This window comes from Enterobacter sp. PTB (genome assembly GCF_051130085.1).
In the GTDB taxonomy this organism is placed as follows: domain Bacteria; phylum Pseudomonadota; class Gammaproteobacteria; order Enterobacterales; family Enterobacteriaceae; genus Enterobacter; species Enterobacter ludwigii.
The window spans coordinates 170,670-227,410 of record NZ_JBDKEE010000007.1 but is presented as its reverse complement, the minus strand read 5'-3'; the positions used below and the strand labels follow the sequence as shown (position 1 = coordinate 227,410).

Genomic DNA, 56,741 nt, shown 5'->3' with positions numbered 1-56,741 from the left:
CCCGATCGAAGTCCCGGTAGGTAAAGCAACACTGGGTCGTATCATGAACGTATTGGGTCAACCAATCGACATGAAAGGCGACATCGGTGAAGAAGAGCGTTGGGCTATCCACCGCGCAGCACCTTCCTACGAAGAGCTGTCCAGCTCTCAGGAACTGCTGGAAACCGGCATCAAAGTTATCGACCTGATGTGTCCGTTTGCGAAGGGCGGTAAAGTTGGTCTGTTCGGTGGTGCGGGTGTAGGTAAAACCGTAAACATGATGGAGCTGATCCGTAACATCGCGATCGAGCACTCCGGTTACTCCGTATTTGCGGGCGTAGGTGAACGTACTCGTGAGGGTAACGACTTCTACCACGAAATGACCGACTCCAACGTTCTGGACAAAGTATCCCTGGTTTACGGCCAGATGAACGAGCCACCAGGAAACCGTCTGCGCGTTGCGCTGACTGGCCTGACTATGGCTGAGAAGTTCCGTGACGAAGGCCGTGACGTTCTGCTGTTCGTTGATAACATCTATCGTTACACCCTGGCCGGTACTGAAGTATCTGCACTGCTGGGTCGTATGCCTTCAGCGGTAGGTTATCAGCCGACACTGGCAGAAGAGATGGGTGTTCTTCAGGAACGTATCACCTCTACCAAAACCGGTTCTATCACCTCCGTTCAGGCGGTATACGTACCTGCGGATGACTTGACTGACCCATCCCCAGCCACCACCTTTGCGCACCTTGACGCAACCGTGGTACTGAGCCGTCAGATCGCGTCTCTGGGTATCTACCCGGCCGTTGACCCGCTGGACTCCACCAGCCGTCAGCTGGATCCACTGGTTGTGGGTCAGGAACACTACGACACCGCGCGTGGCGTACAGTCCCTGCTGCAGCGTTACCAGGAACTGAAAGACATCATCGCCATCCTGGGTATGGATGAGCTGTCTGAAGAAGACAAACTGGTGGTAGCACGTGCGCGTAAGATCCAGCGCTTCCTGTCCCAGCCGTTCTTCGTTGCGGAAGTATTCACCGGTTCTCCGGGTAAATACGTTTCCCTGAAAGACACCATCCGTGGCTTTAAAGGCATCATGGAAGGCGAATACGATCACCTGCCGGAGCAGGCGTTCTACATGGTTGGTTCCATCGACGAAGCCGTGGAAAAAGCCAAAAAACTTTAACGCCTTAATCGGAGGGTGATATGGCAATGACTTACCACCTGGACGTCGTCAGCGCAGAGCAACAAATGTTCTCTGGTCTGGTCGAGAAAATCCAGGTAACGGGTAGTGAAGGTGAACTGGGTATTTTCCCGGGTCACGCACCGCTGCTCACCGCCATTAAGCCTGGTATGATCCGCATCGTTAAACAGTTCGGTCATGAAGAGTTTATCTATCTGTCCGGCGGCATTCTTGAAGTGCAGCCTGGCAGCGTGACCGTTCTGGCCGATACCGCTATTCGTGGCCAGGATCTCGACGAAGCACGAGCCCTGGAATCGAAGCGTAAGGCTGAAGAGCACATTAGCAGCTCTCATGGTGACGTGGATTACGCTCAGGCGTCTGCGGAGCTGGCCAAAGCGATCGCGAAACTGCGCGTTATCGAGTTGACCAAAAAAGCGATGTAACACCGGCTTGAAAAGCACAAAGCCAGTCTGGTTTCCAGGCTGGCTTTTTTTATGGTTTCGTATCACACCGATCTTTATTCATGATCCAAAAGAATAGCTAAGCTATTGTGTGTGCTAGCGACTTATCGCGAGAAGGCTATTTTCCAGAGAAAAAGGGGTTTACTCTGCCCCTAAAAATGGCCTCAAATAGCCATTATTGGCTGATGTTGAACGTTTTACCGCCACTCCATTTTATGACGCAAAATATGTAGAATTTTCAACGTCAACGGGTTTAACTTCTTACTCAAATTACAGTCAGGACGCGTATGTTGAACAATACAATGAGCGTGGTCATCCTTGCCGCCGGTAAAGGTACCCGCATGTATTCCGATCTTCCAAAGGTACTGCACACGCTGGCAGGAAAGCCGATGGTGCAGCATGTCATTGATGCCGCTAATGAACTGGGTGCCCGTCAGGTCCATCTGGTCTATGGTCACGGCGGCGATCTGCTTAAAAAGACGCTGAACGATGACAAACTCAACTGGGTGCTTCAGGCAGAACAGTTGGGGACCGGACACGCCATGCAGCAGGCCGCCCCGTTCTTTGCGGATGACGAAGATATTCTGATGCTTTACGGCGACGTCCCGCTGATCTCTGTCGACACCCTTGCCCGCCTGCGTGAAGCTAAACCGCAGGGTGGCATCGGGTTGTTAACCGTCGTGCTTGACGATCCGACCGGCTATGGCCGCATTACCCGCGAAAACGGTAACGTAACGGGTATCGTTGAGCATAAAGATGCCAGCGACGCACAGCGTCAGATTCAGGAGATCAACACCGGTATCCTGATTGCCAATGGCGCGGACCTGAAGCGCTGGCTGTCGAAGCTCAACAACAATAATGCGCAGGGTGAGTACTACATCACCGACATCATCGCGATGGCCTATCAGGAAGGGCGTGAGATTGCGGCGGTTCATCCGGCACGCATTAGCGAAACCGAAGGGGTGAATAACCGCCTTCAGCTTTCCCACCTGGAACGCGTTTATCAGTCCGAACAGGCTGAAAAACTGCTCCTGGCAGGCGTTATGCTGCGCGACCCGGCGCGTTTCGATCTGCGCGGGACCTTATCTCACGGGCGCGACGTTGAAATCGATACTAACGTTATCCTTGAAGGCAACGTCACGCTTGGCCACCGCGTCAAAATTGGTGCCGGTTGTGTTATCAAAAACAGCGTCATCGGTGACGACTGCGACATTAGCCCGTACAGCGTGGTTGAAGATGCACATCTGGACGCGGCATGCACCATTGGGCCGTTCGCACGCCTACGCCCTGGCGCTGAATTGCTCGAAGGCGCCCATGTTGGCAACTTCGTTGAGATGAAAAAAGCGCGTCTGGGCAAAGGTTCCAAAGCCGGCCATTTAACCTACCTGGGCGATGCAGAGATTGGCGATAACGTGAACATTGGTGCAGGAACAATCACCTGCAACTATGACGGTGCCAACAAGTTTAAAACCATCATCGGTGATGATGTGTTTGTCGGTTCTGATACACAGCTGGTGGCACCGGTGACGGTCGGGAACGGGGTAACCATTGCCGCCGGGACGACCGTGACGCGCGATGTTGCCGACAATGAGCTGGTGCTGAGCCGCGTGCCGCAGGTTCACAAGCAGGGCTGGAAACGCCCGGTGAAGAAAAAGTAACGACCTGCACCCTGCTCTCTCTCGCGAGGAGAGCGCTCGTTCGGTGCGGTGTTTTTTGCCCTCGCCCCTCTGGGGAGAGGGATGGGGTGAGGGGATAACATAATCCTCCCCCCAAAGGCAGTACTTATAACAATAACCCCACTCTCTACAAGGCTCGGGGTGCCCGGAAAGGGCAAATACAGGTCAGCGACAACGCATGGCATAACGCCATAATCAGGAAATTAAACTATGTGTGGAATTGTTGGCGCAGTTGCGCAGCGTGATATTGCTGAAATCCTTCTCGAAGGTTTACGTCGTCTGGAATACCGTGGTTACGACTCTGCCGGTCTGGCAGTTGTGGATGCAGAAGGGCATATGACCCGTCTGCGTCGTCTCGGTAAAGTGCAGATGCTGGCCCAGGCTGCGGAAGATCATCCGCTGCACGGTGGCACGGGTATTGCGCACACCCGCTGGGCGACCCACGGCGAACCGTCTGAAGGCAATGCGCACCCGCATGTGTCCGAACACATCGTGGTCGTGCATAACGGCATTATCGAAAACCACGAACCGCTGCGCGAAGAACTTAAAGCGCGCGGCTATACCTTCGTCTCTGAAACCGACACCGAAGTTATTGCTCACCTGGTTCACTGGGAGCTGGAGCAGGGCGGTACACTGCGTGAAGCGGTGCTGCGCGCGATCCCTCAGCTGCGCGGTGCGTACGGTACGGTAATCATGGATTCACGCGATCCGTCCACGCTGCTGGCCGCACGTTCCGGTAGCCCAATGGTTATCGGTCTGGGCATGGGCGAGAACTTTATCGCCTCTGACCAGCTGGCACTTCTGCCGGTTACCCGTCGCTTTATCTTCCTGGAAGAGGGTGATATCGCGGAAGTGACGCGTCGCAACGTGACGGTATTCGATACCAAAGGCGAGCAGGTGAAACGCCCGGAGATCGAATCCAATCTGCAGTACGACGCAGGCGACAAAGGCGCTTACCGTCACTACATGCAGAAAGAAATTTACGAGCAGCCGAACGCCATCAAAAACACCCTGACCGGGCGCATCAGCCACGGCGAGGTGGACCTGAGCGAACTGGGCGCCAACGCCAATGAGCTGCTCGGTAAGGTTGAGCATATTCAGATCGTGGCCTGCGGTACCTCCTACAACTCCGGTATGGTCTCCCGCTACTGGTTTGAATCCCTGGCCGGTGTTCCGTGTGACGTCGAAATCGCTTCAGAATTCCGCTACCGCAAATCCGCGGTGCGTCGTAATAGCCTGATGATCACCCTTTCCCAGTCTGGCGAAACGGCGGACACCCTGGCGGCGCTGCGTCTCTCTAAAGAGCTGGGCTATCTGGGCTCTCTGGCCATCTGTAACGTGCCGGGTTCTTCGCTGGTTCGTGAATCCGATCTGGCGCTGATGACCAACGCAGGTACGGAAATCGGCGTGGCCTCCACCAAAGCGTTTACCACTCAACTGACCGTTCTGCTGATGCTGGTGGCGAAACTGGCGCGTCTGAAAGGGCAGGATGCGGCTGTTGAGCATGACATCGTTCATGGCCTGCAGGCGCTGCCAAGCCGTATTGAGCAGATGCTGTCTCAGGACAAACGCATTGAAGCGCTGGCGGAAGATTTCTCTGACAAACATCACGCCCTGTTCCTCGGCCGTGGCGATCAGTATCCAATTGCGCTGGAAGGCGCGTTGAAGCTGAAAGAGATCTCCTACATCCACGCGGAAGCTTACGCAGCAGGCGAGCTGAAACACGGCCCGCTGGCGCTGATTGACGCAGACATGCCGGTCATCGTTGTGGCACCTAACAACGAACTGCTGGAAAAACTGAAGTCCAATATCGAAGAAGTCCGCGCCCGCGGTGGTGTACTGTACGTCTTCGCCGATAAAGACGCCGGCTTTGCGAGCAGCGACAATATGCACATCATCGAGATGCCGCATGTGGAAGAGGTGATTGCCCCTATCTTCTACACCGTTCCGCTGCAGTTGCTGGCCTATCACGTCGCGCTGATCAAAGGCACTGACGTTGACCAGCCACGTAACCTGGCGAAATCGGTCACCGTAGAATAATCCCCTCAGGCTCCACCTTCGGGTGGAGCTTTTTTACCCTTCCTGGTTTGTTTTTAATCAACCCATCCGCATTTTTATTTATGACAATCTGTCATCTTCAGCTACTTTTTTCAGTGTCACATAAAGAAAATATTTCTGAAAACTTGCTGTCATGTAAGTGGTTAACTAGATGATAATTAAATGAATTTTTACTGATATTTAAGCTAAATTTTCATTGTCATAAAACTGTCATAATTCGTACATTTATCTGTCACCTGTTTGTCCTATTTTGCTCATCGTAGCCACTAAACAACGATTTACGAAAATCTTGCAGGAGACATTATGAAAGTTATGCGTACCACTGTCGCAACTGTTGTCGCCGCGACCTTATCTCTGAGCGCGTTCTCTGTATTTGCAGAAGCAAGCCTGACTGGCGCTGGTGCAACCTTCCCTGCGCCGGTGTATGCCAAATGGGCGGATACCTACCAGAAAGAAACCGGTAACAAGGTTAACTATCAGGGTATCGGCTCCTCCGGTGGCGTAAAACAAATTACCGCGAATACCGTTGATTTCGGCGCATCAGACGCTCCACTGTCTGATGACAAACTGGCGCAGGAAGGCCTGTTCCAGTTCCCGACCGTTATCGGTGGTGTTGTGCTGGCCGTTAACATTCCAGGCCTGAAATCAGGCGAGCTGGTCCTGGACGGCAAAACCCTGGGTGACATCTACCTCGGTAAAATCAAAAAATGGGATGACGAAGCCATCACCAAACTGAACCCGGGTGTCAAACTGCCTTCGCAGAACATCGCAGTGGTTCGTCGTGCAGATGGTTCCGGTACCTCTTTCGTGTTCACCAGCTACCTGGCGAAAGTGAACGAAGAGTGGAAATCTAAAGTCGGTTCCGGCTCTACCGTTAACTGGCCAACCGGTCTGGGTGGTAAAGGCAACGACGGTATCGCCGCGTTCGTACAGCGTCTGCCTGGTTCTATCGGCTATGTAGAGTATGCGTACGCTAAGCAGAACAACCTGTCTTACACCAAACTGGTTTCTGCCGATGGCAAGCCAGTCAGCCCGACTGAAGAGAACTTTGCTAACGCTGCAAAAGGCGCTGACTGGAGCAAATCCTTCGCTCAGGATCTGACTAACCAGAAAGGCGATGGTGCGTGGCCAATCACCTCTACCACCTTCATTCTGGTTCACAAAGAGCAGAAGAAACCTGAGCAGGGCGCTGAAGTGTTGAAGTTCTTTGACTGGGCGTACAAAAACGGCGGCAAACAGGCTAACGCTCTGGATTACGCCACCCTGCCGGACAACGTGGTTGAGCAGATTCGCGCTGCATGGAAAACCAACGTGAAAGACAGCAGCGGTAAAGCATTGTATTAATTTAGTATTCTGACGAAAATGGCGGGTGGCGCTCGCGCTACCCGCCGATTTCGTAAACGCGTTTAACAGAAGAGTGATTTATGGCTGCAACAAAGCCTGCATTTAACCCTCCGGGTAAAAAAGGTGACATGATTTTCAGCGCGCTGGTCAAACTGGCTGCGCTGATTGTGCTATTGCTGCTGGGCGGCATTATCGTGTCCCTGATTTTCTCCTCCTGGCCGAGCATCCAGAAATTCGGTTTCTCCTTCCTGTGGACCAAAGAGTGGGATGCGCCGAACGATATCTACGGTGCGCTGGTGCCGATTTACGGCACGCTGGTGACGTCGTTTATCGCCCTGCTGATTGCGGTGCCGGTGAGCTTTGGTATTGCCCTGTTCCTGACGGAACTGGCGCCGGGCTGGTTGCGTCGTCCACTGGGTATCGCCATTGAACTGCTGGCCGCTATTCCAAGTATCGTGTACGGCATGTGGGGCCTGTTTATCTTTGCTCCCCTGTTCGCAACGTACTTCCAGGAACCGGTGGGTAATGTTCTCTCCGCCATTCCGTTTGTCGGCACCCTGTTCTCTGGCCCGGCTTTCGGTATCGGTATTCTGGCTGCGGGGGTGATCCTCGCCATTATGATTATTCCGTACATTGCGGCGGTAATGCGCGATGTCTTCGAACAAACGCCGGTGATGATGAAAGAGTCGGCCTACGGCATCGGCTGCACCACCTGGGAAGTTATCTGGCGCATCGTCCTTCCGTTCACCAAAAATGGGGTGATTGGCGGCGTCATGCTGGGGTTAGGCCGTGCTTTGGGTGAAACCATGGCGGTGACCTTTATTATCGGTAACACCTACCAGCTCGACAGCGCCTCCCTCTACATGCCGGGTAACAGTATTACTTCCGCACTGGCGAATGAATTTGCCGAAGCGGAATCCGGGCTGCACGTCGCGGCGCTGATGGAACTGGGCCTGATCCTGTTTGTGATTACCTTCATTGTGCTGGCGATTTCCAAGCTGATGATCCTGCGTCTCGCAAAAAATGAGGGGGCACGCTAATGGCAACTCTCGAAATGCAAAGCACCACTGCGCTGGCGGAATCCCGTCGCAAAATGCAGGCGAAGCGTCGTTTCAAAAACCGCGTTGCGTTGACGCTCTCAATGGCAACGATGGCGTTCGGTCTGTTCTGGCTGGTCTGGATCCTGTTCTCGACCGTTGTACGCGGCATCGACGGGATGTCGCTGTCACTGTTCACCGAGATGACGCCGCCGCCAAATACGGCGGGCGGCGGCCTGGCGAATGCCCTGGCGGGAAGCGGTTTGCTGATCCTCTGGGCGACGGTAGTTGGTACACCGCTTGGCATTATGGCGGGGATTTATCTGGCGGAGTACGGGCGTAAATCCTGGCTGGCAGAGGTGATTCGTTTCATTAACGACATCCTGCTGTCTGCGCCGTCTATCGTGGTCGGTCTGTTTGTTTACACCATTGTGGTGGCGCAGATGGAACACTTCTCCGGCTGGGCAGGTGTGATTGCGCTGGCGCTGCTGCAAGTACCTATCGTCATTCGTACCACCGAGAACATGCTGAAACTGGTGCCGGATAGCCTGCGTGAAGCGGCTTACGCGCTGGGCACGCCGAAGTGGAAAATGATCTCCGCGATTACGCTGAAAGCCTCCGTCTCCGGGATCATGACCGGTATCCTGCTGGCCATTGCCCGTATTGCAGGCGAAACGGCGCCGCTGCTGTTTACTGCCCTCTCCAACCAGTTCTGGAGTACGGACATGATGCAGCCGATCGCCAACCTGCCGGTGACGATTTTTAAATTTGCGATGAGCCCATTCGCGGAATGGCAGCAGCTGGCCTGGGCCGGGGTGCTGATCATTACCCTTTGCGTACTGTTGCTGAACATTCTGGCGCGCGTCATTTTCGCGAAGCAGAAACACGGTTAAATTTTTACGGCGCGGCAGATCGCGGCGCCGAATGAGGAAATGAGTCAATGAGTATGGTTGATACTGCCCCGGGTAAGATTCAGGTTCGTGATTTGAACTTCTACTACGGCAAATTCCATGCCCTGAAGAACATCAACCTGGATATCGCCAGGAACCAGGTCACGGCATTTATCGGTCCGTCTGGCTGTGGTAAATCCACGCTGCTGCGTACCTTTAACAAAATGTATTCGCTCTATCCGGAGCAGCGTGCCGAAGGTGAAATCATCCTGGACGGCGATAACATTCTGACCAACAGCCAGGATATCGCCCTGCTGCGTGCGAAAGTCGGGATGGTGTTCCAGAAACCGACGCCGTTCCCGATGTCCATCTATGACAACATCGCCTTTGGCGTACGTCTGTTTGAAAAGCTCTCCCGTACGGATATGGATGAGCGCGTTCAGTGGGCTTTGACCAAGGCCGCATTATGGAACGAAACCAAAGATAAGTTGCACCAGAGCGGTTACTCTCTCTCCGGTGGTCAGCAGCAGCGTCTGTGCATTGCGCGTGGTATCGCCATTCGCCCGGAAGTGTTGTTGCTGGATGAGCCGTGTTCAGCTCTGGACCCGATCTCAACCGGCCGTATTGAAGAGTTGATCACCGAGCTGAAGCAGGATTACACCGTGGTTATCGTGACCCACAACATGCAGCAGGCTGCGCGTTGTTCCGATTACACGGCGTTTATGTACCTGGGCGAGTTGATTGAGTTCAGTAATACGGACGATCTGTTCACCAAGCCCGCTAAAAAGCAAACAGAAGACTATATCACCGGTCGTTACGGTTGATTCAGGAGCGCGCTATGGACAATCTCAATCTTAACAAACACATTTCAGGCCAGTTCAACGCAGAGCTGGAAAGTATTCGCACTCAGGTGATGACCATGGGTGGCATGGTTGAGCAGCAGCTTTCCGATGCCATTACCGCGATGCACAACCAGGACAGCGAGCTGGCAAAGCGCGTTATCGAAGGTGATAAAAACGTCAATATGATGGAAGTCGCCATTGATGAAGCCTGCGTGCGTATTATCGCCAAGCGTCAGCCAACGGCGAGCGACCTGCGTCTGGTTATGGCGATCATCAAAACCATCGCCGAGCTGGAGCGTATTGGTGACGTTGCAGATAAAATCTGCCGCACCGCGCTGGAGAAATTCTCTCAGCAGCACCAGCCACTGCTGGTGAGCCTCGAGTCGCTGGGTCGTCATACCGTGCAGATGCTGCATGACGTACTGGATGCCTTTGCGCGAATGGATCTGGACGAAGCGGTACGTATCTACCGTGAAGACAAGAAGGTCGACCAGGAGTATGAAGGCATCGTGCGTCAGCTGATGACCTACATGATGGAAGACTCCCGTACGATCCCAAGCGTCCTGACCGCGCTGTTCTGCGCGCGCTCAATCGAGCGTATCGGTGACCGTTGCCAGAACATTTGCGAATACATCTTCTACTTCGTGAAAGGACAGGATTTCCGTCACGTTGGCGGCGATGAGCTGGACAAGCTGCTGGCGGGTAAAGATCCGAAAGAGTGATGCGCTAACATGCCCGGTGCTGCTGCGCTTACCGGGCCTGCGAGCCTTATAGGCCGGATAAGCGTCAGCGCTATCCGGCTTTTTTTAGCGAGTAATATTCCACCCGCGAGCCTTCCACAATTCTGGCAGCTGCGCCAGATCGGTGAAGGTCGTCACTTTTGGATGATCGATCGGTTTGTTGTGCGGATCGGCGCAGAAGTAAAACACCTCCATACCCGCATCAATCCCCGACTGCGCTCCCGCAGAAGAGTCATCCACCAGAATGCAGTTCGCCACGTTAACGTTCATCGCTTTTGCTGCATGGAACATCAACGCCGGGTCTGGCTTCCAGCGCTGGATATCGTAGCCGCTGAACAGTTTTTCCGGGAAGTGGTGCAACATTTCAAGCTTACCCAGCGAGTGCTGCATTTTGCTGACCGGACCGTTCGAGACCACGCAGATGGGCACCGTCATCGCATCCAGAAGCGCATTCGCCCCGGCAATGACCTCCAGCTCGGAGTCGAAGAGGCGTGCGACCTCGGCGCGGTAGACCGGCTCCAGATCTGCTTTCGCCAGATCCACACCGTGCTCTTCGTTAATGATGTCGATGATCTCGTAGAGCTTCACGCCTTTAAAGCGTTTAAACACCTCTTCGAGATCCAGCGTAATGCCAAATTCCCTGAACATGGTCACATACGCGCGGGAACAAATGACCTCACTGTCGACCAGCGTACCGTCGCAGTCGAAAAATACCGCTTCAATTCCGGACATGCCTTTCCCTTTTTACAAGTTTAACGTTTACGTACGGCAGTTTAATGAGACGCAATCGTTGCCGTATAAGCAAAATCAATGAAAAAATGTCTCTCGTAACCGCCACTATTGTCGCATTTTGGTATAGGATAGCGACGAATTTTCCCTCCTTGTTCGGAAATTGATGATGAGTCAACAACACACTACCCAGACATCTGGTCAGGGTCTGCTTGAGCGCGTGTTTAAACTGCGTGAGCACGGCACAACGGCACGCACCGAAGTGATCGCCGGTTTCACCACCTTCCTGACGATGGTCTATATCGTTTTTGTTAACCCACAAATTTTGGGCGTTGCTGGCATGGACACCAGCGCCGTCTTCGTGACCACCTGTCTGATCGCTGCGCTGGGCAGTATCCTGATGGGTGTGTTCGCTAACCTGCCCGTGGCGCTGGCCCCGGCAATGGGTCTGAACGCTTTCTTCGCGTTCGTGGTCGTCCAGGCGATGGGTCTGCCATGGCAGGTCGGCATGGGCGCTATCTTCTGGGGCGCGGTTGGCCTGCTGTTGCTGACCATTTTCCGCGTACGTTACTGGATGATAGCCAATATTCCGGTGAGCCTGCGCGTGGGCATTACCAGCGGTATTGGTCTGTTTATCGGCATGATGGGTCTGAAAAACGCAGGCGTTATCGTGGCTAACCCGGACACGCTGGTGAGCATCGGTCACCTGACCTCGCACAACGTGCTGCTGGGCGTGCTGGGCTTCTTTATCATCGCTATCCTGGCTTCGCGCAATATTCATGCGGCCGTGCTGGTTTCCATCGTGGTCACCACGCTGCTGGGCTGGATGCTGGGCGATGTGCAGTACAAAGGGATTGTCTCCGCGCCACCGAGCGTGTCTACCGTCATTGGGCACGTCGATCTGGCTGGCTCCCTGAACCTGGGTCTGGCGGGCGTGATTTTCTCCTTCATGCTGGTTAACCTGTTTGACTCCTCCGGTACGCTGATTGGCGTGACCGACAAAGCCGGCCTGGCGGATGAGAATGGGAAATTCCCGCGCATGAAGCAGGCGCTGTTCGTTGACAGTGTCTCCTCTGTCACCGGCGCGTTTATCGGTACATCGTCTGTTACCGCTTACATTGAATCCTCTTCAGGTGTCTCTGTGGGTGGCCGTACCGGTCTGACGGCGGTTGTGGTGGGTATCCTGTTCCTGCTGGTGATCTTCCTGTCGCCGCTGGCGGGCATGGTGCCTCCGTATGCAGCAGCCGGCGCGCTGATCTACGTGGGGGTGTTAATGACCTCCAGCCTGTCGCGTGTGAAGTGGGATGATTTAACCGAAGCGGTGCCTGCGTTTATTACCGCGGTGATGATGCCGTTTAGCTTCTCGATCACTGAAGGTATCGCGCTGGGCTTTATCTCCTACTGCGTCATGAAGATTGGTACCGGTCGCTTCCGCGACCTCAGCCCGTGCGTCATCATTGTGGCGCTGCTGTTTGTGCTGAAGATTGTTTTTATTGATGCCAAATAAACAGAAAGCCCTTTTCGACGAAAAGGGCTTTTGTGTTTGCGCCCTCTCCCTGTGGGAGAGGGCCAGAGTGAGGGGGTCAGGCTACGTTTAAGCTTTCACTCGCTTAATATAATCACCAAACGCGGTGAGCTGGCCAGAAAGATGGTCACGCGTACTTTGATCCACCACTTCACCCGTCTGCGGGTCGACCTTGTTCTGAATCACGCCCCCCATAAATTCCGGTTTGTTCATTACCATCGCATCCAGGAAGACCAGGATCTGACGCAGATGGTACTGGCAGCGTGCCCCGCCAATCGCGCCCATAGAGCTGGTCTGGATCAGCACCGGTTTACCCGACAGCGGCTGCTCCGGGAGACGGGATAACCAGTCAATGGCGTTCTTCAGGCCACCCGGGACGGAGTAGTTATATTCAGGCGTAACAATCACCACGCCGTCGGCCTGGCGGATCTGCTCTGCAAGCGCTTCTACGCTCTGTGGAAACCCTTCTTCCTGCTGCACATCCGCGTCGTAAAGCGGAATGTCACCAATCGATGGCAGGGCGCTAATGTCCATACCTGCCGGTGCCAGCTGAGGCAGCGTGCGGGCAACCATCCCGTTAAATGAACCTTTGCGCAGGCTTCCCAGTAACGTAACAACTTTCAACGTATCAGACATGATTACTCCTGTTTCATCATGATGACCCTGAATGGATCAGCTAAGGGTATATGCTTTTTCTGCCGGTAAACTGGTTAATCTCATCAGGCGCGCGGCGGGTTCGTTGGCTCGCTCGGGCACATCCGGAAGGCTACTCCATCCGTGTTGACTGTCAAATTCCCAGATTTTCAATCGTTCGATGGCGGGAGTCACCGCGATGGACCAAATCAGTACGTCTTCAGCATCGCTGAGCGCCTCTACCAGCGTGGCTTTAGCGGAACGCAGGCGTCCGGAGCCTGGAAGCAATTGCAGCAGGCTGGCGTCGTCTGATGCACAGCCACAGAGCTTTCGAATGCTCTGGCGTAAGGTAATGAGCTGAGCTCTGGCCTCGATGGGATCGTTCTGGTTACGCACCCACAGCTTTTCATTACTGGAAAGCGGGTAGTCATCGTGCGGGTTCGCGCCGTGGAAGCCGCGGGTTGCGTGCTGAAGCTCCATGTCCAGGCCGCAATCCCCTTCAGTGGTGAGCGCGACGCCAATGATATTGCCCGTATAGGCAATGGAGAAACGCGGCAGCTCCGGGTCGGCAAAGACCGGGCGGCCTTCAGGTTGGGTGAGGATATCCGGCAGTTCACTGGTGCCGTACAGCATGAACATCAGCTCAGCGAGAAGCGCGCGGGATGCCAAAAACCGCGTCCGGCGATGCTCCGGCAGTTTACGTGCTTCCTGGTGACACGCGGATGAAATTCTGGCCGATACGAGATGTCCCTCTGTCAGTATCCCTCTTGCAAAGTGCGTTGCCATTTTTCGCTCCTTGATAATGGTCGTATTCGGTTAAACGGTTACATGATTATCGCTTAACTTGCCTTCTGTTTTAATCAGTAAATGGGAGTAAGAGAAGCCTGAGGACCCAACTTTACATTTTCTTAGGCAAAAATAAGCGCTGGAGCGGCATATAGCGCTTTGATTGTCTCACGGAGCCAGAGGATTTTCGGATTATGGCTGTTTCGTTTATGCCAGATCAGCGTGAAAGGAACGGTCAGTTTTTCAGCCAGGGCTTCATCAATGGGAATGGGCAGGGCGATCAGCTTACGCTGGTGGAGTTGATTATAGTGATGGCAGTAGTGTGGCGCCGTGGCGATGTAGTTATGGCCGGGCTGCGCCGCCATAAACATCGACTGTTCGAAACCGGGCAGGCTCATGGCGATATTACGCTCACGTCCCATCTCTCTGAGCACCTCATCAAGCGCCCAGGTGTCGCTGCGCTCCCAGAAGATGCTGATATGCGGATAGCGCAGGAAAGTCTCCAGGTTCCACTCTTCCTGAAGAGCCGGATGATCTTCGCGCAAATAGACGCAGGGACGGTCGCTGAACAGAATTTCGTAGTCGATAAACCACGGCATGAGCTTCAACAGCTCGCGGGAGCGCGGATGCGTTTCACGGCCCGTGAAGCCAAGATCGACTTCTCCGCGCGTAATGGCATCCACCGAGTCGTAATCCCAGTGGCGCATCTTTACCGTGGCCTGTGGATAGCGCTGATTGACCTGCTCGAGCAGGGCATTAAAGCGGATCAGCATCAGAGGCGTTTCCGCGGCCAGCACGAACGTCAGCCCGCCCGGGGAGTCATGATGGAATTTATCGAGGATCTGATTGCCAATCTGCATCCAGTCGGCCAGATCCTGCTCCAGACTCATCGTCAGCGGTGTCGGCAGCAGGCCTAACGGTGTTTTCACAAACAGCGGATCGTCAAACCAGTCGCGCAGTTTCGCCAGCGATTTACTTACCGCGGACGGGGTCACGTTCATCCGTTTCGCGGCTTTGGTTACGCTGCGCTCCTGCAGCAAAAGCTGCAGGCACAACAACAGGTTAAGATCGAGACTGCTGATTGGCTTCTTCATAATGGGCCGCGGGCTGGATGACCATAAGTAAGGTGATGCAGAGCATGCTACAACCAATCAGAATCCCGATCAGCATATTGAGCGCATTAAGGCCGATGACCGCCGCCAGCCATATCCACAGCGACGAACCGCAGACCTGTGCAATACCCAGCACCGAGCTTGCCACACCCGCGCGCAGCGAGAACGGGCCAAGTGCCTGACTCATCGCCACGCCAAAGCCGACAGAGAAGCCGGCGCAAATCAGCGTAATCCCTACCAGCATCAGCGCGTGTGTGCTGGTGGTCGCCAGAATCCCCCCCGCAGCGAGGAACAGCACCTGAGAGGTTAGCATGAGCGTGCGCTGACGGAAGATATTCAGTGCGAACGGCGTCGAGAACGAGACGGCCATACTGACCATCGCGGTGAGTGCCATCACGGTGGAATACTCACCGCGATCAAACCCCATGGTCTCCATCAGCAACACCGGGGAAACGTTTACATACGTCAGGATCACCGCCACGCTCAGTGTGGTAATGGCCAGGCGACTCAGGAAAAAGCGGTTTAGCAGCGTCTCGGCCGGATGAAGGGTTGCCGTATGGCCTGCGTTTTGCGAGCCTGGATGGGTCTCTTTCAACACCGTGATCGAGAGGATAAAGACCAGCGCACCCATGGCCGCCATCGTCCAGAACAGGCTCTGCCATGGGAATTTCAGCATGATCAGATAGCCCACCACCGGCGCCATCACCGGAATGATGCAGGTAATACCGTTGAGCATGGAAAGCACTTTGGCACGGCGCTGAGCGCTTAAGGTATCGCGCAGGATGGCGAAGGCCACTACATAACAGCCACCGGCACCTATCCCCTGGATAAAGCGTCCTGTCAGGAACAGAGTACTGTCCTGGGCCAGGGAGCAGAGCATTGACGCCAGCGCGAAGATGATGGCACAGGTAATGGCCACGGGCTGACGACCCGCTTTGTCTGCGATTTTCCCGGCAAATACCATCGATGATGCCATCCCTGCGAGATAGGCCGAAAACGCAATATGCAGCTGCGCCTCGCTGGCACCCAGATCGCGGGCAATGTGCGGCAGCCCCACCAGATACATATCAATACCCGATGGATAGAGCAGAACCAGCGCAAAACTACAAAACAGAAAACGAGCCATAAACCCCCCATAGATGCAGGCAAGCAGAATAGGGGGATAAAAGGGATTAGGCGAGTTGCCATTTGGACAAAGGTGATTTCCCGGGAGGAAATCACCCTTCATCAGCGGTAATTACTTGCCGATACAGAAGCTCGAGAAAATCCGTCCCAGCAGATCGTCCGAGGTAAATTCGCCGGTTATCTCACTCAGATTTTGCTGCGCCAGACGCAGCTCTTCCGCCAGCAGTTCACCCGCCCATGCGCCAAGCAGCTGTGCTTTCCCCTGATCGAGGTGGCGTGCCGCGTCTTCCAGCGCCTGAAGGTGACGACGGCGCGCAAGGAAGCCGCCTTCCATACTGGTATCAAAGCCCATGCTCTGTTTGAGATGGTTGCGCAGGTCGTCAACGCCTTCACCGGTACGGGCCGACAGGCGAATAAGTGAGTGGCCATTCACTTCACTAATACCCAGCGTTTCGCCGGTCACATCCGCTTTGTTACGCACCACGGTGATCGGCAGTTTTGCCGGCAGGCGGGCAATAAAGTCGGGCCAGATGTCCGCCGGATCAACGGCATCGGTCGTGGTACCGTCCACCATAAACAGCACGCGGTCAGCCTGCTCAATCTCCTGCCAGGCGCGTTCGATACCGATGCGCTCTACTTCGTCACTGGCGTCGCGAAGACCTGCCGTGTCGATGATGTGCAGCGGCATACCGTCGATATGAATATGCTCACGCAGCACGTCGCGGGTGGTACCGGCGATGTCGGTGACGATCGCCGCTTCACGGCCCGCCAGGGCGTTGAGCAGGCTCGATTTACCGGCGTTAGGGCGGCCCGCAATCACGACCTTCATCCCCTCGCGCAGCAGGCTACCCTGACGTGCTTCGGCACGCACCGCGTCGAGATCGGCCATCACGCTATTGAGCTGAGCTTCAATTTTACCGTCAGAGAGGAAGTCGATCTCCTCATCCGGGAAATCGATAGCTGCTTCGACATAGATGCGCAGGTGAGTAAGTGCTTCCACAAGATGATTCACGCGCGCCGAGAACGCGCCCTGAAGCGAGTTCAGTGCGGAGCGGGCTGCCTGCTCGGAGCTGGCGTCGATCAGGTCAGCAATTGCTTCTGCCTGTGCGAGGTCGAGCTTGTCGTTCAGGAAGGCACGCTCGGAGAACTCACCTGGCTTTGCAATGCGCAGGCCCGGCAGCGTCAGAATGCGTTTTAACAGCAGGTCGAGGATGACCGGGCCACCGTGGCCCTGCAGCTCCAGCACGTCTTCTCCGGTAAAGGAGTTCGGGCCCGGGAACCACAGCGCAATGCCCTGGTCCAGCGGCGTGCCGTCAGTGTCTTTAAACGGCAGATAATCAGCGTAGCGCGGCTTTGGCAGTTTACCCAGCACCGCTTCGGCGACCTCGCGGGCCTTCAGGCCGGAGATACGCAGAATGCCTACACCACCGCGTCCCGGTGGGGTTGCCTGGGCGACGATAGTGTCGTTATGGCTCATGGTTGGTCTCGTTCAATACAAATAAAAAAGGCGGTCAATCGACCGCCCTTATTTTAGCGTTAACTTACCGAATCAGGACTTTTTCTTTTCGCGGCTATGCAGGCCACGTTTTTCCAGACCACGGTAAATCAGCTGCTGCTGGATAATGGTCACCAGGTTGCTGACGATATAGTACAGCACCAGACCTGACGGGAACCACAGGAAGAACACGGTGAAGATGACCGGCATAAAGGTCATGATCTTCTGCTGCATCGGGTCGGTCACGGTGGTCGGCGACATCTTCTGGATGAAGAACATCGTTACGCCCATCAGGATCGGCAGGATGTAGTACGGGTCCTGTGCAGACAGGTCATGGATCCACAGGGCGAACGGCGCGTGGCGCAGCTCAACGGAACCCATCAGCATGTAGTACAGCGCAAGGAAGATTGGCATCTGAATCAGCAGCGGGAAGCAACCACCCAGTGGGTTCACTTTCTCTGCTTTATACAGGGCCATCATCTCCTGGCTCTGACGCTGTTTGTCATCGCCCAGACGCTCACGCATTGCCTGAATCTTCGGCTGCAGCATACGCATCTTCGCCATGGAGGTGTACTGCGCTTTAGTCAGCGGGTACATGATGCCACGTACGATGAAGGTGATAACAATGATGGAGAAGCCCCAGTTACCCAGGAAGCTGTGGATGAACTTCAGCAGCTTAAACAGCGGCTGAGAGATGAACCACAACCAGCCGTAGTCCACGGTCAGATCCAGGTGCGGCGCAACGGCAGCCATTTTGTCCTGGATTTCCGGACCGACCCACAGGGTGCTTGCCAGCTTACCGGTTTGACCCGGCTGTACCAGAACCGGCTGAGATTTGTAGCCAATGGCTGCAAGACCGTTACCCAGGTTCGCGGTATAGAAGTTGTTAGTACCGTCGTTCGTTGGCACCCACGCAGTGGCGAAATACTGCTGCAGCATTGCCACCCAACCGCCTTTAGCGCTGACGTTCAGGTTTTCGTTATCGGCAATGGTGTCGAATTTGTATTTCTCGTACTTCGCATCAGGCGTAGAGTACGCCGCGCCACGGAAGGTATGCAGCGCAAAGTTGCTGCTTCCGGTGTCACGGTGAGACGGCAGATTGATGGACTGCTTCAGCTGACCAAAGGTCGACAGTTCCAGCGGTTTCGCACCGGTGTTCTGAACGCTGTAGCCCACGTTCACCGCATATTCACCGCGTTTCAGGGTGAAGGTTTTGGTGAAGGTGTTGCCCGCGGCGTCGGTGTAGGTCATCGGGATAGCGATTTCGTTCTGACCATCAGCCAGTACGAAGGTCTCTTTCTCGACGTTGTACAGTGGACGCGCACCGTTAGCCGGGTTATCCGGGCCATCACGACCGGTCAGGCCGCTCTGGGCCTGGTAGATAAACTCAGGCGTGGTTTCCAGTAACTGGAACGGTTCGTTAGACTTCAGCTCTTTTGGGTAGGTCAACAGCAGCGCCTGCTCAACATCACCACCACGGGTGTTGATAGTCAGCTCAAGCACATCGGTCTTAACCGTAATCTGTTTCCCCTGGCCACTGGCCGGTACGCCCTGGTCGGCGGCGCTACCCGCTGCGGTGGTCGTAGTCTGCGTGGTCTGCTGCTGGGGTTGAGGATTTTTATCCTGCTCCCATGCCTGCCAGATCATGAAAGACACGAACAACAAAGCGATGATAAGAAGATTGCGTTGCGAATCCATCGTTAGTGTTCTCTGGTATCAAAGGGTCCTGGCGGGACGGGATCGTCTCCACCTGGGTGTAAAGGGTGGCATTTTAATACGCGTTTCACCGTCAACCAACTGCCTTTTATCACTCCAAACCTGCGCAATGCCTCAATTCCGTAGCTTGAGCATGTTGGCGTGAAACGGCAGTGCGGCCCGAGTAGCGGACTAATCAGGCGTTGATAGACCCGAATGAGGGCTATCAGGACCCGCGAGCCAGGCGACAATGGCGGCGCCATAATTTTTCCAACGCTTCCGAGAGAGCACGGTTATCGAGGTCGGCAACCCCTTTTTTAGCCACCACCACGAAATCCATTGAAGGCAGTTCGTGCTGACGTAAACGGAAGCTTTCACGCGTCAGACGTTTAATCCGATTGCGTTCATGCGCACGCTTAACGTTTTTCTTGGCGACAGTAAGACCGATGCGGGGATGCCCCAGCGAATTCAGGCGGCCGAGGATGGTGATTTGCGGCGTGCCAGCCCGTTGTGGCTGCTGGAAGACGAAAGTGAAATGAGTGGGAGTTAACAAACGTAACTCCCTGGGAAATGCTAGCTTAACCACTCAGGGGTTAGCTTTATTACTTGGAAACGGTCAGACGAGCGCGGCCTTTAGCACGACGACGTGCCAGAACCTGACGACCATTTTTAGTAGCCATACGAGCACGGAAGCCGTGAGAACGGTTGCGCTTCAGTACAGACGGTTGAAAAGTGCGTTTCATGGCGATTTCTACCTAAACTTGAATAAATTCACTGACTTTTGCGTATACCCGAACGAGTTTCGAACGACTAACGCCTCAGCGTGGGTGATTAAAGAGGCCGGATTGTAATAATTGTACACTCCGGAGTCAATTCTCTTTCCTTATTTCCCGCGTATTTCCGCACGTTTTCGCGTGGAAAATGAGCAACGGACGACGCAGGAAGATGAGCACCACGCGCCGGGTCGAGGATTATACGGCCTCCCAAACAAAGCGCAAGGATCGTCCCGGATCTTCGTTAGATCATTTAAGCAAGAAATTGTCTGTGCTCATTAATTTTTCCAATATGCGGGCTAAATCGTAGGGTACTCGCCCCAGGATCGTTTACACTTACCCGGTTTCCGATCTTCCTGTGGATAAATCGGGAAGAATCTGTGAGAAACAGAAGATCTCTGGCTCAGTTTAGGCTATGATCCGCGGTCCCGATCGGGATCCAGCGATCCTGGCCGGGTATAACCGCAGATAGCGGTTCGCACATCACCCTTTTGCACAGGGTCATGTCGATGTGCGCCAACAATCATGAATATTCAATAGTTTTCTTTTATTGTTCGAGTGGAGTCCGCCGTGTCACTTTCGCTTTGGCAGCAGTGTCTTGCCCGATTGCAGGATGAGTTACCAGCCACAGAATTCAGTATGTGGATCCGCCCCTTGCAGGCGGAACTGAGCGATAACACGCTGGCTTTGTATGCGCCAAACCGTTTTGTGCTCGATTGGGTAAGGGATAAATACCTTAATAACATCAATGGACTGCTGAATGATTTCTGCGGATCCGATGCGCCACAGCTACGCTTTGAAGTGGGAACAAAACCGGTCACGCAGACCGTGCGTGAAACGGTAAATGTGGCAATACCTGCTCAGGCAGCCCCCGCTCCGGCACCGCGCGCCCTTCCGGCGACCCGTTCGGGCTGGGACAACGTGCCTGCTCCGGCAGAGCAAACCTACCGTTCTAACGTCAATGTTAAACACACGTTCGATAACTTCGTTGAAGGTAAATCGAACCAGCTGGCGCGCGCGGCGGCACGCCAGGTTGCAGATAACCCCGGTGGTGCCTACAACCCGCTGTTCCTTTATGGCGGCACGGGTTTGGGTAAAACGCACCTTCTGCATGCGGTAGGCAACGGCATTATGGCGCGTAAGCCAAATGCGAAAGTGGTGTATATGCACTCCGAGCGCTTCGTTCAGGACATGGTAAAAGCCCTGCAAAACAATGCGATCGAAGAGTTTAAACGCTACTACCGTTCTGTTGACGCACTGCTTATCGATGACATCCAGTTCTTTGCCAATAAAGAACGATCCCAGGAAGAGTTTTTCCACACCTTTAATGCGCTGCTGGAAGGTAATCAGCAGATCATTTTGACGTCGGATCGTTATCCAAAAGAGATCAACGGCGTTGAAGATCGTCTGAAATCCCGTTTTGGCTGGGGCCTGACCGTGGCGATCGAGCCACCGGAACTGGAAACCCGCGTCGCGATCCTGATGAAGAAAGCCGATGAAAACGACATTCGCCTGCCGGGTGAAGTGGCGTTCTTTATTGCCAAGCGTCTGCGCTCCAACGTCCGTGAGCTTGAAGGGGCACTGAACCGCGTGATTGCCAATGCCAACTTCACCGGCCGTGCGATCACCATCGATTTTGTGCGTGAAGCGCTGCGCGATTTGCTGGCACTGCAGGAAAAATTGGTCACTATCGACAATATTCAAAAGACGGTGGCCGAGTACTACAAAATCAAAGTGGCAGATTTGCTGTCTAAACGTCGTTCCCGCTCGGTGGCGCGTCCGCGTCAGATGGCGATGGCGCTGGCAAAGGAGTTAACCAACCACAGTCTGCCGGAGATCGGCGATGCGTTTGGTGGCCGTGACCATACGACCGTGCTGCACGCTTGTCGTAAGATTGAGCAGTTACGCGAAGAAAGCCACGACATAAAAGAAGATTTTTCCAATTTAATCAGAACATTATCATCGTGACGCTATGAAATTTACCGTTGAACGTGAACATTTATTAAAACCGCTGCAACAGGTGAGTGGCCCATTAGGTGGCCGCCCAACGCTGCCAATTCTCGGAAACCTGCTGCTTCAGGTCGCGGACGGTACGCTGTCGCTGACCGGCACAGATCTGGAAATGGAAATGATCGCGCGCGTTACGCTGTCTCAGCCGCATGAAGCGGGCGCGACCACTGTTCCGGCACGTAAATTCTTTGATATCTGCCGCGGGCTGCCGGAAGGCGCTGAAATTGCCGTGCAGCTGGAAGGCGACCGTATGCTGGTGCGCTCTGGCCGCAGCCGTTTCTCGCTCTCGACGCTGCCAGCCGCGGACTTCCCGAACCTGGACGACTGGCAGAGTGAAGTTGAATTCACCCTGCCGCAGGCAACGATGAAGCGTCTGATTGAAGCCACGCAGTTCTCAATGGCGCATCAGGACGTTCGTTACTACTTAAACGGCATGCTGTTCGAAACCGAAGGTGAAGAGCTGCGTACCGTGGCTACCGACGGTCACCGACTGGCAGTCTGTTCCATGCCCATTGGCGACTCGCTGCCAAACCATTCGGTGATCGTACCGCGTAAAGGCGTGATTGAGCTGATGCGTATGCTCGACGGTGGTGATACGCCACTGCGCGTGCAGATCGGCAGCAATAACATCCGTGCTCATGTGGGTGATTTTGTCTTCACATCGAAGCTGGTTGACGGTCGTTTCCCGGATTATCGCCGCGTATTGCCGAAGAACCCGGACAAAACGCTGGAAGCAGGTTGCGACAGCCTCAAGCAGGCTTTTGCCCGCGCCGCGATTCTCTCTAACGAGAAATTCCGCGGGGTGCGTCTGTATGTGAGCGAAAATCAGATCAAAATCACCGCCAACAACCCGGAGCAGGAAGAGGCAGAAGAGATTCTGGACGTCACCTATGCCGGGACTGAGATGGAAATCGGCTTTAACGTCAGTTATGTGCTGGATGTGCTGAACGCGCTTAAATGCGAAAACGTTCGCATTCTGCTGACCGACTCCGTTTCGAGTGTACAGATTGAAGATGCGGCCAGCCAAAGTGCGGCTTACGTTGTCATGCCGATGAGGCTGTAGTGAACGCTATCGGGCTATCTTACTTGCCTTTTTCAACCCGGGCTGTGCTCGTCCCTGTCTCGTACTTCGTGTACGCGCCAGGGTCTGCGTGCAGTCCGCGTTGAAACGGGCTGAGCCGATTACGCCCTGGCCCGAAGAAATCCAGATATGTCACTGACGCGCCTTTTAATTAAAGATTTCCGCAATATCGAAAACGCGGATCTCGCTTTATCCCCTGGCTTTAATTTCCTGGTTGGCGCGAACGGCAGCGGCAAAACCAGCGTGCTTGAGGCCATCTACACGCTCGGCCATGGACGGGCGTTTCGCAGTCTGCAAATTGGCCGCGTCATTCGCCACGAACAGGAAGCCTTTGTTCTGCACGGGCGTTTGCAGGGCGAGGAGCGTGAAACGGCCATCGGTCTGACCAAAGACAAGCAGGGCGACAGCAAGGTTCGTATCGACGGTACTGACGGCCACAAAGTGGCTGAGCTCGCGCTACTGATGCCAATGCAGCTTATTACGCCGGAGGGGTTTACTTTACTCAATGGCGGCCCCAAATACAGAAGAGCCTTCCTTGACTGGGGATGCTTTCACAACGAAGCCGGTTTCTTTAACGCCTGGAGCAACCTGAAGCGCCTGCTTAAGCAGCGTAACGCTGCACTGCGCCAGGTGACACGCTACGCCCAGCTGCGCCCGTGGGACAAGGAATTAATTCCCCTTGCGGAACAAATCAGCTGCTGGCGTGCCGAATACAGCGCGGGTATCGCCGACGATATGGCCGACACCTGCAAACAGTTTTTACCTGAATTCTCTCTCACCTTCTCCTTCCAGCGCGGCTGGGAGAAAGAGACAGATTATGCCGAAGTGTTAGAGAGAAATTTCGAGCGCGACCGCATGCTGACCTACACCGCACATGGCCCGCACAAGGCGGATTTCCGCATTCGTGCCGACGGTGCGCCGGTGGAAGACACGCTGTCGCGTGGGCAGCTCAAGCTTTTGATGTGCGCGCTGCGCCTGGCGCAGGGAGAGTTTTTGACCCGCGAGAGCGGGCGACGCTGCCTGTACCTGATAGATGATTTTGCCTCGGAACTTGACGACGCGCGGCGCGGGCTGCTTGCCAGCCGCTTAAAAGCCACGCAGTCACAGGTTTTCGTCAGTGCGATTAGCGCTGAACACGTTATAGACATGTCGGACGAAAATTCGAAGATGTTTACCGTGGAAAAGGGTAAAATAACGGATTAACCCAAGTTGAAATGAGCGAGAAACGTTGATGTCGAATTCTTATGACTCCTCCAGTATCAAAGTCCTGAAAGGGCTGGATGCGGTGCGTAAGCGCCCGGGTATGTATATCGGCGACACGGATGACGGCACCGGTCTGCACCACATGGTATTCGAGGTGGTAGATAACGCTATCGACGAAGCGCTCGCGGGTCACTGTAAAGACATCGTGGTCACGATCCATGCGGACAACTCCGTCTCCGTCACCGATGACGGTCGTGGCATCCCAACCGGTATTCACCCGGAAGAGGGCGTATCGGCTGCGGAAGTTATCATGACCGTTCTGCACGCAGGCGGTAAGTTCGATGATAACTCCTATAAAGTTTCCGGCGGTCTGCACGGTGTAGGTGTGTCCGTGGTTAACGCCCTGTCGCAGAAACTGGAGCTGGTTATCCAGCGCGAAGGCAAAATTCACCGTCAGCTGTATACGCACGGCGTGCCGCAGGCACCGCTGGCTGTTACGGGTGACACCGACAAAACCGGTACCATGGTGCGTTTCTGGCCGAGCCTTGAAACGTTCACCAACGTTACCGAGTTCGAATATGAGATTCTGGCGAAACGCCTGCGTGAACTGTCGTTCCTGAACTCCGGTGTCTCGATTCGTCTGCGTGACAAACGCGACAACAGAGAAGACCACTTCCACTACGAAGGCGGTATCCGGGCGTTCGTTGAGTATCTGAACAAGAACAAAACGCCCATTCACCCGAATATCTTCTACTTCTCTACCGAAAAAGACGGTATTGGCGTGGAAGTGGCGCTGCAGTGGAACGATGGTTTCCAGGAAAACATCTACTGCTTCACCAACAACATTCCACAGCGTGACGGCGGTACTCACCTTGCGGGCTTCCGTGCGGCGATGACCCGTACCCTGAATGCCTACATGGACAAAGAAGGCTACAGCAAAAAAGCGAAAGTCAGCGCCACCGGTGACGATGCCCGTGAAGGCCTGATTGCGGTTGTCTCCGTGAAGGTACCGGATCCGAAGTTCTCCTCTCAGACTAAAGACAAGCTGGTCTCTTCTGAGGTGAAATCGGCGGTTGAACAGCAGATGAACGAACTGCTGAGCGAATACCTGCTGGAAAACCCGTCAGACGCGAAAATCGTGGTTGGCAAAATTATCGATGCGGCACGTGCCCGTGAAGCGGCGCGTAAAGCCCGTGAAATGACCCGTCGTAAAGGCGCGCTGGATTTAGCTGGCCTGCCAGGCAAACTGGCTGACTGCCAGGAACGCGACCCGGCGCTGTCCGAACTGTACCTCGTGGAAGGGGACTCCGCGGGCGGATCTGCGAAGCAGGGCCGTAACCGTAAGAATCAGGCTATCCTGCCGCTGAAGGGTAAAATCCTCAACGTGGAGAAGGCCCGTTTCGACAAGATGCTCTCTTCTCAGGAAGTGGCAACGCTGATCACCGCGCTCGGTTGCGGCATCGGCCGTGACGAGTACAACCCGGACAAACTGCGCTACCACAGCATCATCATCATGACCGATGCGGACGTCGACGGCTCGCACATCCGTACGCTGCTGTTGACCTTCTTCTATCGTCAGATGCCAGAAATTGTTGAACGTGGCCACGTCTACATTGCACAGCCACCGCTGTACAAAGTGAAGAAAGGCAAACAGGAACAGTACATCAAAGACGACGAAGCGATGGATCAGTACCAAATCGCGATCGCGCTTGATGGTGCGACCCTGCATGCGAACTCTCACGCTCCTGCACTGGCCGGTGAGCCGCTGGAGCGTCTGGTGTCCGAGTTTAACGCGGCGCAGAAAATGATTGGTCGTATGGAGCGTCGTTATCCTAAATCGCTGCTGAAGGCGCTGATTTATCAGCCAACCCTGACGGAAGCCGATCTGAGCGATGAACAGGTTGTTACCCGCTGGGTGAACACCCTGGTAACCGAGCTGAACGAGAAAGAGCAGCACGGCAGCCAGTGGAAGTTCGATGTCCAGCAGAACGCTCAGCAGCAGTTCGAACCGATTGTGCGCGTGCGTACTCACGGCGTTGATACCGATTACCCCCTGGAGCACGAGTTTGTGACCGGTCCGGAATATCGCCGTATCTGTACGCTGGGTGAGAAGCTCCGTGGTCTTATCGAAGACGATGCGTTTATCGAACGTGGTGAACGTCGTCAGCCGGTAGCAAGCTTCGAGCAGGCGCTGGAATGGCTGGTGAAAGAGTCCCGTCGTGGTCTGTCTATTCAGCGTTATAAAGGTCTGGGTGAAATGAACCCGGATCAGCTGTGGGAAACCACCATGGATCCGGAAAGCCGTCGTATGCTGCGCGTGACCGTTAAAGACGCGATTGCAGCCGATCAGCTGTTCACAACCCTGATGGGCGATGCGGTTGAACCACGTCGTGCCTTTATTGAAGAGAACGCCCTGAAAGCGGCGAATATCGATATCTAAGGGTGGTTACACCGCAAGTCCGAGGCCGCGCATTTAGCGCGGCTTTTTTGTGGGCGCAGAATTATCGGCATCCAGTTCCAGCGACAGGACTGACGGTAACCGGCTGACCAACATGTCGACCGCAATCCTGACTCGCAGGGGCAGATGCGGCGTCTGCTGCCAGACCGCGTGAACGTCGAAACGCACATCCGGTGCCTGATTTAAGAGTGGGATGAGCCTTCCATTCTGCAGCTCTTTGCGCACCATCCAGCAGGGTAACCATGCAATACCATGCCCGGCCAGCGCTGCGTCGCAGATAGCCTGCAGATCGTCCATATTGAGGGATGAGCGGGGAATTAGGGTGTGCTGCGTGCCTTCGTGGTCCGCCAGTTCCCACGGTAACACCCTGCCGGCACGCAGGTAGTTAATGGCCTTATGCTGGCGTAAATCGCCAACGGTTTCAGGCTGGCCGTTATTCCTGAGGTATTCCGGCGCGGCGCACAGCACCATTCGGTGTTTCCCCAGGCGTCTGGCGACCAGCATGGTGCTGTCCGGCAGTGCGCCGTTTCGCACCGCCATATCAAACCCTTCCTCGACGATATCCACTACGCGATCGCTGAATGACATTTCCAGCTCAAGGGCAGGATGCTCCTGCGTCAAGGCTATCAGCAGCGGGGCGATGCACTGGCGACCAAACAGCACCGGCATGGCAACACGCAGACGGCCACTCACCTGATGTTTCCCTGTTTCCAGCAGCGACTCCGCGCCACGGATTTCCTGGAGTGCTCGCAGGCAACGTTCATAAAAAAGGGCACCGTTATCGGTCAGGCTTTGGCTACGCGTTGTGCGCTGAAACAGGCGTACTCCCAGCCGCGCTTCAAGGCGAGCAATGCTTTTCCCTACCGCCGAGCGCGACAAATGCAAACGCACCGCGGCCTGAGCAAAACTGCCTGCCTCTACGGCGGCGACAAAAACGGGAATATCCTTCAGCGTATCGGTCATGGATTGTCGTTCTTCAGGAATCAATAGTGGGAAAAGGTATCGCCACTGGCGACCTTGAGTCAACGTTAGACTGTCAGTACTGAAGTGCATTTGATAACAGGAGAAAAAGATGACAGAGATGATGCAACGCTGGTCAATGGACGCCCTTGGGCGTGAAAACCTCAGACTCACTCAGGCGCCTGTTCCCCAGCCGGGCCCGGGTGAAGTGCGCGTGCGGGTGAACGCTGTTGCGCTCAACTATCGCGATAAAATGGTCATCGAAGGCAACATGCCGATCGCGCTCACCTTCCCGTTTACTCCGGCATCTGACATGGCAGGCGTGGTGGACAGTACGGGTGAAGGCGTTACCCGCTTTAAACCCGGTGCTCGCGTCATCTCCACCTTCTCTCCGGAGTGGGTCGACGGTAAACCGAAAGGCGACGCCCGCAATTTGCCCTACCAGACGCTGGGCGGTTACTTCCAGGGGATGCTGTCTGAATACGTGATCATGCGTGAAAACTGGCTGGTGGCCGCCCCGGAAACGCTGGATGACGCAGAGGCCAGCACCTTACCCTGCGCGGGGCTTACCGCATGGTTTGCGCTGGTGGAGCGCGGACAGTTACGTGCCGGACAGTCGGTGCTGGTGCAAGGCACAGGCGGTGTCGCAATCTTCGCGTTGCAAATCGCCAAAGCACACGGTGCAGAAGTTTTTGTGACGTCGGGCAGTGATGAAAAACTGGCGCTGGCTAAAACGCTCGGTGCCGATCGGGGCATCAACCGGCTTAAAGGGAACTGGGCTGACGAGATTTACGCGCTGACGCAGGATCGCGGTATCGACCATATTATTGAAACCGTTGGCGGGGAGAACCTGAGACATTCCCTGCGGGCCGTTGCCGTTCATGGGCGCATATCCGTCATTGGCGTGTTGGCCGGGAGTGAAATCTCGCTGCCTGCCAGCGAACTCTTGCTGAAATCACCGGTGATTCAGGGGATTGGTGTCGGGCACCGCCGTGCGCTGGAAGATTTTGTCCGCGCAGTCGATGTCACGGGGCTGAAACCGGTGATTGAACACCGCTACCGTTTTAACCAGCTTGAAGAGGCGCTTGTACACCTCGACCGCGGTGCTTTTGGCAAAATAGTCCTCACCCGCGAGTAAGCCGTTATCCCCGGGACAGGCGTAAAAGGGGGCTTTTGTTGCGCAATGTAGCTCTATTTTTGTGGGCTTAATCGCGTTAGCATGAGGCAGCACTCATTTATCCCGGGGACCCTATGGCTATCAAACTTATTGCTATCGACATGGACGGCACGCTGTTGCTGCCAGACCACACTATTTCTCCAGCCGTTAAAAACGCGATTGCCGCTGCGCGCGCAAAAGGCGTAAATGTGGTACTGACCACTGGTCGTCCGTATGCGGGCGTGCACAGCTACCTGAAAGAACTGCACATGAATCAGCCGGGCGATTACTGCATTACCTATAACGGTGCGCTGGTACAGAAGGCGGCGGATGGCAGCACGGTGGCGCAAACCGCGCTGAACTATGACGATTACCTGTTCCTGGAAAAACTGTCCCGCGAGGTCGGTTCCCATTTCCACGCGCTCGATCGCAATACGCTCTATACCGCTAACCGTGATATCAGCTATTACACCGTACATGAATCCTATGTCGCGACGATCCCACTGGTGTTCTGCGAAGCTGAGAAAATGGATCCGGGCACCCAGTTCCTGAAAGTGATGATGATTGATGAGCCTGACATCCTGGATAAAGCGATTGCGCGCATTCCGGCTGAGGTAAAAGAGAAATACACCGTGCTGAAAAGTGCGCCGTACTTCCTCGAAATCCTGGATAAACGCGTAAATAAAGGCACCGGTGTGAAATCGCTGGCAGATACGCTGGGCATCAAACCGGACGAGATCATGGCGCTGGGCGATCAGGAAAACGACATTGCGATGATTGAATATGCGGGCATGGGTGTGGCAATGGACAATGCGATCCCGTCGGTTAAAGACGTGGCCAATTTCGTGACCAAATCTAACCTCGAAGACGGCGTCGCCTACGCGATCGAGAAATTTGTTCTGCAGTAACAGCGTTTCACGCTCATCAGCCTCGGTTATCAACCGGGGCTTTTTTTTGCGCTGAATTTATCGAATTGTTCTTTTTGTGATCTTGATTGTAGTACAACATTAATTGATTGTACTACATTACAGCCACGGTAATGACGAAAGGCGTCACGTTTGTACTGCAAAAGTGAGGCGAAATTCAGCGGTCGAGGTAAAGTAGTCCTGAACATACAGAGCATAAGGACTCTCCATGACTCTCAATAAAACCGATCGCATCGTCATCACGCTGGGCACCCAGATCGTGGGTGGAAAGTACGTTCCCGGTTCACCGCTGCCTGCTGAGGCAGAGCTGTGTGAGGAGTTTGAAACCTCGCGCAACATCATTCGGGAAGTGTTTCGCTCGCTCATGGCAAAGCGGCTGATTGAAATGAAGCGCTACCGCGGCGCCTTTGTCGCCCCGCGTAATCAGTGGAACTACCTCGACACCGATGTCCTGCAGTGGGTGCTGGAAAACGACTACGACCCAAGGCTGATTGGCGCGATGAGTGAGGTACGAAACCTGGTAGAGCCGGCCATCGCCCGTTGGGCTGCGGAACGTGCAACGTCAGGAGACCTGGCTCAGATTGAGTCCGCCCTGAACGACATGATTGCCAATAACCAGAACCGGGATGCGTTCAACGAAGCGGACATCCGCTATCACGAAGCGGTGCTGCAGTCGGTTCATAACCCGGTATTACAGCAGCTTAGCGTTGCCATCAGCTCGCTACAGCGCGCGGTATTTGAACGAACCTGGATGGGCGATGAGGCCAACATGCCAAAAACGCTCCAGGAACATAAAGCGCTGTTCGATGCTATCCGGCATCAGGACGGCGATGCGGCAGAGCAGGCGGCACTCACGATGATCGCCAGCTCGACACGAAGGTTGAAGGAAATCACATGACATCTCGCTACATCGCTATTGACTGGGGATCGACCAATCTGCGCGCCTGGCTGTATCAGGGCGAGCAGTGCCTGGAAAGCAGGCAATCAGAAGCAGGCGTGACGCGCCTGAACGGTAAATCCCCCGAGGCGGTGTTAGCAGAGGTGACACACAACTGGCGCGAGGGCGCCACGCCGGTGGTCATGGCGGGCATGGTGGGCAGTAACGTGGGCTGGAAGATCGCGCCTTATCTGCCCGTACCTGCCGCGTTCGCTGCCATTGGCGAGCAGTTAACGTCCGTTGGTGACAATATCTGGATTATTCCAGGATTGTGCGTTTCCCGGAACGATAACCACAATGTGATGCGCGGCGAAGAGACCCAGCTCCTTGGCGCGCGCACGCTCTCTCCTTCTTCTGTCTACGTCATGCCCGGCACGCACTGTAAATGGGTGCAGGCCGACGCTGAGCACATCCACGATTTTCGCACCGTGATGACCGGTGAGCTGCACCACTTGCTGCTGACGCACTCGCTGGTGGGCGCGGGGTTGCCGGAGCAGGACGCTTCGCCCGAGGCCTTTGCCGCCGGGCTGGAGCGGGGTATCGCCAGCCCTGCCGTTTTGCCGCAACTTTTTGAAGTTCGCGCTTCGCATGTACTGGGCACGCTTCCCCGTACGCAGGTCAGCGAATTTTTATCGGGCCTGTTGATTGGCGCGGAAGTCGCCAGCCTGAGCGAGCAGTTCGCCGGGCAACAGACCATCACCCTCGTCGCGGGTTCATCGCTGACCTCTCGCTACCGCCAGGCGTTCAATGCCATCGGGCGGGATGTGGCGGCGGTAGAAGGCGACACGGCATTTCAGGCAGGAATAAGGAGCATAGCTCATGCAGTGGCAAACTAATCTTCCCCTCATCGCTATCCTGCGCGGCGTCACGCCCGACGAGGTATTAGCGCACGTAGGCGCAGCGATCGACGCCGGTTTTGACGCCGTGGAAATACCGCTTAATTCCCCAGAGTGGGAAAAGAGCATCCCGGCGGTCGTGGACGCGTTTGGTGATAAGGCGCTGATTGGCGCTGGCACCGTTCTGCAACCGGAGCAGGTGGACCAGCTTGCGCAGATGGGCTGCAGGCTGATTGTGACGCCGAATATTCACCCTGAGGTGATCCGTCGCGCAGTGGGCTACGGCATGACCGTCTGCCCGGGATGCGCAACGGCAACAGAAGCGTTTGCGGCTCTCGATGCGGGCGCGCAGTCGCTCAAAATTTTCCCGTCATCGGCTTTTGGTCCGGCCTATATCAGCGCGCTGAAAGCGGTATTGCCCGCCAGCGTACCGGTCTTTGCCGTGGGGGGCGTGACGCCAGAAAACCTGGCGCAGTGGATCAACGCAGGTTGTGTCGGGGCGGGTCTGGGCAGCGATCTCTATCGCGCCGGGCAATCCGTCGAACGTACCGCACAGCAGGCGGCCGCATTTGTGAAAGCGTATCGAGAGGCAGTGAAATGAAAATAACCAAACTCACCACGTACCGTTTACCGCCGCGTTGGCTGTTCCTGAAAATCGAAACCGATGAAGGCGTGGTCGGCTGGGGCGAACCGGTCATTGAAGGGCGTGCACGTACCGTGGAAGCGGCGGTGCATGAGCTGGGCGAGTACCTGACAGGACAAGATCCTGCCCGCATCAACGACCTGTGGCAGGTGATGTACCGCGCGGGGTTCTACCGGGGCGGACCGGTTCTGATGAGCGCCATCGCCGGTATCGACCAGGCGTTATGGGATATCAAAGGCAAAGTGCTGAATGCCCCGGTCTGGCAGCTGATGGGCGGCCTGGTGCGCGACAAAATCAAAGCCTACAGCTGGGTGGGCGGCGACCGTCCCGCGGAAGTGATCGACGGTATCAGGCAGCTGCGCAATATTGGTTTTGACACCTTTAAACTGAACGGCTGCGAAGAGATGGGTGTCATCGACAACTCACGGGCGGTAGACCGCGCGGTAAATACCGTGGCGCAGATCCGTGAAGCGTTCGGTAACGAGATTGAGTTTGGCCTGGACTTCCACGGTCGCGTCAGCGCGCCGATGGCCAAAGTGCTGATTAAAGAGCTGGAGCCGTACCGTCCGCTGTTTATCGAAGAGCCGGTGTTGGCCGAGCAGGCGGAGTACTACCCGAAACTGGCCGCACAGACGCATATCCCGATTGCCGCCGGTGAGCGCATGTTCTCGCGCTTCGAGTTCAAACGCGTGCTGGAAGCTGGCGGCCTGGCGATATTGCAGCCGGATCTGTCGCATGCCGGCGGCATCACGGAATGCTACAAAATCGCCGGGATGGCGGAAGCCTACGACGTGGCGCTGGCACCGCATTGTCCGCTGGGGCCGATCGCACTGGCAGCCTGTCTGCACGTCGACTTTGTCTCGCGTAACGCGGTGTTCCAGGAACAGAGCATGGGCATTCACTATAACAAGGGCGCGGAACTGCTCGACTTTGTGAAAAACAAAGATGATTTCAGCATGGAAGGCGGTTTCTTTAAACCGTTAACGAAGCCGGGCCTTGGCGTGGATATCGACGAAGCCAAAGTCATTGAGCTGAGTAAAAACGCGCCGGACTGGCGCAACCCGTTATGGCGTCATGAAGATGGCTCTGTCGCTGAGTGGTAATTCAGCCAAAGCACATCGCCACTAAAAAGTAATTTCAACAATAACAAACACACCCTCTGTAAATTACAGGGCATGGTGAGCGGCTTCGCTATGCCCAAAATCTGGAGACAGATTGCGATGGATATTCCTGTTACTGCTGCAAAAACCGGGCGTCGGCGCTACCTGACGCTGGTCATGATTTTTATTACTGTGGTCATCTGTTACGTTGACCGCGCCAACCTTGCCGTGGCTTCAGCCCATATTCAGGAGGAGTTTGGGATCAGCAAAGCGGAAATGGGCTACGTCTTTTCGGCGTTTGCCTGGCTGTATACGCTGTGCCAGATCCCCGGCGGCTGGTTCCTTGACCGCGTCGGCTCGCGCCTGACCTATTTCATTGCCATCTTCGGCTGGTCGGTGGCGACCCTGTTCCAGGGCTTTGCCACCGGGCTGATGTCGCTGATTGGCCTGCGTGCGATCACCGGGATTTTCGAAGCCCCGGCGTTTCCGACCAATAACCGCATGGTGACCAGCTGGTTCCCGGAGCATGAACGCGCCTCGGCCGTTGGGTTCTACACCTCCGGGCAGTTTGTCGGCCTGGCGTTCCTGACGCCGCTGCTGATCTGGATCCAGGAACTGCTGAGCTGGCACTGGGTCTTTATTGTGACCGGGGGGATCGGCATTATCTGGTCGTTGATCTGGTTCAAGGTCTATCAACCGCCGCGTCTCACCAAAAGTATCAGCAACGCTGAACTGGACTATATCCGCGACGGTGGCGGTCTGGTGGATGGCGATGCGCCGGTGAAAAAAGAGGCGCGTCAGCCGCTGACCAAAGCCGACTGGAAGCTGGTTTTCCACCGCAAGCTGGTGGGGGTTTATCTGGGGCAGTTCGCGGTGACCTCCACGCTGTGGTTCTTCCTGACCTGGTTCCCGAACTATCTGACCCAGGAAAAAGGCATCACCGCGCTGAAGGCGGGCTTTATGACCACCGTACCGTTCCTGGCGGCCTTCTTTGGTGTGCTGCTTTCCGGCTGGCTGGCGGACAGGCTGGTGAAAAAAGGGTTCTCGCTGGGTGTCGCGCGTAAAACGCCTATTATCTGCGGGCTGCTGATCTCCACCTGCATCATGGGTGCAAACTACACCAACGATCCGGTCTGGATTATGACGCTGATGGCGATTGCGTTCTTCGGTAACGGTTTTGCCTCCATCACCTGGTCGCTGGTCTCCTCGCTGGCCCCGATGCGCCTGATTGGTCTGACCGGTGGCGTGTTCAACTTTGTCGGCGGCCTGGGGGGGATCACGGTTCCGCTGGTCATCGGTTATCTGGCTCAGGACTATGGCTTTGGCCCGGCACTGATCTATATCTCCGCGGTGGCCTTGCTCGGTGCGCTCTCCTACATCCTGCTGGTGGGTGACGTCAAACGTGTAGGCTAATTCCCCGCAATGTTTTACCCTGATGCGATAACTGCGCATCAGGGTAACGCCATGAAACAAATCACCTTCGCCTCCCGTCATCACCAGCTTACCAATATCAATACCTGGACGCCGGACAGCCAGTGGCTGGCCTACGATGTGCGTCCGTCCGGCGCATCGTTTACCGGTGAAACTATTGAGCGGGTCAATGTTATTACGGGTGACGTCGAGGTGATCTATCGCGCCAGTCACGGTGCGCATGTTGGCGTGGTGACCGTTCATCCGCAGCAGGACAAATATGTCTTTATCCACGGCCCGGAAAACCCGGATGCAGACTGGCACTACGATTTTCATCATCGTCAGGGCGTGGTTGTACACAACGGTCAGGTGAGTAACCTGGATGCCATGGATATCACGCCGCCTTATACCGCAGGCGCGCTGCGTGGCGGCAGCCACGTGCACGTTTTTAGCCCTGACGGACAGTTCGTGAGCTTTACCTACAACGACCATGTATTGCATGAGCGTGACCCGAAGCTCGATTTACGCAACGTCGGCGTCGCAGCGCCTTTTGGCCCGGTGACGCCGCAAGGGACGCATCCACGTGAATATTCCGGCACCTTCTGGAGCGTGCTGGTGAGCCGCACGACGCCCGCGCCTCAGCCCGGCAGCGATGAGATCAACCGAGCCTATGAAGAGGGCTGGGTGGGCAATGACAGGCTGGCGTTTATCGGCGATACCGTGTCTGCGACAGGCGAGAAAGTGCCAGAACTGTTTATTGTGGATCTGCCCAACGACGAGCAGGGATGGAAACGCGCGGGCGATGCGCCGCTGCAGGGAACTCCTGAGACGCTGCCTGCGCCCCCGGCGGGTGTCATGCAGCGCCGGCTGACCTTTACCCACCAGCGGGCATTCCCGGGGCTGGTAAACGTGCCGCGTCACTGGGTGCGCTGCAACCCGCAGGGGACGCAGATTGCGTTTCTGATGCGTGATGATAAGGGCATTGTGCAGCTGTGGCTTATCGCTCCAGAAGGCGGCGAACCACGCCAGTTGACGCATAACGAAAGTGACATTCAGTCGGCATTTACCTGGCACCCAGCCGGTCACTGTCTGGGATTTGTGCTGGAAGAGCGGATTGCCTGCTGTGATGCGCAAACCGGAGAGGTGACGTTTTTGACGTCCGATCACGGCAATCCACCGTCTGGTGATGCGGTCGTGTTTTCCCCGGACGGGCGTTTTATTGCATGGATGGAAGAGACAGAAGGTTTCCGTCAGCTTTGGCTAACGGAAACCGGGCAGCGTTAACGCGTTGGCGTTAAGCGGGTGGAATGACGGAATTGGTGGCCAGATTTTGCTGCTCGCTTTTCTCTACCCGCGAGCGCACGGAGCTGTCCTTACGGAACATATCCCACGGCAGCAAAAGCGTATCGGCCACAGCCGTAAACGGCATATCCAGGATGACCAGGGATTTTGTGCCCCAGTTGGTATCGTCATCGGAGATCATCTCAGCGCTGGCACGCGTCCCCGGATATGTTCCTTCTTTACCGCCGGTGTGAGACATCACGCTCGAACACCCGCAAAGTAAAACAACCCCGCTGAACGTCGTCAGCTTTATCAGAACATTTTTCATCATCACTCAGTCATCGTTAATGGCACTGCATAAACCTGCAACTCAGGGTTATAGCGAGCCTCGTTCAAAATGGATAGCCCGATAACCCCGCACTGTGGCAGCCATCGCAATTTAACCCTTTGTGCTGTTGTCCCAGTCTAAGCGAGATGCACGAAAGTGCAAAAAAAAGTGCGCCCGCTGCGCTTGAAAAGACCGGTTCCAGACCCATTTTAAGAATGTAACCCGATAACGAACACGCCTGCGGGGTGTTCAGGGGCACACTGGCCTGTCCATGGTGGAAGGCTACAATTTCTCGCTGATTTCAGGAGCTTTTATTTATGCGTAACTTCGATCTTTCCCCGCTATACCGTTCTGCAATTGGTTTTGACCGCCTGTTTAACCATTTAGAAAATAACCAAAGCCAGAGCAACGGCTACCCTCCATACAATGTTGAACTGGTTGATGAAAATCACTACCGCATCGCCATTGCCGTCGCCGGTTTTGCAGAGAACGAACTGGAGATCACCGCGCAGGACAACCTGCTGGTGGTGAAAGGTTCACATACGGCTGAGCAGAAAGAACGTACCTACCTTTATCAGGGTATCGCAGAGCGCAACTTTGAACGCAAGTTCCAGTTAGCCGAGAACATTCACGTGAAAGGCGCGAACCTGGTCAACGGCCTGCTGTTTATCGAACTGGAACGTGTGATTCCGGAAGAGAAAAAACCGCGCCGTATCGAGATCAACTGATTATGCGGGTCGCGCGAGCGGCCCACCCAGAATTGCTTGCCGTAATGGGAGCATATGTGAATCCATGAGGATTTGCAGGAACAACTGCGCACAAAAATAAACTGTGCCGAACTCGCTTCTCAGAAGGAGATTTAGTATGCGTAACTACGATTTATCCCCCCTGCTGCGTCAGTGGATTGGTTTTGACAAACTGGCTAATGCCCTGCAAAGCACCACCGAGCAACAGACGTTTCCGCCGTACAACATCGAAAAAAGCGATGACAACCACTATCGCATCACCCTTGCGCTGGCCGGGTTCCGCCAGGACGATCTGGATATTCAGCTCGAAGGCACGCGCCTGACCGTGAAAGGTACGCCGGAAAAACAAGAAACCGAGACCAAATGGCTGCACCAGGGCCTGGTTAATCAGCCGTTTAGCCTGAGCTTTACTCTGGCTGACCATATGGAAGTGTCCGGCGCGACATTTACCAACGGGCTGCTGCATATCGACCTGACCCGCAACGTGCCGGAAGCCATTGCACCGCAGCGTATCGCCATTAGCGAGCGTCCTGCGCTGAACAGTTAAACCTCTGCGGGTTGTTGCCTCTCCCACAGGGAGAGGATGAAAAGATAACGCCCTGCCCCGGCAGGGCTTTTTTGTGCGCCATCGCCCATACAACCGCGTGCGGCTCTGAGAGAATCCGTAGCATAACTAAGGTTATGCACAGGAAGTGGATCATGAGTGATATCGCGTTAACCGTTAGCGTGTTGGCCCTGGTCGCAGTGGTGGGTCTGTGGATTGGCAATGTTAAAATCCGCGGCGTCGGATTTGGGATAGGCGGGGTGCTGTTCGGCGGGATTTTTGTCGGCCATTTCGCCGACCAGCTTGGGCTGGTGCTCAGCGCCGAAATGCTCCATTTCATCCAGGAATTCGGTCTGATCCTCTTCGTCTACACCATCGGTATTCAGGTGGGGCCTGGCTTTTTCGCTTCCCTTCGGGTCTCCGGATTACGGCTGAACCTGTTTGCCTTCGGCATTGTGGTGATGGGAGGGCTGGTCACCGCCATTCTGCATAAGCTCTTCGATATTCCGCTGCCGGTGGTGCTGGGTATTTTCTCCGGGGCGGTCACCAATACGCCTGCACTGGGTGCAGGGCAGCAAATTTTGCGCGACCTTGGCATCTCTCCCGGTATTGTCGACCAGATGGGGATGAGCTACGCCATGGCCTATCCGTTTGGGATTTGCGGCATTCTGCTCTCCATGTGGCTGGTGCGGGTACTCTTTCGCATTAACGTCGAAAACGAGGCGAAAGACCACGAAACTACGCTCACCAACGGCCATATGCCGATCAAAACCATCAACATTCGCGTCGATAACCCCAACCTCAACAATATGGCGATTCAGGATGTGCCGATCCTGAACAGCGCCAATATTATCTGCTCGCGCCTTAAACGTGACGATATGCTGATGGTACCCGCGCCCGGGACCATTATTCAGCAGGGTGACCTGCTGCACCTGGTCGGACAGCCCGGGGATTTAAACAACGCGCGGCTGGTGATTGGTCAGGAGGTGGAGACCTCGCTTTCCACGCGCGGCACCGATATGCGCGTAGAGCGCGTCGTGGTGACCAACGAGCACGTACTTGGCAAGAAAATACGCGATTTGCAGGTGAAAGAGCGCTATGACGTCGTGATCTCCCGTCTTAACCGTGCTGGGGTGGAACTGGTCGCCAGCCCGGAAGCCAGCCTGCAGTTCGGCGATATCCTGAACCTGGTCGGACGCCCGTCATCCATTGATGCGGTAGCGGACATGGTGGGTAACGCCCAGCAAAAACTGCAGCAGGTGCAAATGTTGCCGGTCTTTATCGGTATCGGGCTGGGGGTGCTGCTTGGCTCCATTCCGCTGTATGTCCCGGGTTTTCCGGTCGCGCTCAAGCTGGGCCTGGCGGGTGGACCGCTGATTATGGCGCTGATCCTCGGGCGTATCGGCTGTATCGGTAAGCTCTACTGGTTTATGCCGCCGAGCGCCAACCTGGCGCTGCGCGAGCTGGGAATTGTGCTGTTTCTGGCGGTGGTCGGCCTGAAATCCGGGGGCGATTTTATCGATACCCTGGTGAAGGGCGAGGGGATGAGCTGGGTCGGCTACGGGATATTTATCACGGCGATTCCGCTCCTGACGATGGGGATCCTGGCGCGGATGTTCGCCAAAATGAACTATCTGACGCTCTGCGGCATGCTCGCCGGATCAATGACTGACCCACCCGCACTGGCCTTTGCCAACAACCTGCACGCCACCAGCGGCGCGGCGGCGCTGTCATACGCCACGGTCTACCCGCTGGTGATGTTCCTGCGCATTATTACCCCGCAGCTACTGGCGGTGCTGTTCTGGGGGATGAGTTAGCAGGTCTTCCGGGTGGATGCGCCGCAGATGGTAGTCCACCTGGTAATCACGGGTATTACGGAACATCACGGAATAATTGAGAAATTCGCCGCTGTCGCTGTAGGAGAGAGACGTTATCCGCAGCAGCGGCGTCTGTTCCGGCAGGTTCAGGTAACCGGCGAGCTGTTTATCTGCCAGCACCGGCGTCAGGCTCTCGTAGTTGCCGCTGATGGTTATTCCGCACTCCTTCTCGATGTAATCAAACTTCGACCCCTCCAGATGTGCCAGTGAAAGCGTGCGGAACAGCTTCACGGGCATAAAGCTGTCCTCCAGCATCAGGGGTTTTCCGTCGACATAACGCACCCGGCGCGAGAAGTAGATACGCTCATCCACCTGAATGCGGAGCTGGCTGGCGATAGCGGGCGGAGCGGGCATCACTTCGAACTGTAGCACCTTGCTCTGCACCTCTTTTCCCTGCTGGCGCAGCACCTCCACCAGCCCGGTCAGATTGGTGGTTTCGTGGTGGACATCTTTACGCGCCACGAATGTCCCGCTACCGTGTCGGCGTTCAACCAGCCCCCAGTTCACCAGCAGATCCAGCGCCTTTCGAATGGTCATCCGCGCCACGCCAAACTCCTGCGCCAGCGCTTTCTCACCCGGCAGCGGACTCCCGATATTGTAGTCCGACGAATTCAGCCGCAGCCGCAACCTGTCAGCGATAGATTTGTAGATCACCAGTAGACCTCTCTGCCCGTATTAACGCGTGGATTGCGTCCTGACATGTCCATATTAACAACGAAAAGTAGACCTGACTGGTCAAAATAAAACCATGAATGCGATCACGAATCGCAGCGGCACGTCATGTTCGCCCATGGGTAAATTCTTATGCTCACTTCAGGCCCAGCAAAAAATCATAAAGGCCTCTACCCACTACAGGTTGTTACGTGAGGATTTAAAAATGCTCAGTCAAATACAACGTTTTGGCGGCGCCATGTTTACCCCGGTGTTGTTATTTCCCTTTGCCGGGATCGTGGTCGGGATCGCCATCATGCTTCGCAACCCGCTGTTTGTGGGCGAGGCCTTAACCGCCCCCGATAATCTGTTCGCGCAAATTGTTCACATCATTGAAGAGGGCGGCTGGGCGGTGTTTCGCAATATGCCGCTGATTTTTGCCGTGGGTTTACCGATTGGTCTGGCGAAGCAGGCGCAGGGCCGCGCCTGCCTGGCGGTGCTGATCAGTTTTCTGACCTGGAACTACTTTATCAATGCGATGGGGATGACATGGGGTCATTTCTTTGGCGTCAACTTCGCCGCTGAGCCCACTGCCGGCAGCGGACTGGCCATGATTGCCGGTATCAAAACGCTCGATACCAGCATCATTGGGGCGATTGTGATTTCGGGGATTGTCACCGCCATCCACAACCGCTATTTCGACAAGCAGTTGCCTGTTTTTCTGGGGATTTTTCAGGGCACCTCGTTTGTCGTTATCCTCGCGTTCTTTGTGATGATCCCCTGCGCCTGGCTGACGCTGCTGGGCTGGCCGAAAGTGCAGCTGGGCATTGAGTCCCTGCAGGCCTTTTTACGCTCTGCCGGTGCGCTGGGGGTGTGGGTTTATACCTTCCTGGAACGCATTCTGATCCCTACCGGATTACACCACTTTGTCTATGGTCCGTTTATCTTTGGCCCGGCAGCGGTCGAGGGCGGCATCCAGGTTTATTGGGCGCAGCATCTTCAGGAATTTAGCCAAAGCACGCTGCCGCTGAAAACCCTGTTCCCGGAAGGCGGTTTTGCGCTTCACGGCAACGCCAAAGTGTTTGGCTCTGTCGGGATTGCGCTGGCGCTCTGGTATACCGCATCACCGGAAAACCGCGTCAAAGTGGCAGGCCTGCTGATCCCGGCCACGCTGACCGCCGTGCTGGTGGGCATTACCGAGCCGCTGGAATTCACCTTCCTGTTCATTTCGCCGCTGCTGTTTGCCGTCCACGCCGTTCTGGCTGCCACGATGGCGACGGTGATGTACATCTTCGGCGTCGTGGGCAACATGGGCGGCGGACTGCTGGACCAGTTCCTGCCGCAAAACTGGATCCCCATGTTCCACAACCACGCCTCGACGGTATTCACCCAGATGGGTATCGGTCTTTGCTTCACCGGCCTCTATTTCGTGGTCTTCAAAACGCTGATTGAACGGCTGAACCTTAAAACCCCGGGCCGTGAAGAGAGCGAAGTCAAACTTTACAGCAAGGCGGATTATAAAGCGGCGCGCGGGCAAACCACCGCACCGGCTGCCGCCAGCCAGCAGGTTGGGCAAGCCGCCGGATTCCTGCAGGCGCTGGGCGGCGCGGCCAATATCGAAAGCATTAATAACTGCGCCACCCGCTTACGTATCGCGCTGGTCGACATGGCGCAAACCCAACGCGACGACGTCTTTAAGGCCCTGGGCGCACACGGCGTGGTGCGACGCGGCAACGGCATTCAGGTGATTGTTGGACTGCACGTTCCTCAGGTGCGAGACCAGCTTGAATCGCTGATGAAAACCCCTTCAACAAACGAACAAACTACCCTGACAGAGGCTATATCATGAAAAAATTCTCAGTTGTCATTGCAGGCGGCGGCAGTACCTTCACGCCGGGGATCGTCCTGATGCTGTTAGCCAACCGCGACCGTTTTCCGCTGCGCGCGCTGAAATTCTATGACAACGACGGCGCGCGTCAGGAGACCATCGCCGAGGCGTGCAAGATCATCCTTAAAGAGCAGGCTCCGGAGATTGAGTTTAGCTACACCACCGATCCTGCAGCGGCCTTTACCGACGTCGATTTTGTGATGGCACATATCCGCGTGGGGAAATACCCGATGCGTGAAAAAGACGAGAAAATCCCCCTGCGTCACGGTGTGCTGGGTCAGGAGACCTGCGGACCCGGCGGGATCGCCTACGGCATGCGCTCTATTGGCGGCGTGCTGGAGCTGGTCGATTACATGACGCAATACTCCCCGAATGCGTGGATGCTGAACTACTCCAACCCGGCGGCCATCGTGGCTGAAGCGACCCGTCGCCTGCGACCCAACGCCAAAATCCTCAACATCTGCGATATGCCCATCGGCATTGAAGGGCGTATGGCGCAGATAGTCGGCCTTAAAGACCGTAAAGAGATGCGCGTGCGTTACTACGGGCTGAACCACTTCGGATGGTGGACATCCATTGAAGATGCAAACGGCAATGATTTAATGCCGAAACTGCGCGAATATGTCGCGAAAAACGGCTATGTACCGCCCTCTGATAATGCCCATACCGAAGCCAGCTGGAACGACACGTTCGCGAAGGCAAAAGATGTGCAGGCGCTGGATCCGGACACCATGCCAAACACCTATCTGAAATATTACCTGTTCCCGGACTACGTGGTCGCGCACTCCAATCCGGAACGCACGCGCGCTAACGAGGTGATGGATCACCGTGAGAAGCATGTGTTCAGCGCCTGCCGGGCGATTATCGAAGCCGGTGTATCGTCCGCCGGGGAGCTGGAAATCGACGAACATGCGTCGTACATCGTCGATCTGGCGACTGCGATTGCCTTCAACACTCAGGAGCGCATGCTGCTGATTGTGCCCAACAACGGTGCCATTCATAACTTTGATGCCGACGCGATGGTAGAAATTCCGTGCCTGGTCGGTCATAACGGGCCGGAGCCGTTAACGGTGGGCGACATTCCACACTTCCAGAAAGGGTTGATGAGCCAACAGGTAGCGGTGGAAAAACTGGTAGTGGATGCCTGGGAGCAGCGCTCGTACCAGAAATTGTGGCAGGCGATTACGCTGTCGAAAACGGTGCCGAGCGCCTCCGTTGCGAAAGCGATTCTGGATGACCTGATCGAGGCCAACAAAGCGTACTGGCCAGCGCTGCATTAATCGTCCTGACCGGCATCGCCCGATGCCGGTCTCCTTGTCCTTGTCGATTTACGCTATGCTGGAACCTGCCTGTAGCAGACAAGGAATCTTCATGAAAATTTCCCGCCTCGGTGAAGCCCCTGACTACCGCTTCTCGCTGGCTAACGAGCGTACGTTCCTCGCATGGATCCGCACCGCGTTGGGCTTTCTCGCCGCGGGTGTGGGGCTTGACCAGCTCGCGCCTGATTTTGCCACGCCGCTGATCCGCGAAGTGCTGGCGTTGCTGCTGTGCCTGTTTGCCGGTGTGCTGGCCATTTACGGCTACCTGCGTTGGCTGCGTAACGAAAAGGCGATGCGGCTCAAGCAGGATCTTCCCTATACGCGTGGGTTACTCATCATCAGCATGATTTTGCTGGCGGTAGCGGGCGTGGTGATGGTGCTGGTGTTGTATGGTGGATAACCGCAAAGCGCGACGCGAAGCCGACCCCGGCCTGCAGCCGGAGCGGACGTCGCTGGCCTGGCTGCGTACGTTACTGGGGTATGGCGCGCTGATTGCCCTCGCCATCAAGCACAACGGGCATCGCACAGGCGTGCCATTCTGGATCTCACTGGTCGTGCTGGCGCTTGTGGCGATCGTTTTGTGGCGCTATACCCGCAGTCGCAACGTAATGGATGTGACGCAGGACGATTTTGTACAGCCGAAGGCGGTGCGCGATAAGTTCCTGATCGCCCTCGCGGTACTGTCGTTGTCACTGCTGTTTGCGGTCACCCATCTGCAGTTTATTTTTTCCCTTTAGCCAGGTACTTCGCCATCTCGTCTTCCGGCACCATTCCGCCGCCGGTTGCCCAGACCAGATGGGTCGCGTTCGCGGATGCGACAGGAACACGCAGCGGCCCGGCCATGCCCGCCAGCGCCGACGGCTCAAGGCGAATGCCTTCTTCCTGCGCCAGCCAGCCGAGCATGTCGTACATGCTTTGATCGGAAAGGGTATAGAACCCGTCAAGCAGCCGCTCCATCGCCCGGCCCACAAAGCCAGACGCGCGTCCAACCGCCAGCCCGTCGGCGGCCGTCACGTTGTCGATACCCAGATCCTGCACGGCGATGGCATCATGTAGCCCGGTGTAGACCCCCAGCAGCATGCACGGGGAGTGCGTCGGCTCGGCGAAGAAACAGTGTACGTTATCGCCAAAGGCCAGCTTCAGGCCAAACGCCACGCCGCCAGGACCGCCACCGACGCCACAAGGCAAATAGACGTACAGCGGATGTTCTGCATCCACCACGCGGCCCTGCGCGGCAAACTGCGCTTTTAGCCGCTCGCCTGCCACCGCATAGCCGAGGAACAGCGTGCGGGAGTTCTCATCGTCGATAAAGAAACAGTTCGGATCGCTCTCCGCGGCCTTACGTCCTTGCTCCACCGCCACGCCGTAATCCTGCTCATATTCAACGACGATAACACCGTGGCTACGCAGTTTGGCTTTTTTCCACTCACGGGCATCGGCAGACATGTGCACCGTAACCTGAAAGCCGATGCGCGCGCTCATGATGCCAATGGACATCCCGAGGTTGCCGGTGGATCCCACCGCGATACTGTACTGGCTGAAGAACGCTTTAAAACGCGGTTCCAGCAGGATGCTGTAATCGTCTTCGACGCTCAGTAACCCTGCTTCCAGCGCCAGTTTTTCGGCGTGAGTCAGCACTTCATAGATGCCCCCGCGCGCTTTGATGGAGCCAGAGATAGGCAGATGACTGTCTTTTTTCAGCAGCAGCGTGCCGGGAATGGCCACCCCCGATTCGTTCTCCAGCCTTTTCTGCATCGCCGGGATAGCCACCAGCTCGGACTCGATAATCCCCTGCGTGGCCGCCGTTTCGGGGAACGCTTTTGCCAGATACGGCGCAAAGCGGTTAAGGCGTGCATGCGCATCGTCCACATCGGCTTTGCTCAGACCGACATACGGCAACCCTTCAGCAAGCGAGGTGGTGCGCGGGTTTAGCCAGGTGGTCTCTTTCAGGGCAATCAGATCCTCAATCAGAGGGAACTGTGCGGTTAAGGTGCTGATAGTTGCGTTTTCCATAGTACGTCTCTTCGCGCTCAGATAATGAAAGAAAGCAGGAATGTGCTGCCAAGTGCAAGTACCGAGGCGATAAACGTCGCCGTCGTATAGTACTTCAGGGTCTCGTTCAGGCTGGCACCGCAGTACTGCTTCACCAGCCAGAAGAGGGAATCGGTCACGATCGTGCAGCCAATGGCACCGGAACCGATGGCAATGGTGATGATCTCCGGACTGACGTTAGGATAGAGCGGCAGCATGGGGGCGACGATGGCGGTTGCGCCCATCATCGCCACCGTGGCCGACCCCACCGCCGCGTGCAGAACCAGCGCCACCAGCCACGCGAGCAGGATCGGGTGCATATTCAGGTTCGACAGAATGTGCGCCAGGGTATCGGCCAGGCCGCTGGTTTTGAGGATGGCGTTAAACGCGCCGCCCGCGCCGATAATCAACAGAATGTTGGCGATGGCGCCAAAGCCATGCTCGGTATGGGTCAGCATCGTACCCATCCCCATATGCTGGCGCAGCCCCAGCAGGTAATAGGCGACGAACACGGCGATGAACATGGCGGTGATCGGGTTACCGATAAATTCCAGCAGCGTATACAGCGTGCCTTCTCTTGCCATATTCAGCTCGGCGAGGGTCTTCACCAGCATCAGGCCAATGGGCAGCAGCACGGTAAACAGCGTGGCTCCCAGCGAGGGCAGCGTATGTTCTTCACGAACGTTGAGGTCAGAAAATTCAGCCGGGACGGCTTTGAAGGGCAGGCGATCGCCCAGCAATTTCAGGAACAGCGGGCCGCCAACCAGCGAGGCCAGCAGGCCAACCATCAGACCGTAGACGATAACCGTCCCCACGTCCGCCCCCAGCTTATTCGTGACAAACAGGGCAGCCGGGTGCGGCGGAACCACGCAGTGCACCGCCATCAGCGCGGTACAGAGGGGAATGGCCAGCTTCAGCAGCGAGGTATGGGTCTTTTTGGCGATGGAGAAGGCCAGCGGGATCAGCAGGACGACGCCGACTTCAACAAACAGCGTAATGCCGCAGATAAGCCCCACCAGTACCATGATGACATCGGCTGACAGCCAGCGGCAACGCTGAAGCGCTATCCCAATGCGTTCTGCCGCACCGGACACCTCCATCATCTTGCCGAGGATGGTGCCAAGCCCGATCACCGCCGCCAGGAAGCCGAGCGTGCCGCCAATACCGCTTTCAATGGCATTCACCATGTCCAGCGGGCGCATTCCCATCATGGCACCGACAAAAAAGCTCGCCAGCAGCAGCGCCAGGAACGGGTGAAACTTCAGTTTTACGATAGTTAATACGATTAACGCGATGCTGATGAGCAGCGTCGCCACAACCCAGACCTGAGCACCCATATCTCACCTCACCCTTATGTTATTTACGGGTATTGGACGAAAAATCAGCGGGTGCTGACAAACGATATAAATTGCCTTTCAGGTGAGCCAGATTGGATCAAACGCGTGACTGGACTCAAAAAAGCGCACTTAATGCGTGTTTGGTTCACATAAATTCAACTTTGAGCGATATCCTGAGCAGCAAAAGTCCGTGTGAGAAGTGCGATGAATGACGCAAATGAAGGTCGAAACCGGCTGTTAAACGGCTGGCAGCTGTCAAAAATGTATACGTTTGAAGTGGCCGCCCGCCACGAGTCCTTCGCGCTGGCGGCGGAGGAGCTGTCGCTCAGCCCCAGTGCGGTGAGCCACCGTATCAACCTGCTGGAAGAGGAGTTAGGGATAGCGCTGTTTGTCCGCTCCCACCGTAAAGTGGAGCTGACGCAGGAGGGTAAACGCGTCTACTGGACGCTGAAATCGTCGCTGGATACGTTGAACCAGGAGATCCTGGATATCAAGAACCAGGCGCTGTCCGGCACGTTGACGGTTTACTCTCGCCCGTCGATTGCCCAGTGCTGGCTAGTGCCTATGCTCGGGGATTTCACCCGGCGTTATCCCGCGATCTCGCTGACCATCCTGACCGGCAATGAAAACGTCAATATGCAGCGAACCGGTATCGATCTGGCGCTCTATTTCGACGATACGCCGCCAGCCAATTTGACGCATCACTTCCTGATGGACGAGGCGATTTTACCCGTCTGCTCGCCGGCGTATGCCCGGGAACATGACCTGCTGAAAAATCCCGCCCACCTCAGCCACTGTACGCTCCTGCACGATCGCCAGGCCTGGAGTAACGATTCCGGTACCGACGAATGGCTCAGCTGGGCGGCGCATTTTGCAGTGAACATGCCATCATCATCAGGCATTGGCTTCGATCGTTCTGATTTAGCGATTGTCGCGGCAATGAACCATGTCGGGGTCGCGATGGGGCGAAAACGGCTGGTACAAAAGCGGCTCGAACGCGGTGAGTTGATTGCACCGTTTGGGGAGAAAACGCTTAAATGCCATCAGCATTACTACATGTCGACCCTGCCAGGACGACAGTGGCCGAAAATTGATGCCTTTATTAGCTGGCTGAGAGAACTGGCTGGCTGAAGAATTATTACGCTTTGGCGCTACACCAAATGTGAAAAAGCGTGCTAAATACAGGTAATGCTTTTGATTTCTCGCAAGGTACACCGTGTTAAAGCCTTTGATTGCCACTGCGTTACTGTTCTCTTCCGGCTGGGTGATTGCCGCTGAGCCACCGCTGACGGCTGCGCTTTATGCGCAAAAGCTGGGCGTGGGGATGGACGTAGACTGGGCGCGCACCGAGCGCGGCATTCGGGAGTTCGATCCGCTGGTGGTTCGCGATTTTCGTGCGAAGGGTATCAGCCATGTGCGTATCCGCGTGGCCGATGAACCGACGGAAGCGCGGCTGATTCATCTGCGTAAGCTGGTGGAAGCCTGCGAGCAATACGGGGTGATCCCGATTATCGCTTATCAGGCCGATGAATATAAAAACGACCCGAAAGCCGAGACGGAAAAAGAGGTGATTAACTGGTGGATTGCCGTGGCGCACTACTTCGGCCAAAGCTATCCCCTGCTGGGTTTTGACCTGATTTATGAACCCGCGGACAAGCTCAACCATAACGCCGCGTCGCTTAACCGGGTTTACGAGAAAACCGTCAAAGACATTCATGCAATTGATGCTAATCGCATGATCTTCATCGCGCCACGTCTGCGGGCTGCGCCAGAGGATCTCTCCAGCCTGAAACTCCCGGCGCACAGCCAAAATTATCTGCTGGCGGAGTGGCACATTTTCCCGTGGGGTCCGCTAAAGAGTAACGGTAAATATCCGTGGACGTCCGGGACGGTGGCGGAGAAAGCGGCTATCCATAATCGCATTGCGACCGCGCTGCACTGGCAGCAAAAAACCGGTCACGTCAGCTGGGTGGGCGGCTGGGGCGTGGGTGAATCAAATCACTTCACCCCAACCGCATCGCAAATGGCGTTTGCCTCGTTTATGGCCTGCGAACTGCAAAAGGCCAAAGTTCCCTACGCTATCAACGCGGATATTCAGTTTTACGACGGGGAAGAGGGCGCCTGGCGTCCTGCGCCAGAGCCGCTGCTGCAGGCCATGATCGCGCCTGTTTGTGAAAAGCCCGGCGAGAAGCCAGGCCATCATGCGGTTAAACCGGCTGCTCGTGATGGGGAACACGCGACGCCAGCGGCAGCCAGCATAGTAAAATCAGCAGGCCCATCAGCGTCATCAGCAAACCCAGACTAGCCTGGCCAGTTTGCGGCATCATCGCCGAGAGCCAGGCCAGCGCGCCGGAACCGATGTTCTGCAGTCCCCCCACCAGTGCGCCCGCCGTGCCTGCGAGGAACGGGAACGGCTCCATTGCGCCGCTGGTGGCGAGCGGGAACAGCATCCCCGCGCCGAAGAAGAACAGCGCCGCCGGGATCAGCAGCGTCCAGACGGTCATCACGCCAAACAGCCCCGGGATCCACATCATCAGACCTGCCAGCAGGCAGCTGATCACCGACTGCCACATCAGCGTTGAGAAACGCTTGTTCTGACGGCCGGCAAACCAGGCACCAAAGAACGCGGCCGGGATGGGCAGAATAAACAGGATACTGACCACCATGCTGCTCAGGCCAAGCCCGGCACCCAGCAGCACGCCGGAGCAGGCTTCAAACACGGCAATACCCGCCAGGCCACCAACCAGCATCAGCAGATAACAGGTAAACGCGCCGTTGCCGAACAGCGTTTTATAGCTGGTGATAAGGCGGGTGCGTGGCGCGTCCGTTGGCCGGGTTTCCGGCATCCACCGCGCCATGCTGAAGGTCACAATTACGCACAGCACCAGCAGGAAAGCGTAGCAGGCACGCCAGGACCACATCGTATCGAGCAGGCCACCAATCAGCGGCGCCAGCAGCGGGCTAACCAGAATTCCCATATTTAACAAACTGTTGGCATGGCGGAGTTGGGTGCCCTGATAGAGATCGCGTGGCAGGGTTCGCGCCATCACCCCTCCGACGCCGGTGCCGACACCCTGCAGGGCGCTGGCGGCAATCAATATGGTCAGGTTATGGGTGGTAATGGCAATCACCGTCGCCACCATGAAAATGGACATACCCACCAGAATCACCGGGCGACGCCCGACGCGATCAGACAGCGGTCCATAGAACAGCTGCGAAACGCCGTAGGTCAGCAGATAAGCTGCCATTACGCTCTGTACTGCGCCCTCGCGGACGTTAAGTTCCTTTGCCATATCGGCGATCGCCGGAATGTAGATGGTTTGCGCCATCTGACCGACGGCCACCAGTAACACCAGCATCAACAATAAGTTAACGTTCCTGTGTTTTTTCATGTCGCTGAATACTTTTGCCAAAAGAGAGAAATAAAGAATAAGTGACTACGCATTCCCATAAATGCGCGAGGAATCTACCACAGAGAGATGACAAATTAAGCATTCCTGTGATGAATGTCAGAAGGGGTAAAGGCAGGATTTGTAAACAAGATCGGCAACTAATGTTGCCAGTGATTTATGCCAGGCGCAGCAGGATCGCCCCGCCCGCAATTCCCACTGCGGCCGCGATACGCAGTCCCGCAACCTTCTCTTTTAACAGCACAAATGCGATCAGCGCCCCGAAGAGGATGGATGTTTCACGCAGGGCGGCGACCACGGCCAGCGGAGCCTGGGTCATCGCCCAGAGCGCCAGGCCGTAAGAGCCCATGGTGCCGATCCCCCCGAGCAGCCCTTTTTTCCAGTGCGTACGCAGGTATCTGGAAGCTTCGCGTCGGCGTGCTATCATCGCCCAGAAGAGCAGGCAGAAACCATTCATAAAGAAGGTCCAAAGCGTATAGCCCAGCGCGGTGTCTGATAACCGCACGCCGGTGCCGTCGACCAGCGTATATCCGGCGATAAAGCAGGCGTTGAGCAGTGCAAGCCAGACCCCCTTACGCGACGTCATGCGGCCGTTCATGGCCATAGCCAGAATCGACAGGCAGATCACGGCGATGCCGGACCACGCGAGCCATGACAGGCTATCTCCCAGCACCAGCACGCTTATCAATGCCACCAGCAGCGGTGCCGTACCGCGCATCAGCGGATAGGTCTGGCTCATATCGGAGACCTGGTAGGTCTTTGCAACCAGCACCGTGTACACCACCTGCAGCGCGCAGGAGACCCCTAAAAACGGCCAGCTGGCAGCAGACGGCTGTGGGGAGAAGGGCAATAATACCAGGGCGATAAACGCGGCGGAACCGCTAACGCTGATTGCTGAATAGAGCTTGTCTGTACCGGCTTTAACAATAGCGTTCCAGCTGGCATGCAGCAGTGCGGCGAACAGTAAAATGCAGAAGACGGTAATGGTCATGGCGTATCTGGCGGTGAATTGTCACTCAACTGTAACATTCACAACCTGATGCTGCCAGCCGGTCACACCGCGCAAAACAGACGGTGTGTGACCCGTGGTTCATCCGAGACCAGCGTAAAGCCCGCCTGATGATAAAACCCGTATGCAGCGTCCGGCGCGTGGGTATTGAGAAAATCAAACCAGATGCTGGCATCGGCCATTACCACAGTCAGAAGCTGCTTACCAATGCCCAGCCCGCGGCACTTCTCGCTGACGTAGAGATGACGAATGCGGCCGGCGCGCGGCTGCTGGCTAAAGGGATCGCGGTTAAGACCGCATACGCCCACCAGCTTGCCGTTCAAAAAGGCGCCCAGCAGCTTTTCGCCCGGTGCGTTAAAACGGTTTTCACCGCGCTGCCAGTTCTCTTCCAGCCGGCGCAGCATGTTGAAATTCGATGCGATACTTTCGGCCTTTAAGGCGATATAGCCAGGTTCTTCTGGCGTGACAGGCTCAATTAACAGACGCGACATAGCATTCCCTCGTTATTAAAGAGGGGCGGTTGCCCGCCCCTCTCAGGTGCGACTTGAACCTGAATCACCGAAGGTATTTCAGGACAGCATCAAGTAGTTGCAATACAGCAACAATGAGTTTGAGGATAAGTATCACCATATCCACTACGCTCATACGCGTCTCCTTTTGGTTAAAAGGAGCACGATGCTGGCGTACCTTTCCGCCGCCTGTGACCAGCACCTGGATTGACGTAACACAGTGTGCTCACTTCAGGGGGTTAAGGCACTGACGGCACCACCCGTTTCAGCCAGGACTTCGTTGCGCCGGTAGAACTGCGGCCCCCTCGCTCACTGCGAACACCCTCAGTATAGATAAATACTGTATGCATGAACAGTATTTTTTGGACAAAATTCAGAAGGCGGTCCATACTCAAAAACGTCAAAATCCGTGCCCGAATTGCGCGTTCGTCTTCGATCGCGTATACTTTTTGCGTTGACGTAACACAGTGTGTTCTGCGGCGACCAACCGCAAAACCTCTGAAAAAAAACCTCGTTCAGGCGAGGTTTTTTGTTTTCTGCACGCAACAAACGAAACGTGATCTTCGACGCATTTTTGCGCAGATGAAAATATTTCCATTGTCATGCCCGAAAAGCTGTGTTTGTATAAATTCTATCAATAGATTCCAAACACAGGTCCCCAATGACAGCATCCATGTTCACCTCGACCCTACTAGCAACTGCGCAACCAGCCGCAGTGGTCGTCGTGCGTGTGGTGGTGGTCGTCGGCAATGCGCCGTAGGGACTGGATCAACACACGAATCCAAAACCCCGCCGGCGCAAACCGGGCGGGGTTTTTCGTTTAAGGACCCTCCCCGGAAAGTCGGCTCAGAAGAAAAGGACTGGAGCATGGCAAGTTCGGGCACAACATCCACCAAAACGCGTTTCACGGGCGCACAGTTAATCGTTCATTTGCTGGAACGACAGGGCATCACCACGGTTGCGGGGATCCCGGGCGGCACGGTGCTGCCGCTGTATGATGCGTTAAGCCAAAGCACGCAGATTCGTCACGTTCTGGCGCGTCACGAACAGGGCGCGGGTTTCATCGCTCAGGGCATGGCGCGTACGCAGGGCAAACCCGCGGTCTGTATGGCCTGCAGTGGCCCGGGTGCGACTAACCTGGTCACCGCTATCGCCGACGCGCGCCTGGACTCAATTCCACTGATCTGCATCACCGGCCAGGTGCCGTCCTCCATGATCGGTACCGATGCGTTTCAGGAAGTGGATACCTACGGCATCTCTATCCCCATCACTAAACATAACTATTTAGTTCGCGATATCGCCGAGCTTCCTCAGGTTATCAGCGATGCGTTTCGTATTGCGCAATCCGGCCGTCCCGGCCCGGTGTGGATAGACATTCCTAAGGATGTTCAGACCGCAGAGATCGAGATTGACGTGCTGCCGGAGCCGGGTGAACGTGCGCCAGCGCCGCAGTTCAGCGCAGAGAGCGTGCAGGCTGCAGCGGCGATGATTAACGCCGCCAGACGCCCGGTGCTTTATCTGGGTGGCGGGGCGATTAATGCCTCCGACGCGGTACGCCAGCTCGCAGAGAAAGCCAGCCTGCCCACCACCATGACCCTGATGGCGCTGGGTATGTTGCCAAAAGCGCACCCGCTGTCGCTGGGTATGCTGGGGATGCACGGCGCGCGCAGCACGAACTACATTCTGCAAGAAGCGGATTTGCTGATTGTTCTGGGTGCACGTTTTGATGACCGGGCGATTGGCAAGACCGAGCAGTTCTGCCCGAACGCCAAAATCATTCATGTGGATATCGACCGTGCCGAGCTGGGTAAAATCAAGCAACCGCACGTGGCGATTCAGGGTGATGTTGCCGAGGTGCTGGCGCAGTTGATTCCGCAAACGGACGCTTCCGATCGCGCCGACTGGCGTCAGCTGGTTGCCGATCTGCAAAAAGAGTTCCCGGGCGCTATCCCAACCGAGGGGGACCCGCTGAGCCATTACGGGCTGATTAACGCCGTGGCCGCCTGCGTTGATGACAGCGCGATTATCACCACCGACGTGGGCCAGCACCAGATGTGGACCGCCCAGGCCTACCCGCTGAACCGTCCGCGTCAGTGGCTGACCTCGGGTGGGCTGGGGACCATGGGCTTTGGCCTGCCGGCGGCAGTGGGCGCGGCGCTGGCCAACCCCGATCGCAAGGTGATCTGCTTCTCCGGTGACGGTAGCCTGATGATGAACATTCAGGAAATGGCGACGGCAGCCGAAAACCAGTTAGACGTGAAAATCATCCTGATGAACAACCAGGCGCTGGGGCTGGTGCACCAGCAGCAGAGTCTGTTCTATACGCAGGGCGTGTTTGCCGCGACCTATCCAGGCACGATTAACTTTATGCAGATTGCCGCCGGTTTTGGCCTGCATACCTGTGATTTGAACGCCGAAGCGGACCCTCATGCGGCGTTGCAGGCGGCGATTTCTCGTCCTGGCCCGGCGCTGATCCACGTGCGTATCGATCCTGAACAAAAAGTGTACCCGATGGTGCCGCCAGGTGCGGCAAATACTGAGATGGTGGGGGAATAAGCCATGCAGAAACAACATGATAACGTCATTCTGGAACTCACCGTCCGCAACCACCCTGGCGTGATGACGCACGTCTGTGGGCTCTTTGCCCGCCGCGCGTTTAACGTGGAAGGTATCCTCTGTCTGCCCATTCAGGGCAGCGAGCACAGCCGCATCTGGCTACTGGTGAATGACGATCAGCGTCTGGAGCAGATGATTGCGCAGATCGACAAGCTGGAAGATGTCGAGAAAGTGGTGCGCAACCAGTCCGATCCCACCATGTTTAACAAAATTGCGGTGTTCTTCGAGTAAATAGCGCAAAGCTTGAACCCCCACGCGCTTATCGTTAAGGTAAGCGCGTTTTTTAACCCGCCAGGAACGCGCCATGACCACCATCGCCCTTATTGACGACCACCTCATCGTCCGCTCCGGATTTGCCCAGCTGCTGAACCTTGAGCCTGATTTTCAGGTGGTGGCGGAGTTCGGCTCCGGTCGCGAGGCGCTGGCAGGTTTGCCCGGGCGCGGTGTCCAGGTCTGTATCTGCGATATCTCGATGCCGGATCTCTCAGGACTCGAGCTGCTGAGCCAGTTGCCGAAAGGGATGGCGATCGTGATGCTCTCGGTCCATGACAGCCCGGCGCTGGTGGAGCAGGCACTGAACGCAGGCGCACGGGGATTTCTTTCCAAGCGCTGCAGCCCGGACGAACTGATCGCTGCCGTGCGCACGGTCTCCACCGGCGGGTGCTACCTGACGCCGGATATCGCCATCAAGCTGGCGGCAGGGCGACAAGACCCACTCACCCGACGCGAACGTCAGGTGGCAGAAAAACTGGCACAGGGGATGTCGGTGAAAGAGATTGCCGTGGACCTGGGGCTGTCGCCAAAAACCGTTCACGTTCACCGCGCTAACCTGATGGAAAAACTCGGCGTCAGTAATGACGTTGAACTGGCGCGCCGCATGTTCGACAGCTGGCAATGAACCCGCTGTTTTCACGGCTGATCGCCGTTGCTGCCAGTTTTTCCATTTTCTCCGCCGCCTGGTTCTGCCTGTGGAGCATCAGCCTGCATCTGGTTGAACGCCCGGAGCTGGCGGTGCTGCTTTTCCCGTTTGGCCTGCGTCTGGGGCTGATGCTGCAATGCCCGCGCGGTTTCTGGCCGGTACTGCTGGGCGCCGAATGGCTGATGCTGGTCTGGCTGGCGCAGGAGGTGGCGCTGGCGCACTTGCCTTTACTGGTGACGGGCAGCGTACTCACGCTGATCCCGGTGGCGCTGATCTCCCGTTATCGTCACCAGCGCGACTGGCGCACGCTGCTGCGTCAGGGGGCTGCGCTGATTGCCGCCGCGCTGTTGCAGTCCCTGCCCTGGACCGGCGAGGAGGAGATGCTTAACGCCCTTCTGCTGACGCTGACCGGCGGTCTGACGCTGGCTCCCACCTGTCTGGTTATCTGGCACTACCTCACCAGTACCGTCTGGCAGCCGCTCGGACCGGCGCTGGTCTCTCAGCCGGTAAACTGGCGCGCCCGGCATCTTATCTGGTATCTGCTGCTGTTTGCGATCAGCCTGTGGCTGCAGCTTGGCCTGCCCGATGAGCTGTCGCGCTTTACCCCGTTTTGCCTGGCGTTGCCGATTATCGCCCTCGCGTGGCACTACGGCTGGCAGGGCGCGCTGATTGCCACCCTGATGAACGCTATCGCGCTGATTGCCAGCCAGACCTGGCACGATCACCCCGTCGATTTACTGCTCTCCCTGCTGGCCCAGAGCCTGACCGGGCTGCTGCTGGGGGCCGGGATTCAGCGCCTGCGTGAACTTAACCACTCATTACAAACCGAGCTGGCGCGTAATCGCCGTCTGGCAGAACGCCTGCTGGAAACGGAAGAGAGCGTCCGGCAGGAGGTGGCCCGCGAGTTGCACGACGATATCGGCCAGACCATTACCGCCATTCGCACTCAGGCGGGCATCGTTCAGCGTCTGGCGGCCGAAAACGCTGGCGTAAAGCAGGGCGGGGCACATATCGAACAGCTCTCTCTTGGCGTGTATGACTCGGTGCGGCGACTGCTTGGCAGGCTGCGACCGCGCCAGCTGGACGATCTTACGCTTGAGCAGGCGGTACGGTCTCTGATGCGCGAGATGGAGCTGGAAAGCCGCGGGATCGTCAGTCATCTTGACTGGCGCATCAATGAATCTTTGCTGAGCGAGGGCCAGCGCGTCACGCTGTTCCGCGTCTGTCAGGAAGGGCTGAATAATATTGTTAAGCACGCCAGCGCCAGCGCGGTAACGCTGCAGGGATGGCAACAGGATGAACGCCTGATGCTGGTGATTGAAGATGATGGCTGCGGTCTGCCGCCGGGCTCCGGCCAGCTGGGTTTTGGCCTGGCGGGCATGCGTGAGCGCGTCAAGGCGTTGGGTGGCACCCTGACGATCTCCTGCACCCACGGCACGCGCGTCAGCGTCAGTTTACCGCTGAGGAGTCAGCATG

At 56.1% G+C, this 56,741-nt stretch carries 56 protein-coding genes and 1 other annotated feature (3 of these 57 running past the window's edge); of the genes, 37 read left to right on the top strand and 19 right to left on the bottom strand.

All coding sequences use genetic code 11. The features are described 5' to 3' along the window. The 9 genes from atpD to phoU all read left to right on the top strand — a co-directional run. A protein-coding gene (gene atpD / locus AAIR21_RS11660; protein ID WP_006177559.1) for a F0F1 ATP synthase subunit beta crosses the window boundary here: on the top strand, positions 1-1,162 show its 3' portion. It extends 221 nt beyond the left edge of the window; 1,162 of the gene's 1,383 nt are visible here — the last part of the coding sequence; its start codon lies off the left edge, out of view; it ends in the stop codon at positions 1,160-1,162. A 20-nt stretch (positions 1,163-1,182) separates the two neighbouring features. Further along, a complete protein-coding gene (locus AAIR21_RS11655; RefSeq protein ID WP_006177560.1) occupies positions 1,183-1,602 on the top strand; it encodes a F0F1 ATP synthase subunit epsilon in 420 nt (139 codons plus the stop codon). 305 nt (positions 1,603-1,907) lie between these two features. Continuing rightward, positions 1,908-3,278 (top strand): bifunctional UDP-N-acetylglucosamine diphosphorylase/glucosamine-1-phosphate N-acetyltransferase GlmU, encoded by a 1,371-nt coding sequence (glmU, locus tag AAIR21_RS11650; RefSeq protein ID WP_020882763.1) that lies wholly within the window; start codon positions 1,908-1,910, stop codon positions 3,276-3,278. A 228-nt stretch (positions 3,279-3,506) separates the two neighbouring features. Continuing rightward, positions 3,507-5,336, top strand: coding sequence for a glutamine--fructose-6-phosphate transaminase (isomerizing) (glmS, locus tag AAIR21_RS11645; RefSeq protein WP_020882762.1), 1,830 nt, complete (start codon positions 3,507-3,509; stop codon positions 5,334-5,336). Positions 5,337-5,657: 321 nt separating this feature from the next. Next, positions 5,658-6,698 (top strand): phosphate ABC transporter substrate-binding protein PstS, encoded by a 1,041-nt coding sequence (gene pstS / locus AAIR21_RS11640; protein WP_014172287.1) that lies wholly within the window; start codon positions 5,658-5,660, stop codon positions 6,696-6,698. An 80-nt stretch (positions 6,699-6,778) separates the two neighbouring features. Beyond that, entirely contained in the window at positions 6,779-7,738 is a 960-nt protein-coding gene (pstC, locus tag AAIR21_RS11635) for a phosphate ABC transporter permease PstC (protein WP_014172288.1), read from the top strand. Beyond that, on the top strand, positions 7,738-8,628 hold the full coding sequence (pstA, locus tag AAIR21_RS11630; RefSeq protein WP_014172289.1) for a phosphate ABC transporter permease PstA: 891 nt from the start codon (positions 7,738-7,740) through the stop codon (positions 8,626-8,628). The genes pstC and pstA overlap by 1 nt, the downstream gene beginning before the upstream one ends. A gap of 47 nt (positions 8,629-8,675) precedes the next feature. Continuing rightward, positions 8,676-9,449 (top strand): phosphate ABC transporter ATP-binding protein PstB, encoded by a 774-nt coding sequence (gene pstB / locus AAIR21_RS11625; RefSeq protein ID WP_014172291.1) that lies wholly within the window; start codon positions 8,676-8,678, stop codon positions 9,447-9,449. A gap of 14 nt (positions 9,450-9,463) precedes the next feature. After that, positions 9,464-10,189, top strand: coding sequence for a phosphate signaling complex protein PhoU (gene phoU / locus AAIR21_RS11620; RefSeq protein ID WP_008500182.1), 726 nt, complete (start codon positions 9,464-9,466; stop codon positions 10,187-10,189). An 84-nt stretch (positions 10,190-10,273) separates the two neighbouring features. Here phoU and yieH read toward each other — a convergent pair whose 3' ends face one another. Next, complete coding sequence (gene yieH / locus AAIR21_RS11615; protein WP_014172293.1) at positions 10,274-10,939, bottom strand: 6-phosphogluconate phosphatase; 666 nt, start codon at positions 10,937-10,939, stop codon at positions 10,274-10,276. A gap of 166 nt (positions 10,940-11,105) precedes the next feature. On the opposite strand from yieH, the gene AAIR21_RS11610 reads away from it, so the two are divergent. Next, a complete protein-coding gene (locus AAIR21_RS11610) occupies positions 11,106-12,443 on the top strand; it encodes an NCS2 family permease (RefSeq protein ID WP_138614807.1) in 1,338 nt (445 codons plus the stop codon). Positions 12,444-12,530: 87 nt separating this feature from the next. Here the strand turns inward: AAIR21_RS11610 and AAIR21_RS11605 are convergent, their stop codons facing one another. The 9 genes from AAIR21_RS11605 to rpmH form a co-directional block, all read right to left on the bottom strand. Beyond that, positions 12,531-13,097 (bottom strand): NADPH-dependent FMN reductase, encoded by a 567-nt coding sequence (locus AAIR21_RS11605; protein ID WP_020882759.1) that lies wholly within the window; start codon positions 13,095-13,097, stop codon positions 12,531-12,533. A 36-nt stretch (positions 13,098-13,133) separates the two neighbouring features. Continuing rightward, positions 13,134-13,880: a 4'-phosphopantetheinyl transferase family protein gene (locus AAIR21_RS11600; RefSeq protein WP_014172296.1), complete on the bottom strand. Its 747-nt coding sequence runs from the start codon at positions 13,878-13,880 to the stop codon at positions 13,134-13,136. A 122-nt stretch (positions 13,881-14,002) separates the two neighbouring features. Next, complete coding sequence (gene yidZ / locus AAIR21_RS11595) at positions 14,003-14,974, bottom strand: HTH-type transcriptional regulator YidZ (protein WP_020882758.1); 972 nt, start codon at positions 14,972-14,974, stop codon at positions 14,003-14,005. Beyond that, positions 14,943-16,118 (bottom strand): MFS transporter, encoded by a 1,176-nt coding sequence (locus AAIR21_RS11590; RefSeq protein WP_020882757.1) that lies wholly within the window; start codon positions 16,116-16,118, stop codon positions 14,943-14,945. Before AAIR21_RS11590 ends, yidZ begins: the two co-directional genes overlap by 32 nt. A gap of 111 nt (positions 16,119-16,229) precedes the next feature. After that, complete coding sequence (gene mnmE / locus AAIR21_RS11585; protein WP_014172299.1) at positions 16,230-17,594, bottom strand: tRNA uridine-5-carboxymethylaminomethyl(34) synthesis GTPase MnmE; 1,365 nt, start codon at positions 17,592-17,594, stop codon at positions 16,230-16,232. 72 nt (positions 17,595-17,666) lie between these two features. Then, positions 17,667-19,310 (bottom strand): membrane protein insertase YidC, encoded by a 1,644-nt coding sequence (gene yidC, locus AAIR21_RS11580; RefSeq protein ID WP_014172300.1) that lies wholly within the window; start codon positions 19,308-19,310, stop codon positions 17,667-17,669. A 2-nt stretch (positions 19,311-19,312) separates the two neighbouring features. Next, positions 19,313-19,570 (bottom strand): membrane protein insertion efficiency factor YidD, encoded by a 258-nt coding sequence (gene yidD, locus AAIR21_RS11575; RefSeq protein WP_001307474.1) that lies wholly within the window; start codon positions 19,568-19,570, stop codon positions 19,313-19,315. Next, the gene (gene rnpA / locus AAIR21_RS11570) at positions 19,534-19,893 is read right to left on the bottom strand and encodes a ribonuclease P protein component (RefSeq protein ID WP_014172301.1); all 360 of its coding nucleotides are present in this window, start codon (positions 19,891-19,893) and stop codon (positions 19,534-19,536) included. Before rnpA ends, yidD begins: the two co-directional genes overlap by 37 nt. Before the next feature lie 16 nt (positions 19,894-19,909). Next, positions 19,910-20,050: a 50S ribosomal protein L34 gene (rpmH, locus tag AAIR21_RS11565; protein WP_000831330.1), complete on the bottom strand. Its 141-nt coding sequence runs from the start codon at positions 20,048-20,050 to the stop codon at positions 19,910-19,912. A gap of 600 nt (positions 20,051-20,650) precedes the next feature. Between rpmH and dnaA the strand changes: the two genes are divergently transcribed. From dnaA to gyrB, 4 genes are all read left to right on the top strand, one after another. After that, positions 20,651-22,048, top strand: coding sequence for a chromosomal replication initiator protein DnaA (gene dnaA / locus AAIR21_RS11560; RefSeq protein ID WP_020882755.1), 1,398 nt, complete (start codon positions 20,651-20,653; stop codon positions 22,046-22,048). Between the two features lie 4 nt (positions 22,049-22,052). Next, the gene (dnaN, locus tag AAIR21_RS11555) at positions 22,053-23,153 is read left to right on the top strand and encodes a DNA polymerase III subunit beta (protein WP_014167956.1); all 1,101 of its coding nucleotides are present in this window, start codon (positions 22,053-22,055) and stop codon (positions 23,151-23,153) included. 147 nt (positions 23,154-23,300) lie between these two features. Further along, on the top strand, positions 23,301-24,374 hold the full coding sequence (gene recF / locus AAIR21_RS11550) for a DNA replication/repair protein RecF (RefSeq protein ID WP_025202644.1): 1,074 nt from the start codon (positions 23,301-23,303) through the stop codon (positions 24,372-24,374). 28 nt (positions 24,375-24,402) lie between these two features. Further along, a complete protein-coding gene (gyrB, locus tag AAIR21_RS11545) occupies positions 24,403-26,814 on the top strand; it encodes a DNA topoisomerase (ATP-hydrolyzing) subunit B (RefSeq protein WP_020882753.1) in 2,412 nt (803 codons plus the stop codon). A 33-nt stretch (positions 26,815-26,847) separates the two neighbouring features. On the opposite strand, the gene AAIR21_RS11540 is transcribed toward gyrB, so the two are convergent. Next, positions 26,848-27,795: a LysR family transcriptional regulator gene (locus AAIR21_RS11540; RefSeq protein WP_183516830.1), complete on the bottom strand. Its 948-nt coding sequence runs from the start codon at positions 27,793-27,795 to the stop codon at positions 26,848-26,850. A 109-nt stretch (positions 27,796-27,904) separates the two neighbouring features. Between AAIR21_RS11540 and AAIR21_RS11535 the strand changes: the two genes are divergently transcribed. The 8 genes from AAIR21_RS11535 (at position 27,905) to AAIR21_RS11500 (ending at position 36,084) form a co-directional block, all read left to right on the top strand. Beyond that, positions 27,905-28,930, top strand: a complete 1,026-nt coding sequence (locus AAIR21_RS11535; RefSeq protein WP_014167960.1) for a zinc-dependent alcohol dehydrogenase family protein — start codon at positions 27,905-27,907, stop codon at positions 28,928-28,930. A gap of 113 nt (positions 28,931-29,043) precedes the next feature. Then, entirely contained in the window at positions 29,044-29,856 is an 813-nt protein-coding gene (yidA, locus tag AAIR21_RS11530; protein ID WP_020882751.1) for a sugar-phosphatase, read from the top strand. Between the two features lie 226 nt (positions 29,857-30,082). Beyond that, positions 30,083-30,772, top strand: coding sequence for a D-galactonate utilization transcriptional regulator DgoR (gene dgoR, locus AAIR21_RS11525; RefSeq protein ID WP_006177594.1), 690 nt, complete (start codon positions 30,083-30,085; stop codon positions 30,770-30,772). Then, the gene (locus AAIR21_RS11520) at positions 30,769-31,647 is read left to right on the top strand and encodes a 2-dehydro-3-deoxygalactonokinase (protein ID WP_073397497.1); all 879 of its coding nucleotides are present in this window, start codon (positions 30,769-30,771) and stop codon (positions 31,645-31,647) included. The genes dgoR and AAIR21_RS11520 overlap by 4 nt, the downstream gene beginning before the upstream one ends. Beyond that, positions 31,631-32,248 carry a 2-dehydro-3-deoxy-6-phosphogalactonate aldolase gene (locus AAIR21_RS11515; protein ID WP_014167963.1) on the top strand — a complete coding sequence of 206 codons (618 nt, stop codon included), beginning with the start codon at positions 31,631-31,633 and terminating at the stop codon, positions 32,246-32,248. The genes AAIR21_RS11520 and AAIR21_RS11515 overlap by 17 nt, the downstream gene beginning before the upstream one ends. Continuing rightward, a complete protein-coding gene (gene dgoD / locus AAIR21_RS11510) occupies positions 32,245-33,393 on the top strand; it encodes a galactonate dehydratase (RefSeq protein ID WP_032680044.1) in 1,149 nt (382 codons plus the stop codon). The genes AAIR21_RS11515 and dgoD overlap by 4 nt, the downstream gene beginning before the upstream one ends. 72 nt (positions 33,394-33,465) lie before the next feature. Beyond that, positions 33,466-34,803 (top strand): MFS transporter, encoded by a 1,338-nt coding sequence (locus tag AAIR21_RS11505; protein WP_078775102.1) that lies wholly within the window; start codon positions 33,466-33,468, stop codon positions 34,801-34,803. 51 nt (positions 34,804-34,854) lie between these two features. Further along, positions 34,855-36,084, top strand: coding sequence for a DUF3748 domain-containing protein (locus tag AAIR21_RS11500; RefSeq protein ID WP_073397608.1), 1,230 nt, complete (start codon positions 34,855-34,857; stop codon positions 36,082-36,084). Positions 36,085-36,094: 10 nt separating this feature from the next. Here AAIR21_RS11500 and AAIR21_RS11495 read toward each other — a convergent pair whose 3' ends face one another. After that, positions 36,095-36,412, bottom strand: coding sequence for a YceK/YidQ family lipoprotein (locus AAIR21_RS11495; RefSeq protein WP_025202651.1), 318 nt, complete (start codon positions 36,410-36,412; stop codon positions 36,095-36,097). A gap of 248 nt (positions 36,413-36,660) precedes the next feature. Further along, positions 36,661-36,733: a sequence feature (ROSE (Repression Of Heat Shock gene Expression) occurs in the 5'-region of heat shock genes and acts as an RNA thermometer to modulate expression.), on the top strand. On the opposite strand from AAIR21_RS11495, the gene ibpA reads away from it, so the two are divergent. The 3 genes from ibpA to AAIR21_RS11480 all read left to right on the top strand — a co-directional run bounded on the left by ibpA (position 36,727) and on the right by AAIR21_RS11480 (position 39,516). After that, positions 36,727-37,137, top strand: a complete 411-nt coding sequence (gene ibpA / locus AAIR21_RS11490; RefSeq protein WP_008500162.1) for a small heat shock chaperone IbpA — start codon at positions 36,727-36,729, stop codon at positions 37,135-37,137. (Overlaps the previous feature by 7 nt.) 136 nt (positions 37,138-37,273) lie before the next feature. Further along, entirely contained in the window at positions 37,274-37,702 is a 429-nt protein-coding gene (gene ibpB / locus AAIR21_RS11485) for a small heat shock chaperone IbpB (RefSeq protein WP_025202652.1), read from the top strand. A gap of 152 nt (positions 37,703-37,854) precedes the next feature. Then, positions 37,855-39,516, top strand: a complete 1,662-nt coding sequence (locus AAIR21_RS11480) for a putative transporter (protein WP_020882744.1) — start codon at positions 37,855-37,857, stop codon at positions 39,514-39,516. On the opposite strand, the gene AAIR21_RS11475 is transcribed toward AAIR21_RS11480, so the two are convergent. Next, positions 39,484-40,230 carry a GntR family transcriptional regulator gene (locus AAIR21_RS11475; RefSeq protein WP_047742691.1) on the bottom strand — a complete coding sequence of 249 codons (747 nt, stop codon included), beginning with the start codon at positions 40,228-40,230 and terminating at the stop codon, positions 39,484-39,486. The two genes, AAIR21_RS11480 and AAIR21_RS11475, sit on opposite strands and share 33 nt — an antisense overlap. Positions 40,231-40,453: 223 nt before the next feature. Here AAIR21_RS11475 and AAIR21_RS11470 point away from each other — a divergent pair, with 223 nt between their 5' ends. From AAIR21_RS11470 to AAIR21_RS11455, 4 genes are all read left to right on the top strand, one after another. After that, a complete protein-coding gene (locus AAIR21_RS11470) occupies positions 40,454-42,076 on the top strand; it encodes an alpha-glucoside-specific PTS transporter subunit IIBC (RefSeq protein ID WP_183516831.1) in 1,623 nt (540 codons plus the stop codon). Next, positions 42,073-43,395, top strand: a complete 1,323-nt coding sequence (locus AAIR21_RS11465) for a 6-phospho-alpha-glucosidase (RefSeq protein ID WP_044858014.1) — start codon at positions 42,073-42,075, stop codon at positions 43,393-43,395. Before AAIR21_RS11470 ends, AAIR21_RS11465 begins: the two co-directional genes overlap by 4 nt. A gap of 91 nt (positions 43,396-43,486) precedes the next feature. Further along, entirely contained in the window at positions 43,487-43,834 is a 348-nt protein-coding gene (locus AAIR21_RS11460) for a YidH family protein (protein ID WP_020882741.1), read from the top strand. Next, positions 43,824-44,171: a DUF202 domain-containing protein gene (locus tag AAIR21_RS11455; protein WP_434681020.1), complete on the top strand. Its 348-nt coding sequence runs from the start codon at positions 43,824-43,826 to the stop codon at positions 44,169-44,171. Before AAIR21_RS11460 ends, AAIR21_RS11455 begins: the two co-directional genes overlap by 11 nt. Here AAIR21_RS11455 and dsdA read toward each other — a convergent pair. Both dsdA and dsdX read right to left on the bottom strand, forming a co-directional pair. Continuing rightward, positions 44,155-45,447: a D-serine ammonia-lyase gene (gene dsdA, locus AAIR21_RS11450; RefSeq protein WP_032680040.1), complete on the bottom strand. Its 1,293-nt coding sequence runs from the start codon at positions 45,445-45,447 to the stop codon at positions 44,155-44,157. The genes AAIR21_RS11455 and dsdA overlap by 17 nt on opposite strands. A 17-nt stretch (positions 45,448-45,464) precedes the next feature. Then, positions 45,465-46,802 (bottom strand): D-serine transporter DsdX, encoded by a 1,338-nt coding sequence (dsdX, locus tag AAIR21_RS11445; protein WP_014167979.1) that lies wholly within the window; start codon positions 46,800-46,802, stop codon positions 45,465-45,467. A 204-nt stretch (positions 46,803-47,006) separates the two neighbouring features. On the opposite strand from dsdX, the gene dsdC reads away from it, so the two are divergent. Beyond that, positions 47,007-47,933: a DNA-binding transcriptional regulator DsdC gene (gene dsdC, locus AAIR21_RS11440; protein ID WP_025206531.1), complete on the top strand. Its 927-nt coding sequence runs from the start codon at positions 47,007-47,009 to the stop codon at positions 47,931-47,933. A gap of 85 nt (positions 47,934-48,018) precedes the next feature. After that, positions 48,019-49,107, top strand: coding sequence for a cellulase family glycosylhydrolase (locus AAIR21_RS11435; protein WP_183516832.1), 1,089 nt, complete (start codon positions 48,019-48,021; stop codon positions 49,105-49,107). Here the strand turns inward: AAIR21_RS11435 and emrD are convergent. The 4 genes from emrD to tisB all read right to left on the bottom strand — a co-directional run bounded on the left by emrD (position 49,010) and on the right by tisB (position 51,866). Beyond that, positions 49,010-50,194 (bottom strand): multidrug efflux MFS transporter EmrD, encoded by a 1,185-nt coding sequence (emrD, locus tag AAIR21_RS11430; RefSeq protein WP_020882737.1) that lies wholly within the window; start codon positions 50,192-50,194, stop codon positions 49,010-49,012. The genes AAIR21_RS11435 and emrD overlap by 98 nt on opposite strands. Positions 50,195-50,369: 175 nt before the next feature. Next, positions 50,370-51,203 (bottom strand): EamA family transporter, encoded by an 834-nt coding sequence (locus AAIR21_RS11425; RefSeq protein WP_183516833.1) that lies wholly within the window; start codon positions 51,201-51,203, stop codon positions 50,370-50,372. Positions 51,204-51,265: 62 nt separating this feature from the next. Further along, a complete protein-coding gene (locus AAIR21_RS11420; RefSeq protein WP_014167984.1) occupies positions 51,266-51,712 on the bottom strand; it encodes a GNAT family N-acetyltransferase in 447 nt (148 codons plus the stop codon). A gap of 64 nt (positions 51,713-51,776) precedes the next feature. Then, on the bottom strand, positions 51,777-51,866 hold the full coding sequence (gene tisB / locus AAIR21_RS11415) for a type I toxin-antitoxin system toxin TisB (protein ID WP_020684667.1): 90 nt from the start codon (positions 51,864-51,866) through the stop codon (positions 51,777-51,779). A 525-nt stretch (positions 51,867-52,391) separates the two neighbouring features. On the opposite strand from tisB, the gene ivbL reads away from it, so the two are divergent. After that, positions 52,392-52,490 carry an ilvB operon leader peptide IvbL gene (gene ivbL, locus AAIR21_RS11410; RefSeq protein ID WP_071605430.1) on the top strand — a complete coding sequence of 33 codons (99 nt, stop codon included), beginning with the start codon at positions 52,392-52,394 and terminating at the stop codon, positions 52,488-52,490. 107 nt (positions 52,491-52,597) lie between these two features. Further along, positions 52,598-54,286, top strand: a complete 1,689-nt coding sequence (gene ilvB / locus AAIR21_RS11405) for an acetolactate synthase large subunit (RefSeq protein WP_020882735.1) — start codon at positions 52,598-52,600, stop codon at positions 54,284-54,286. Positions 54,287-54,289: 3 nt separating this feature from the next. Next, the gene (gene ilvN / locus AAIR21_RS11400) at positions 54,290-54,577 is read left to right on the top strand and encodes an acetolactate synthase small subunit (RefSeq protein WP_014167986.1); all 288 of its coding nucleotides are present in this window, start codon (positions 54,290-54,292) and stop codon (positions 54,575-54,577) included. Between the two features lie 73 nt (positions 54,578-54,650). Continuing rightward, entirely contained in the window at positions 54,651-55,244 is a 594-nt protein-coding gene (gene uhpA / locus AAIR21_RS11395; RefSeq protein WP_014167987.1) for a transcriptional regulator UhpA, read from the top strand. Beyond that, on the top strand, positions 55,241-56,741 hold the 5' portion of the coding sequence (gene uhpB, locus AAIR21_RS11390) for a signal transduction histidine-protein kinase/phosphatase UhpB (RefSeq protein WP_025206526.1). 5 nt of this gene lie beyond the right edge of the window; 1,501 of the gene's 1,506 nt are visible here — the first part of the coding sequence; its start codon is at positions 55,241-55,243; its stop codon lies beyond the right edge, outside the window. The genes uhpA and uhpB overlap by 4 nt, the downstream gene beginning before the upstream one ends. Next, positions 56,739-56,741: the 5' end (the start) of an MFS transporter gene (locus tag AAIR21_RS11385; protein WP_014167989.1), read on the top strand. Its footprint extends 1,317 nt past the window's final position; the window shows 3 of its 1,320 coding nt (coding positions 1-3); its start codon is at positions 56,739-56,741; its stop codon lies off the right edge, out of view. The genes uhpB and AAIR21_RS11385 overlap by 8 nt, the downstream gene beginning before the upstream one ends.

Coding starts and splice junctions, on each gene's coding strand:
- pstS (WP_014172287.1), top strand. CDS start 5,658: ATGAAAGTTATGCGTACCACTGTCGCAACTGTTGTCGCCGCGACCTTA.
- dnaN (WP_014167956.1), top strand. CDS start 22,053: ATGAAATTTACCGTTGAACGTGAACATTTATTAAAACCGCTGCAACAG.
- yidC (WP_014172300.1), bottom strand. CDS start 19,310: ATGGATTCGCAACGCAATCTTCTTATCATCGCTTTGTTGTTCGTGTCT.
- ibpA (WP_008500162.1), top strand. CDS start 36,727: ATGCGTAACTTCGATCTTTCCCCGCTATACCGTTCTGCAATTGGTTTT.
- AAIR21_RS11520 (WP_073397497.1), top strand. CDS start 30,769: ATGACATCTCGCTACATCGCTATTGACTGGGGATCGACCAATCTGCGC.
- AAIR21_RS11480 (WP_020882744.1), top strand. CDS start 37,855: ATGAGTGATATCGCGTTAACCGTTAGCGTGTTGGCCCTGGTCGCAGTG.
- dgoD (WP_032680044.1), top strand. CDS start 32,245: ATGAAAATAACCAAACTCACCACGTACCGTTTACCGCCGCGTTGGCTG.
- yidA (WP_020882751.1), top strand. CDS start 29,044: ATGGCTATCAAACTTATTGCTATCGACATGGACGGCACGCTGTTGCTG.
- ilvN (WP_014167986.1), top strand. CDS start 54,290: ATGCAGAAACAACATGATAACGTCATTCTGGAACTCACCGTCCGCAAC.
- AAIR21_RS11470 (WP_183516831.1), top strand. CDS start 40,454: ATGCTCAGTCAAATACAACGTTTTGGCGGCGCCATGTTTACCCCGGTG.
- AAIR21_RS11505 (WP_078775102.1), top strand. CDS start 33,466: ATGGTGAGCGGCTTCGCTATGCCCAAAATCTGGAGACAGATTGCGATG.
- AAIR21_RS11465 (WP_044858014.1), top strand. CDS start 42,073: ATGAAAAAATTCTCAGTTGTCATTGCAGGCGGCGGCAGTACCTTCACG.
- dsdC (WP_025206531.1), top strand. CDS start 47,007: ATGAATGACGCAAATGAAGGTCGAAACCGGCTGTTAAACGGCTGGCAG.
- glmS (WP_020882762.1), top strand. CDS start 3,507: ATGTGTGGAATTGTTGGCGCAGTTGCGCAGCGTGATATTGCTGAAATC.
- mnmE (WP_014172299.1), bottom strand. CDS start 17,594: ATGAGCCATAACGACACTATCGTCGCCCAGGCAACCCCACCGGGACGC.
- phoU (WP_008500182.1), top strand. CDS start 9,464: ATGGACAATCTCAATCTTAACAAACACATTTCAGGCCAGTTCAACGCA.
- tisB (WP_020684667.1), bottom strand. CDS start 51,866: ATGAGCGTAGTGGATATGGTGATACTTATCCTCAAACTCATTGTTGCT.
- AAIR21_RS11535 (WP_014167960.1), top strand. CDS start 27,905: ATGACAGAGATGATGCAACGCTGGTCAATGGACGCCCTTGGGCGTGAA.
- ilvB (WP_020882735.1), top strand. CDS start 52,598: ATGGCAAGTTCGGGCACAACATCCACCAAAACGCGTTTCACGGGCGCA.
- glmU (WP_020882763.1), top strand. CDS start 1,908: ATGTTGAACAATACAATGAGCGTGGTCATCCTTGCCGCCGGTAAAGGT.
- recF (WP_025202644.1), top strand. CDS start 23,301: ATGTCACTGACGCGCCTTTTAATTAAAGATTTCCGCAATATCGAAAAC.
- pstA (WP_014172289.1), top strand. CDS start 7,738: ATGGCAACTCTCGAAATGCAAAGCACCACTGCGCTGGCGGAATCCCGT.
- uhpA (WP_014167987.1), top strand. CDS start 54,651: ATGACCACCATCGCCCTTATTGACGACCACCTCATCGTCCGCTCCGGA.
- yidD (WP_001307474.1), bottom strand. CDS start 19,570: ATGGCGCCGCCATTGTCGCCTGGCTCGCGGGTCCTGATAGCCCTCATT.
- AAIR21_RS11540 (WP_183516830.1), bottom strand. CDS start 27,795: ATGACCGATACGCTGAAGGATATTCCCGTTTTTGTCGCCGCCGTAGAG.
- ibpB (WP_025202652.1), top strand. CDS start 37,274: ATGCGTAACTACGATTTATCCCCCCTGCTGCGTCAGTGGATTGGTTTT.
- AAIR21_RS11590 (WP_020882757.1), bottom strand. CDS start 16,118: ATGGCTCGTTTTCTGTTTTGTAGTTTTGCGCTGGTTCTGCTCTATCCA.
- yieH (WP_014172293.1), bottom strand. CDS start 10,939: ATGTCCGGAATTGAAGCGGTATTTTTCGACTGCGACGGTACGCTGGTC.
- ivbL (WP_071605430.1), top strand. CDS start 52,392: ATGACAGCATCCATGTTCACCTCGACCCTACTAGCAACTGCGCAACCA.
- AAIR21_RS11425 (WP_183516833.1), bottom strand. CDS start 51,203: ATGACCATTACCGTCTTCTGCATTTTACTGTTCGCCGCACTGCTGCAT.
- AAIR21_RS11600 (WP_014172296.1), bottom strand. CDS start 13,880: ATGGCAACGCACTTTGCAAGAGGGATACTGACAGAGGGACATCTCGTA.
- AAIR21_RS11460 (WP_020882741.1), top strand. CDS start 43,487: ATGAAAATTTCCCGCCTCGGTGAAGCCCCTGACTACCGCTTCTCGCTG.
- dsdA (WP_032680040.1), bottom strand. CDS start 45,447: ATGGAAAACGCAACTATCAGCACCTTAACCGCACAGTTCCCTCTGATT.
- gyrB (WP_020882753.1), top strand. CDS start 24,403: ATGTCGAATTCTTATGACTCCTCCAGTATCAAAGTCCTGAAAGGGCTG.
- emrD (WP_020882737.1), bottom strand. CDS start 50,194: ATGAAAAAACACAGGAACGTTAACTTATTGTTGATGCTGGTGTTACTG.
- dsdX (WP_014167979.1), bottom strand. CDS start 46,802: ATGGGTGCTCAGGTCTGGGTTGTGGCGACGCTGCTCATCAGCATCGCG.
- pstB (WP_014172291.1), top strand. CDS start 8,676: ATGAGTATGGTTGATACTGCCCCGGGTAAGATTCAGGTTCGTGATTTG.
- AAIR21_RS11500 (WP_073397608.1), top strand. CDS start 34,855: ATGAAACAAATCACCTTCGCCTCCCGTCATCACCAGCTTACCAATATC.
- AAIR21_RS11420 (WP_014167984.1), bottom strand. CDS start 51,712: ATGTCGCGTCTGTTAATTGAGCCTGTCACGCCAGAAGAACCTGGCTAT.
- dgoR (WP_006177594.1), top strand. CDS start 30,083: ATGACTCTCAATAAAACCGATCGCATCGTCATCACGCTGGGCACCCAG.
- AAIR21_RS11610 (WP_138614807.1), top strand. CDS start 11,106: ATGAGTCAACAACACACTACCCAGACATCTGGTCAGGGTCTGCTTGAG.
- AAIR21_RS11495 (WP_025202651.1), bottom strand. CDS start 36,412: ATGATGAAAAATGTTCTGATAAAGCTGACGACGTTCAGCGGGGTTGTT.
- AAIR21_RS11515 (WP_014167963.1), top strand. CDS start 31,631: ATGCAGTGGCAAACTAATCTTCCCCTCATCGCTATCCTGCGCGGCGTC.
- AAIR21_RS11455 (WP_434681020.1), top strand. CDS start 43,824: ATGGTGGATAACCGCAAAGCGCGACGCGAAGCCGACCCCGGCCTGCAG.
- AAIR21_RS11605 (WP_020882759.1), bottom strand. CDS start 13,097: ATGTCTGATACGTTGAAAGTTGTTACGTTACTGGGAAGCCTGCGCAAA.
- AAIR21_RS11655 (WP_006177560.1), top strand. CDS start 1,183: ATGGCAATGACTTACCACCTGGACGTCGTCAGCGCAGAGCAACAAATG.
- yidZ (WP_020882758.1), bottom strand. CDS start 14,974: ATGAAGAAGCCAATCAGCAGTCTCGATCTTAACCTGTTGTTGTGCCTG.
- pstC (WP_014172288.1), top strand. CDS start 6,779: ATGGCTGCAACAAAGCCTGCATTTAACCCTCCGGGTAAAAAAGGTGAC.
- rpmH (WP_000831330.1), bottom strand. CDS start 20,050: ATGAAACGCACTTTTCAACCGTCTGTACTGAAGCGCAACCGTTCTCAC.